The 57,102-nt window shown below is 69.2% G+C and carries 47 protein-coding genes, 2 tRNA genes and 2 pseudogenes (2 of these 51 running past the window's edge); 24 read left to right on the top strand and 27 right to left on the bottom strand.

From position 1 onward, the window contains the following. Window positions 1-463, top strand: the 3' portion of a protein-coding gene (locus tag AB0I06_RS13555; RefSeq protein ID WP_363118905.1) for a tyrosinase family protein. 404 nt of this gene lie to the left of the window's left edge; 463 of the gene's 867 nt are visible here — the last part of the coding sequence; its start codon lies off the left edge, out of view; the stop codon is at window positions 461-463. A gap of 110 nt (window positions 464-573) precedes the next feature. Here AB0I06_RS13555 and AB0I06_RS13550 read toward each other — a convergent pair whose 3' ends face one another. After that, the gene (locus AB0I06_RS13550) at window positions 574-855 is read right to left on the bottom strand and encodes a chaplin (protein WP_363118904.1); all 282 of its coding nucleotides are present in this window, start codon (window positions 853-855) and stop codon (window positions 574-576) included. Window positions 856-1,026: 171 nt separating this feature from the next. After that, window positions 1,027-1,986 (bottom strand): D-2-hydroxyacid dehydrogenase family protein, encoded by a 960-nt coding sequence (locus tag AB0I06_RS13545; protein WP_363118903.1) that lies wholly within the window; start codon window positions 1,984-1,986, stop codon window positions 1,027-1,029. A 1,140-nt stretch (window positions 1,987-3,126) separates the two neighbouring features. Between AB0I06_RS13545 and AB0I06_RS13540 the strand changes: the two genes are divergently transcribed. From AB0I06_RS13540 to AB0I06_RS13530, 3 genes are all read left to right on the top strand, one after another. Next, a complete protein-coding gene (locus tag AB0I06_RS13540) occupies window positions 3,127-3,300 on the top strand; it encodes a hypothetical protein (RefSeq protein WP_363118902.1) in 174 nt (57 codons plus the stop codon). 526 nt (window positions 3,301-3,826) lie between these two features. After that, entirely contained in the window at window positions 3,827-4,015 is a 189-nt protein-coding gene (locus AB0I06_RS13535) for a hypothetical protein (RefSeq protein WP_363118901.1), read from the top strand. Window positions 4,016-4,114: 99 nt separating this feature from the next. Beyond that, window positions 4,115-4,597 carry a tyrosine-type recombinase/integrase gene (locus AB0I06_RS13530; protein WP_363118929.1) on the top strand — a complete coding sequence of 161 codons (483 nt, stop codon included), beginning with the start codon at window positions 4,115-4,117 and terminating at the stop codon, window positions 4,595-4,597. Here AB0I06_RS13530 and AB0I06_RS13525 read toward each other — a convergent pair. The 3 genes from AB0I06_RS13525 to AB0I06_RS13515 all read right to left on the bottom strand — a co-directional run bounded on the left by AB0I06_RS13525 (window position 4,556) and on the right by AB0I06_RS13515 (window position 5,757). Continuing rightward, a tRNA-Arg gene (locus AB0I06_RS13525) sits at window positions 4,556-4,637 on the bottom strand. The genes AB0I06_RS13530 and AB0I06_RS13525 overlap by 42 nt on opposite strands. 64 nt (window positions 4,638-4,701) lie before the next feature. After that, the gene (locus tag AB0I06_RS13520) at window positions 4,702-4,950 is read right to left on the bottom strand and encodes a hypothetical protein (RefSeq protein WP_363118900.1); all 249 of its coding nucleotides are present in this window, start codon (window positions 4,948-4,950) and stop codon (window positions 4,702-4,704) included. Between the two features lie 51 nt (window positions 4,951-5,001). Next, window positions 5,002-5,757, bottom strand: a complete 756-nt coding sequence (locus AB0I06_RS13515) for a GntR family transcriptional regulator (RefSeq protein WP_363118899.1) — start codon at window positions 5,755-5,757, stop codon at window positions 5,002-5,004. Window positions 5,758-5,835: 78 nt separating this feature from the next. Between AB0I06_RS13515 and AB0I06_RS13510 the strand changes: the two genes are divergently transcribed. Beyond that, window positions 5,836-6,114, top strand: a complete 279-nt coding sequence (locus AB0I06_RS13510; protein ID WP_363118928.1) for a hypothetical protein — start codon at window positions 5,836-5,838, stop codon at window positions 6,112-6,114. Between the two features lie 592 nt (window positions 6,115-6,706). Beyond that, window positions 6,707-7,003 carry a hypothetical protein gene (locus AB0I06_RS13505; RefSeq protein ID WP_363118898.1) on the top strand — a complete coding sequence of 99 codons (297 nt, stop codon included), beginning with the start codon at window positions 6,707-6,709 and terminating at the stop codon, window positions 7,001-7,003. 289 nt (window positions 7,004-7,292) lie between these two features. On the opposite strand, the gene AB0I06_RS13500 is transcribed toward AB0I06_RS13505, so the two are convergent. Together AB0I06_RS13500 and AB0I06_RS13495 are read right to left on the bottom strand one after the other, a co-directional pair. Further along, window positions 7,293-7,736 (bottom strand): hypothetical protein, encoded by a 444-nt coding sequence (locus tag AB0I06_RS13500; RefSeq protein WP_363118897.1) that lies wholly within the window; start codon window positions 7,734-7,736, stop codon window positions 7,293-7,295. Window positions 7,737-7,894: 158 nt separating this feature from the next. Next, on the bottom strand, window positions 7,895-8,152 hold the full coding sequence (locus AB0I06_RS13495) for a hypothetical protein (protein WP_363118896.1): 258 nt from the start codon (window positions 8,150-8,152) through the stop codon (window positions 7,895-7,897). Window positions 8,153-8,819: 667 nt separating this feature from the next. On the opposite strand from AB0I06_RS13495, the gene dgt reads away from it, so the two are divergent. The 3 genes from dgt (at window position 8,820) to AB0I06_RS13480 (ending at window position 14,952) form a co-directional block, all read left to right on the top strand. Next, entirely contained in the window at window positions 8,820-10,205 is a 1,386-nt protein-coding gene (gene dgt / locus AB0I06_RS13490) for a dGTP triphosphohydrolase (protein ID WP_363118895.1), read from the top strand. A 923-nt stretch (window positions 10,206-11,128) separates the two neighbouring features. After that, window positions 11,129-14,578: a hypothetical protein gene (locus tag AB0I06_RS13485; protein ID WP_363118894.1), complete on the top strand. Its 3,450-nt coding sequence runs from the start codon at window positions 11,129-11,131 to the stop codon at window positions 14,576-14,578. A 23-nt stretch (window positions 14,579-14,601) separates the two neighbouring features. Beyond that, a complete protein-coding gene (locus AB0I06_RS13480; protein ID WP_363118893.1) occupies window positions 14,602-14,952 on the top strand; it encodes a hypothetical protein in 351 nt (116 codons plus the stop codon). Here the strand turns inward: AB0I06_RS13480 and AB0I06_RS13475 are convergent. Next, window positions 14,937-15,320: a hypothetical protein gene (locus tag AB0I06_RS13475; protein ID WP_363118892.1), complete on the bottom strand. Its 384-nt coding sequence runs from the start codon at window positions 15,318-15,320 to the stop codon at window positions 14,937-14,939. The two genes, AB0I06_RS13480 and AB0I06_RS13475, sit on opposite strands and share 16 nt — an antisense overlap. Before the next feature lie 256 nt (window positions 15,321-15,576). On the opposite strand from AB0I06_RS13475, the gene AB0I06_RS13470 reads away from it, so the two are divergent. The 3 genes from AB0I06_RS13470 (at window position 15,577) to AB0I06_RS13460 (ending at window position 19,810) form a co-directional block, all read left to right on the top strand. Then, window positions 15,577-15,939, top strand: a complete 363-nt coding sequence (locus AB0I06_RS13470) for a hypothetical protein (RefSeq protein ID WP_363118891.1) — start codon at window positions 15,577-15,579, stop codon at window positions 15,937-15,939. Window positions 15,940-16,427: 488 nt separating this feature from the next. Then, the gene (locus tag AB0I06_RS13465) at window positions 16,428-18,752 is read left to right on the top strand and encodes a hypothetical protein (RefSeq protein ID WP_363118890.1); all 2,325 of its coding nucleotides are present in this window, start codon (window positions 16,428-16,430) and stop codon (window positions 18,750-18,752) included. Window positions 18,753-18,766: 14 nt separating this feature from the next. Beyond that, entirely contained in the window at window positions 18,767-19,810 is a 1,044-nt protein-coding gene (locus AB0I06_RS13460) for a hypothetical protein (protein WP_363118889.1), read from the top strand. A gap of 925 nt (window positions 19,811-20,735) precedes the next feature. Here the strand turns inward: AB0I06_RS13460 and AB0I06_RS13455 are convergent. Continuing rightward, window positions 20,736-21,245 carry a hypothetical protein gene (locus AB0I06_RS13455; RefSeq protein ID WP_363118888.1) on the bottom strand — a complete coding sequence of 170 codons (510 nt, stop codon included), beginning with the start codon at window positions 21,243-21,245 and terminating at the stop codon, window positions 20,736-20,738. 315 nt (window positions 21,246-21,560) lie between these two features. Between AB0I06_RS13455 and AB0I06_RS13450 the strand changes: the two genes are divergently transcribed. From AB0I06_RS13450 to AB0I06_RS13440, 3 genes and pseudogenes are all read left to right on the top strand, one after another. After that, window positions 21,561-21,779 carry a hypothetical protein gene (locus tag AB0I06_RS13450; protein ID WP_363118887.1) on the top strand — a complete coding sequence of 73 codons (219 nt, stop codon included), beginning with the start codon at window positions 21,561-21,563 and terminating at the stop codon, window positions 21,777-21,779. 647 nt (window positions 21,780-22,426) lie between these two features. Continuing rightward, a pseudogene (locus tag AB0I06_RS13445) lies at window positions 22,427-23,088 on the top strand (NUDIX domain-containing protein); the annotation flags it as partial. Beyond that, the gene (locus AB0I06_RS13440) at window positions 23,054-23,449 is read left to right on the top strand and encodes a hypothetical protein (protein WP_363118886.1); all 396 of its coding nucleotides are present in this window, start codon (window positions 23,054-23,056) and stop codon (window positions 23,447-23,449) included. The pseudogene AB0I06_RS13445 and the gene AB0I06_RS13440, both read left to right, overlap by 35 nt. Before the next feature lie 181 nt (window positions 23,450-23,630). Here AB0I06_RS13440 and AB0I06_RS13435 read toward each other — a convergent pair. Continuing rightward, window positions 23,631-23,703: transfer RNA gene (locus tag AB0I06_RS13435), tRNA-Arg, on the bottom strand. A gap of 321 nt (window positions 23,704-24,024) precedes the next feature. Here AB0I06_RS13435 and AB0I06_RS13430 point away from each other — a divergent pair. The 4 genes from AB0I06_RS13430 to AB0I06_RS13415 all read left to right on the top strand — a co-directional run bounded on the left by AB0I06_RS13430 (window position 24,025) and on the right by AB0I06_RS13415 (window position 29,958). Next, on the top strand, window positions 24,025-25,632 hold the full coding sequence (locus AB0I06_RS13430) for a dynamin family protein (RefSeq protein WP_363118885.1): 1,608 nt from the start codon (window positions 24,025-24,027) through the stop codon (window positions 25,630-25,632). A gap of 3 nt (window positions 25,633-25,635) precedes the next feature. Continuing rightward, window positions 25,636-27,459 (top strand): YfjP family GTPase, encoded by a 1,824-nt coding sequence (locus AB0I06_RS13425; protein WP_363118884.1) that lies wholly within the window; start codon window positions 25,636-25,638, stop codon window positions 27,457-27,459. A 336-nt stretch (window positions 27,460-27,795) separates the two neighbouring features. Continuing rightward, a complete protein-coding gene (locus tag AB0I06_RS13420; RefSeq protein ID WP_363118883.1) occupies window positions 27,796-28,272 on the top strand; it encodes a single-stranded DNA-binding protein in 477 nt (158 codons plus the stop codon). A gap of 276 nt (window positions 28,273-28,548) precedes the next feature. After that, window positions 28,549-29,958: a Cys-Gln thioester bond-forming surface protein gene (locus AB0I06_RS13415; RefSeq protein WP_363118882.1), complete on the top strand. Its 1,410-nt coding sequence runs from the start codon at window positions 28,549-28,551 to the stop codon at window positions 29,956-29,958. A 126-nt stretch (window positions 29,959-30,084) separates the two neighbouring features. Here AB0I06_RS13415 and AB0I06_RS13410 read toward each other — a convergent pair whose 3' ends face one another. The 7 genes and pseudogenes from AB0I06_RS13410 to AB0I06_RS13380 all read right to left on the bottom strand — a co-directional run bounded on the left by AB0I06_RS13410 (window position 30,085) and on the right by AB0I06_RS13380 (window position 37,741). After that, window positions 30,085-31,062 carry a hypothetical protein gene (locus AB0I06_RS13410; protein ID WP_363118881.1) on the bottom strand — a complete coding sequence of 326 codons (978 nt, stop codon included), beginning with the start codon at window positions 31,060-31,062 and terminating at the stop codon, window positions 30,085-30,087. Between the two features lie 130 nt (window positions 31,063-31,192). Beyond that, window positions 31,193-31,642 (bottom strand): hypothetical protein, encoded by a 450-nt coding sequence (locus tag AB0I06_RS13405; RefSeq protein WP_363118880.1) that lies wholly within the window; start codon window positions 31,640-31,642, stop codon window positions 31,193-31,195. A 189-nt stretch (window positions 31,643-31,831) separates the two neighbouring features. After that, window positions 31,832-32,578 carry a hypothetical protein gene (locus AB0I06_RS13400; protein WP_363118879.1) on the bottom strand — a complete coding sequence of 249 codons (747 nt, stop codon included), beginning with the start codon at window positions 32,576-32,578 and terminating at the stop codon, window positions 31,832-31,834. Between the two features lie 191 nt (window positions 32,579-32,769). Next, window positions 32,770-32,949, bottom strand: a complete 180-nt coding sequence (locus tag AB0I06_RS13395; protein ID WP_363118930.1) for a hypothetical protein — start codon at window positions 32,947-32,949, stop codon at window positions 32,770-32,772. Further along, window positions 32,921-33,159: pseudogene (locus AB0I06_RS13390) on the bottom strand (hypothetical protein); the annotation flags it as partial. The gene AB0I06_RS13395 and the pseudogene AB0I06_RS13390, both read right to left, overlap by 29 nt. 137 nt (window positions 33,160-33,296) lie before the next feature. Then, window positions 33,297-37,433 carry a trypsin-like peptidase domain-containing protein gene (locus AB0I06_RS13385; protein ID WP_363118878.1) on the bottom strand — a complete coding sequence of 1,379 codons (4,137 nt, stop codon included), beginning with the start codon at window positions 37,431-37,433 and terminating at the stop codon, window positions 33,297-33,299. A gap of 5 nt (window positions 37,434-37,438) precedes the next feature. After that, window positions 37,439-37,741 (bottom strand): CU044_2847 family protein, encoded by a 303-nt coding sequence (locus AB0I06_RS13380; protein ID WP_363118877.1) that lies wholly within the window; start codon window positions 37,739-37,741, stop codon window positions 37,439-37,441. Window positions 37,742-38,775: 1,034 nt separating this feature from the next. On the opposite strand from AB0I06_RS13380, the gene ettA reads away from it, so the two are divergent. Genes ettA through AB0I06_RS13365 form a run of 3 tightly spaced genes read left to right on the top strand, consistent with a single transcriptional unit; the run spans window position 38,776 to window position 41,525 of the window. After that, window positions 38,776-40,440, top strand: coding sequence for an energy-dependent translational throttle protein EttA (ettA, locus tag AB0I06_RS13375; RefSeq protein ID WP_363118876.1), 1,665 nt, complete (start codon window positions 38,776-38,778; stop codon window positions 40,438-40,440). 6 nt (window positions 40,441-40,446) lie between these two features. Next, window positions 40,447-40,860: a thioesterase family protein gene (locus tag AB0I06_RS13370; protein WP_363118875.1), complete on the top strand. Its 414-nt coding sequence runs from the start codon at window positions 40,447-40,449 to the stop codon at window positions 40,858-40,860. Continuing rightward, entirely contained in the window at window positions 40,857-41,525 is a 669-nt protein-coding gene (locus tag AB0I06_RS13365) for a hypothetical protein (protein WP_363118874.1), read from the top strand. The genes AB0I06_RS13370 and AB0I06_RS13365 overlap by 4 nt, the downstream gene beginning before the upstream one ends. 30 nt (window positions 41,526-41,555) lie before the next feature. On the opposite strand, the gene AB0I06_RS13360 is transcribed toward AB0I06_RS13365, so the two are convergent. Then, the gene (locus AB0I06_RS13360; RefSeq protein ID WP_363118873.1) at window positions 41,556-41,969 is read right to left on the bottom strand and encodes a globin; all 414 of its coding nucleotides are present in this window, start codon (window positions 41,967-41,969) and stop codon (window positions 41,556-41,558) included. A gap of 67 nt (window positions 41,970-42,036) precedes the next feature. On the opposite strand from AB0I06_RS13360, the gene AB0I06_RS13355 reads away from it, so the two are divergent. Then, the gene (locus AB0I06_RS13355) at window positions 42,037-43,020 is read left to right on the top strand and encodes a methyltransferase domain-containing protein (RefSeq protein WP_363118872.1); all 984 of its coding nucleotides are present in this window, start codon (window positions 42,037-42,039) and stop codon (window positions 43,018-43,020) included. A gap of 7 nt (window positions 43,021-43,027) precedes the next feature. On the opposite strand, the gene AB0I06_RS13350 is transcribed toward AB0I06_RS13355, so the two are convergent. The 8 genes from AB0I06_RS13350 to AB0I06_RS13315 form a co-directional block, all read right to left on the bottom strand. After that, on the bottom strand, window positions 43,028-44,506 hold the full coding sequence (locus AB0I06_RS13350) for an FHA domain-containing protein (RefSeq protein WP_363118871.1): 1,479 nt from the start codon (window positions 44,504-44,506) through the stop codon (window positions 43,028-43,030). A 32-nt stretch (window positions 44,507-44,538) separates the two neighbouring features. Further along, on the bottom strand, window positions 44,539-45,885 hold the full coding sequence (locus AB0I06_RS13345; protein ID WP_363118870.1) for a VWA domain-containing protein: 1,347 nt from the start codon (window positions 45,883-45,885) through the stop codon (window positions 44,539-44,541). Between the two features lie 117 nt (window positions 45,886-46,002). Then, window positions 46,003-47,403 (bottom strand): protein phosphatase 2C domain-containing protein, encoded by a 1,401-nt coding sequence (locus AB0I06_RS13340; protein WP_363118868.1) that lies wholly within the window; start codon window positions 47,401-47,403, stop codon window positions 46,003-46,005. Between the two features lie 3 nt (window positions 47,404-47,406). Continuing rightward, window positions 47,407-49,971, bottom strand: a complete 2,565-nt coding sequence (locus AB0I06_RS13335) for a tetratricopeptide repeat protein (RefSeq protein ID WP_363118867.1) — start codon at window positions 49,969-49,971, stop codon at window positions 47,407-47,409. 17 nt (window positions 49,972-49,988) lie between these two features. Further along, window positions 49,989-51,326 carry a hypothetical protein gene (locus AB0I06_RS13330; protein ID WP_363118866.1) on the bottom strand — a complete coding sequence of 446 codons (1,338 nt, stop codon included), beginning with the start codon at window positions 51,324-51,326 and terminating at the stop codon, window positions 49,989-49,991. Window positions 51,327-51,394: 68 nt separating this feature from the next. Continuing rightward, a complete protein-coding gene (locus AB0I06_RS13325; RefSeq protein WP_363118927.1) occupies window positions 51,395-52,378 on the bottom strand; it encodes a glutamate ABC transporter substrate-binding protein in 984 nt (327 codons plus the stop codon). A gap of 68 nt (window positions 52,379-52,446) precedes the next feature. Next, the gene (locus AB0I06_RS13320) at window positions 52,447-53,892 is read right to left on the bottom strand and encodes a hypothetical protein (protein ID WP_363118865.1); all 1,446 of its coding nucleotides are present in this window, start codon (window positions 53,890-53,892) and stop codon (window positions 52,447-52,449) included. A gap of 180 nt (window positions 53,893-54,072) precedes the next feature. Beyond that, window positions 54,073-55,323, bottom strand: a complete 1,251-nt coding sequence (locus AB0I06_RS13315) for an MFS transporter (protein ID WP_363118864.1) — start codon at window positions 55,321-55,323, stop codon at window positions 54,073-54,075. Window positions 55,324-55,362: 39 nt separating this feature from the next. On the opposite strand from AB0I06_RS13315, the gene AB0I06_RS13310 reads away from it, so the two are divergent. Next, window positions 55,363-56,706, top strand: a complete 1,344-nt coding sequence (locus AB0I06_RS13310) for an aminotransferase class I/II-fold pyridoxal phosphate-dependent enzyme (RefSeq protein WP_363118926.1) — start codon at window positions 55,363-55,365, stop codon at window positions 56,704-56,706. A 64-nt stretch (window positions 56,707-56,770) separates the two neighbouring features. Here the strand turns inward: AB0I06_RS13310 and AB0I06_RS13305 are convergent, their stop codons facing one another. Continuing rightward, window positions 56,771-57,102, bottom strand: the final stretch of a protein-coding gene (locus AB0I06_RS13305; RefSeq protein WP_363118863.1) for a BadF/BadG/BcrA/BcrD ATPase family protein. Its footprint extends 640 nt past the window's final position; only the last 332 of its 972 coding nucleotides appear in the window; its start codon lies beyond the right edge, outside the window — the gene reads right to left on this strand; it ends in the stop codon at window positions 56,771-56,773.

Below are 57,102 nucleotides of genomic sequence, written 5' to 3'. Positions count from 1 at the left end.
CGACGAGGAGTTCCTCACCCGGGACCTGGGCCGCCCCCGCGACCCGATCCAGCTGCCCACCAAGGCGGAACTGGAACGGGCCCTGAGCGACCCGCTCTACGACGCCTCCCCCTGGGACTCGACGACGGCCAAGGGCTTCCGCAACAAGCTGGAGGGGTGGGGGAGCGGGCGGGGCAGTGCCTCCTGGCAGAACCACAACCGGGTGCACCGCTGGGTCGGCGGCGCGATGGTCGGCGGAGCCTCCGTCAACGACCCGGTCTTCTGGCTGCACCACGCCTTCGTCGACCTGGTGTGGTCCCGCTGGCAGCGGCGGCACGGCGAGCACCGCTACCTACCGGCCAAACCGCCCGGGCCGTCCAGCGCGCAGTACCGGCGGGTCGTGGCGCGGCACGAGAAGCTGCCGCCCTGGGACGTGACGCCGGATCAGCTGGAGGACCACGAGCGGTTCTACCGGTACGCGTGAGCCGACCGTGTGCGGCCTCGGCGCGGCACAGCCGCCCGGGCCTGATCACCGCGAAGGGCCCCGGCGCACTGTGTGCCGGGGCCCTTCGGGTGTGCTCAGGGGCGAACGGATCAGTTGCCGTACCCGTAGCCACCGTGGTGACCCTTGGTGTCGTCCTTGTTTTCGCACTCGTTGCCGAACGCCGGGTTCAGCAGGCCGATCACGTTCACGGTGTTGCCGCACAGGTTGATCGGGATGTGGATCGGAACCTGGACGACGTTGCCCGAGAGGACGCCCGGGGACCCCACGGCCGCGGCCTGGGCACCGGCGTCGGCCATGGCCAGGCCGGCCCCGCTGAGCACCACGGCACCCGTGCCGAGCGCGACACCGGCCGCCTTCGCGATGCGAGACATCACGTTCTCCTTCTGACTCGGAAACCACGGCGGCAGGTGGCGCCACCGTGCTTCCCGTTCAACGCGTCCATGGACGGGGGGTCACGGCGATCATGGCCGGATCACCCGTCTTGGACAGGCTCGTACCGCCCGGTCAGGGGAGTCGCCGCACGGGCGGCTCGTACCGCCCGGTCAGGGGAGTCGTCGCACGGGCGCGCCGTCGAGGAACGAGCGGATGTCCTCCACGGCGTGCCCGTAGTACGTCGCGTAGTTCGCCCGGGAGACGTAACCGAGGTGCGGGGTGGCGAGCAGACGCGGGGCCGAGCGCATCGGGTGGCCGGCGGGCAGCGGCTCGATATCGAAGACGTCCACACCGGCGCCGGCGATCCGGCCCGAGTGCAGGGCGTCGAGGAGCGCCTCCTGGTCGACGATCGCCGCGCGCGAGGTGTTGACCAGGTAGGCGGTCGGCTTGAGCAGGGCGAGTTCGGCGGGGCCGAGCAGACCCCGGGTGCGCTCACCGAGGACGAGGTGGACCGACACGAAGTCGCTGCCCGCCAGCAGTTCCTCCTTGGAGGCCGCGCGTTCGACCCCGACCTCGTCGGCGCGCTCCCGGGTGAGGTTCGGACTCCAGGCGCTCACTCGCATGCCGAAGGCCAGCCCGACCCGGGCGACCCGGCTGCCGATCTTCCCGAGCCCGAGCAGCCCGAGGCGCCGGCCGTGCAGATCGGCACCGACGGTGCTCTGCCAGGGGCCGCCGGAGCGCAGGGCGCCGCTCTCCTCGACGATGCCGCGCGCGAGACCCAGCAGCAGCGCCCAGGTCAGTTCGACGGGCGGGGTGGACGAACTGGCCGTGCCGCACACCGTGACGCCGTGCGCCTCGGCGGCGGCGTAGTCGATCACGGTGTTGCGCATGCCGGAGGCGACGATCAGTTTCAGCCGGGGCAGCCGCGCGATCAGCGACCCGGGGAACGGCACGCGCTCGCGCAGCGTCACGACGATGTCGAAGCCGGCCAGGGCGGCGACGAGCTCGTCCTCGCCGTCGATGTGCCGGTCGAACGACACGACGTCCACGTCGCCGGTGACCACCGACCAGTCGGCGACCTCGGTCGCCACCTGCTGGAAGTCGTCCAGTAGAGCGCATCGCAGCGGCACGGGGGGCACCTTTCGGGGGTGGGGGCCGGTCGAGTTTGGCGGGTTGAGGGCGGGTTTTGCGGGCGGAAGTGGGGCGGAGGGTCATGATCGCGTGCGGGTGGGCTGCGGGGAAGGCCCCGGTCGAGTACTGGGGCACTCACGTACGTCAGCGCTGAGCAGGCCGTGCTTGTTGCACTCATCGCAGTGTTGGAGACGCTGGGCGGATCCGTCGTCGCCAGCACCGTCGGTATGGCGCCGTTGGAGGATCCCTGTGACACGTACGGGGAGGCCGAGGACGCCTGTTTCACGGCGCGCACGGCGCGTATGGCCGCCTTCTCCGACTCGGACTCACGGGCGTGCCGGACCTGGTCGCAGACCTCGCGGTGGCTGCCTTCGAAACTTCCATCATCATCGAAGAGGCGGCGAACGAGGCCGAGTGAGCGCGCGCTGAGCTCCTCAGCGTGAACCTCGATAGGCTCGGTGGTCGTCAACGCTGTTTTGCTTCGGCGTGGTTGGAGAGCGATGCCTCGATACGTTCCAGTCAGGATCGTTACGCCAGAGGAGGAGGAAGCCGATCGCAGAGCTGGCATCGTCCTAGCATCTGTAGCGCTTGCAACTGTTTGTCAGATGGCGGGCATCTTCTACCTCTCCAGGGCGCTGCAAGGCGGGCATCTTGGGCATGCCGCACTAGGGTCGGTCTGTGTACTCCTGGCGGCTTGGGTCGCTCAGCTCGTGGATGCCAAAGGCCGCCGGCGTCCGTTCAGAACGCGGAGGTTCATTCTCGGCGTCTGTCTCTCTTTCGCGCTCGTACTTGCCCTGCCCAACTTCTTCTAGACGGGTGGCGTGCTACTCGCCGAGTCACACATGGCGGGGCTGGTGCAGAGCACCAACCGACGCTCCCCGTTGTTCCCCGCCGCAAGCCAGCTGACCGGCCACGTGGGGGGCATGGTCACGGACTCCCTTCCGGGGCCGCGGTCCCCTGTTTCGCCTACGAGGAGCTCCGCTCTGTCTGGCAGATCAACACACCGGCAGCGCATCGTCGAACGTGATCAGCCTGGTCCGGCATCGGCGAACCTGAGATCATGCCGCGTGCACCGGTGTGGACGACCTGTCCATCTCCGTGGTGCTTTCGACCGCAGACACTCCTGAGAAGAGGCTCTCGTGAAGAAGAACAGCATGACCACTGGCTTACCCCTTGTCATTGGCACCGTGATTGCCGCTGGCGTCCTCATTCAGGACAACTACGGCGGCGCCGTCTTCGCCGTCGTGGCTGGTGCCGGCGCCTCGCTTGTCCTGCACTTCAGGTCTAGCCGCAACCAGGGGCGTGCTGAGTAGCTGCGAGCCCGGCAGCCGAAGCCCAGGACAAAGCACGAGATCGGTGGAGCGGCTTTGGGCGGGAGCTGCCATGGGGCGAGTGATCATGGCCCGTTAAGCCTCCGGCGCGTCGGGCCGTCTGTGAACCTCCCGGTAAAGCACGACGTTGGGGCCATGATCTTCGAGACTCGCGACTCGCCCCATGGTGGCTGCCTAAAGCCGTGGAGCCGACCGCCCTGGCCACAGAGAGTCCTCTCCCACTTCATGCCCGCAGCCGCCCCGACTTGGAAAGAAGAAGCTCGCCCGGCTCTCAACCAAGACGTACGCCTCTTTCCTCGGCTGGGCTCGTCAGGCCTGCCAGTGCTGCGCTCAGGGACGTGATGCCGCTCGTCCGGCCGGTGACCGTCGCTGCTGTGCCGCCACTCCCAAGCGGTGCTGCGAGCGTCGGCTGTCGCCGCGCATGGTCCAGTACCTGCACGCGGTGTTGCGGAACGCCCTCCAGTAAGCGGTATGTGAGGAGTTGGTGCAGCGCAACGTCGCATAGCTCGTGCAGGTCCAGACTCGTCGATACCGGGTTGGTCGCGGCCTGTCCGTCGCGGAGGGGAAGAAGCTCCTGGACGACGTGCGTGACGACCGCTTGAGTGCGGCGTACATGCTCGCGCTGTACCTGGGGCTCCGGCGCGGCGAACTGCTCGGGCTCCACTGGTCGGACGTTGACCTGGACGGGGATCGCTGAAGATCCGTACGGCCTTACAGCGAGTCAACGGAGAGCTGACGCTCGTCGCGCCCAAGACGCGTCGCTCGGAGCGCCCCGTACCGCTCCCGGCCGTGTGTATTGCCGCGCTCCGCCGGCACTTCGAGCGCCAGGCGGAAGAACGGGAAGCCGCGGGGGAGCAGTGGCGGGAAAACCGGTCTGGTCTTCACCACCAGGCGGGGGACTCCGATTGAGCCCCGGAACCTGAACCGGCACTTCTACCCGATCCGCGAGCGGCTCGGCCTGGACGTCCGCTTCCATGACCTCCGCCACACCTGTGTGACCCTGCTGCTGGGTCTTGGGACGCCGCACATCGTCCGCGACATCGTCGGGCACAGCACCCTGAACGTGACCATGAACATTTACGCGCACGCCGACATGACGGAGAAGCGGGCCGCACTGGACAAGCTGGGAGACCTGCTGTCCGGCGAGCGACTGGGTCGTTGCCGTCAGCGTTGCCGTCCGAGGCACGAAACGCCCTGGAGGGGAGATCCCCTCTGGGGCGTTTTTGCTGGTAGGAGGTGGCGCCCCCGGCAGGACTCGAACCTGCGGCCAAGCGCTTAGAAGGCGCTTGGTGGGTCTGGTGCCGCACCGCTGCTGACCTGCTTCTCTTACCGTGCAGCGCGCGTCATCGTCTGGACTTCGACACGCATTCGACGCGGCTCGGGCTACTCGTACGTCGTCGCTGCTTGCAGGGCTCGCGCGAAGAACGCCCAATCGCCGCCAGGCGGCAACTCCCGGCCGGTGTTGCGGTACCAACCGTCCGCGTCATCCATCCAGGCGGCCAGAGCGTCCAGGAAGCTCGGAAGGTTCGCGTTCTCCCAGGAGCCTCCGTCCCCGGCGTGACTGCGACGCAAGGAACGAACGAAGGCTGCCAGGTCTTCTCTGCTGCCGACGTGATCAGGAGAAGTGGTCATGCCTGGGGACCCTACTTCGCACGCCGAGCCGAAGTCGCCCTGTGAGCGGAGCTAGCGGTTGATCGGGATCTCGTAGACGATTTCGCAATGCGCGGCGGGCACCACGATGTCCGCCGTCTCCACGGGCCGCCCGTCGTCGCTGTAGTACGTCCGCCGGATGTGCGTCACGAGCGCGGCCTTCTGGATACCGAGTAGTGACGCCTCCTCGGCGGTCGCTTGCCTCGGCTCCGGCTGCTCGACGGCGTGGCTGACGGTGACACCGATCGCGGCCATGCGGTTCACGACTCCTGCCCCGGCGTGCGGCCCTCCCTCGGGAAGGACGACGAGAGTACCGGCGGTGAGGTCGTACGGCTCCCAACTCGTGGACAGCTGCACCGGCCTGCCGTCGGCCAGGAACTCGTACACCGTCCGTACGCACAGGTCGCCCTCAGCGATTCCGAGCCGCGCCGCGATGTCTGCCGGAGCCGGCACCTTGGCCTCGGTTCGGCTCTCCCAATCCCCTTGCCTGCCGAGGGCCTTCATGTCCGCCCGGAAGGGCGATCCGCTGGGCTGCTCCCGGGCTGATGACCGGACGACCCGGACCCGCTGTCGGGGCTCGGCGACGTACGTGCCCGAACCGGCGCGCCCCTCCAGCACACCCTGGGAGATCAGCAGCTCCTGAGCCCGGCGGACCACGTTCTCGCCCACGCCGCACTCCTGGCCGATCTGGGCGCGGGAGGGCAGGCGGTCCCCGGGCTCCCATACGTGTTCCGCGATCCGCCGCCGGAGTTCATCGGCGATGCGGAGGTAGGGCGGCTGCTCAGGCATATGGAAAATCTAGTCCACTAGCTCTAATCTAGTTAACTAGCTTCACTCAAAGTGATCGCCGGTGACGGAGGCTGCCCTGTGCCCGCTTCGGGAGTTCGCGCGGCAGTCATCGCTGCCCGGCTGACCGACCTCGGACTTCCCGCGCGCGTGGAGGAACACCACCGGCACACGGCGGTCGAAGCGGCAGTGCCGGAGTCTCTCTCCGTCGACTTATGGCGGGAGGTCCTGGAAGCGGTGGCCGAGGCCGATCGATTCGGGCTGCTCGCCACCAGCCTGAACGACCGCACCCTCTGGGCGGTCGTAAGCAAAGCGGTCCCCGCGACGGGCGATGTCGGGGGACCGAGCCATCAGCGATAGGAGCTGACCAGCATGCTCAACCGTATCCGTCGCGCCGTTGCTCTCGCCAGAGCGCGGCATGTCCCCAAGGGTAGGCACCGCCGCACCTTAAGGCCCTCGCGGCCACCGATCGCCCTCGTTTCCCCGGCATCTGCTGATGAGCCGACAGTCGCACTCGCGCAGGCCGTCGACGAGCCGAGCCATCGGCACTTGCTCAGGGGCGAGGACAGTGCACTCGTCCGCCCGTACGTGCTGGCGCGAGAAGACCGCACCCGACGGCGCCCGACGGTCGTCATTGCTCCCTACCCGTCGACCGACGCCTGGTCGACTCTCCTGGGGGTTCAGTGACGTCCTCGCGGCGGCAGACTCTCGGCCAGGACACCTCAGCTACCTCGTACCGCTCGGTTGCTTGCCAGATCGGTACGCACCAGGCCTGCGCGGAGTCCACTCCGGATTCGGCGCCGGTCGACCTCCCCTTGATCTACGAGGCTTGCGTCTGCCTGTGCCACTCGGTATCTGACGAGTCTCGACCCGGAGGCAACGCAGCGAGGAACTCGACATCCAGCGGCACGCCGGCGCCCAACATCGAGGCTACCGAGGGGCGAGCATAGGGATGACGACACAGGACGAACTGAGGCTTCTCCCCTGGGCGGGGCCGGATGGCAAGCCGTGCTACCTGAGCACCGGTGACCATGGGGGCTACGTCTCCCGCCTGGCGGACCGCATCGAGGCGTTCCAGCTTGGGATGGCGTCCCAATTGCTTGAGCAGGCGCGTCAGGTACTCGACGACGACACCGAGGACCTGGAGGAGTTGCACCTTCTCGCCGCCCAGTTGACCAGCGCACTGCGGGACGTGCTGCGCGTAGCGACCAGCCGCGGACGCAGGCCGGTCGCGCCTGGGCATCGTTGAGGGGACTGAGCGGCAGCCGTGTGTAGTGCGGCAGGGAGCCTCGGAGTCGGTCCGGGGCTCCCTGTTTCATCTGGCGTGACCTTGGCAGGCCCGCAATGGGGCTGAGCTTGGTGACTACCGTTTTAGGAGTTCGATCTACGCCCGCCCCTGGTGCCGTCCCCGGCTGGCCCGATGGCCGCCCAGGGGCGTTGCTGTATGCCGTCGTCCGGCATCGTTGATGTCAGCGTTGGATGTCAGCCTGACCGGACCATCCGAGGACGGCGCCAGGGGCATTCCCGAAGAAGAGGATCTATACGGCGAACTCGTGCGTGATCCCGACACACACGTCGCCTTCGAATAGCAGCGCGATGTGGTAGACGTCGCTCTGCCACTGCAATAGCACCTGATGGGGGCCCGCAACGCTGAAGCTGGAGTAGGGGCCGACCACATCGACGATCTCGTCTTTGCTGCGGCCGACCAGGTTGCCAAGGCCCGCAAAACTTCGAGCTAGTGCCCGTCCGCCGGGCAACAGCCCAGAGTCTTCGCTCATGATGCCGGCGAACTGGCCCTGCTCGAAGAGAACTCCGATGTGGTAGCTGCCGCTTTGCCACTGGAGCAGGGTTTGTCCTAGCCCCGTCATGCTCTGACTGATTGGCGCACCGACCGAAGCGATGATCTCGTCCGCTGTGCGGCCCGTGAGGTCCCCCAGTTCGGCGAAGCCCTGTTGCAGCCTCTGCCCCGACAAGCCAAACATGACCCCTCCCTCATGTGATGACGCCCGCACTCTACGGGCCTTGCGTCCATGTTTGTCCGCCGCTGTGCGTCAGCGTTCTCACGCAGTTACGTAGACACTCACGGCGCGCCCTCTATTGATGGCCGTTGCTGAGGGGGGAGGCGTGTTGCCAGCAAGGTTCACGCCTCGGGCTCGTCCTCATCCTCAGACCACTCGACATCGACGTCTGTGTACTGGGCAGACGTCTCGGCCCACCGGTAATCCCAGGTCATACGGCTGCGAACCGTGGTCACGCTACCGTCGAGAAGCTCGCTTTTGGCCGCCTCGATTGCAGCGCTCACCGCGGCTTCGTAGGCTGCCTTGATCCTTGCCGCGTGGATCTTGCGATCCCCCATCTCGAACTCGAGCGTCACGGTCAACACTTTGGGTGTGCTCATGTTTGTCCCCTCCTCATCAGGCGCACTCCTGACATGCGGCATTGATCAAAGCACGCTGCATCGGTGATCGCTGGAGTTCTTCGCAACTGAGCCTCGATAGCGGGGCCCAAGCCGTATACACGGCTCCGGAGGCCCCTTGACGCTCGGGCAACGCGTGAGGTCACGCTCACACAGGCGGCAGTTCAGGACGGACGAGTCCACGCACAGTCCACGGCTGGATGAGCACCGCTTACAGCCTTCGATCAGGACTTCTAGCCGATTGGAGCGTATGCGCCGGACCAGCGGGGATGCCCACGGTCGGTGCCTTGATGACACCTGTGGATGGCAGCCGGAGCTGGCGCTTCTTGGATCTTGCGCTTCTCTACTTGGCTTCCTCGCCTCGTGCCGGACCCGCACCGTACGTGGGTACGGTCCATGACGAACCGGTGACAGGAGGTGCCTGTCGCTGCCCCTCTCTGCACGAGCCTGCGCCGACCTTCCACGCCCGAGAGATGGCGAGAATGATCGTCATTCCGCTTGCGCATCGCCTGTGCCCATGCTTCGACAATCGGCGGGATGCTCTCACGTCGCGCCGCGGGTGTCACCCAAATGGGCTAATGCTGTGTGGCTCGGTTAGCGCAGTTTCAGTCAGAGCGAGAGAGTGAGAAGTGATGAATGGGAGGTTCCTATGCCTACCGAGGACGATTCCAACGTTTATGCAGTTCGGCGGTACGGTCGCCCTTTGGATGCTGATCCACGCTCGGCATTCGAGCGTGATCGCGATCGAATACTGTACTCGTCTGCATTTCGAAGATTGGCAGGGGTGACGCAAGTTGCAGCTGTCCGAGAGCACCACCTTCTGCATAACCGACTCACGCACAGCCTGAAAGTTGCTCAGGTGGGTCGTCGTATGGCCCAGCGCCTTTGTAAGGATTACCGGGATTTCGCCAAGGAAGTTCCAGGGGGTAGGGCTGGCTGGCCTGACATTGTGGAGTCCGCTGGCCTAGCGCACGACATTGGCCATCCGCCTTTCGGGCATACGGCCGAGACGGTGTTGAATAAGAAGATGTCACCCTACGGAGGCTTCGAAGGGAATGCTCAAACCTTCCGAGTGCTAACAAAGCTCGCCGTTCATGCGCACGTCGATCACGGACTGAATCTCACCCGGGCAACCCTAAACGCCGTACTCAAGTATCCGAGATATGAGGGGGAGGAAGTCTCGGAGTCGGCTGATCGCGATTGGCCATTCCGAAAGAGAGGGAGTAAGTGGGGCGTCTATAGAAGTGAAGAGCAGGATTTCAGTTTTGCGCGAGAAGGTGAAGGAGGCTCAGGTAGGCGTAGCCTGGCTGCCGTACTCATGGACTGGGCTGATGATGTGTCCTATGTCACTCATGACCTCTATGACTACTTTCGCGGTGGGTTGATGCCCCTTCATTCACTCCAGAACGAGTGCCCGGATGAATTCTTGGAATTTGCTCGCGCCCGCCGGAAGGGTGAGAAGTATAAGAGGTTTGATGAAGAGGTGTTTAAGCGGCAATACCGTGAGCTGAAGCGCTTGATGCCGGACCGTGGTTGGCGTGACACGCGTGACGACCGCAAGATTCTAGATAGATTTCAGCATGAGCTGCTCGGTTTCTTCTTTAATTCCGTCTCCGTGGAACAGGGTGAAGATGGTTGGGAGGTCTGCATTGACGAGATTGCCGAGTATCAGGTAGAGGTCATCAAGGAGCTAACCTTCTTCTACGTTATCAGGCGACCTAGTCTGGCTATGGTGCAGCGCGGTCAAAGGGAGATCGTAGCCAGGCTGTTCGATGATCTAATGGAGATGTTTGGGCGGCATCGCAACGGAAAAAGGGATCCTGACCACCCTGTGCCGGCGCTGCTGGACGACATATATGACGGAATGGAGAGACATGAGAAGGTGAGTGGCTTTACGCGCAGCCACGAAGAGCGGCGCGCGAGGGCGGTGTGTGACTACATTTGCGCGCTGACGGAAGATCAGGCGATCAACTTGTATGAGCGTCTATCGGGAAACAGCGTCTCCCAAGGTTCCATCTTCGGCACGTGGTTCTAAATGAGAGGCTGGCGGGCTCTCGATGGCGAAAATGGCGTGCCTGCGTTCAATTCAGTGGTCGGTGCAACATCAGCGGCCTGGAGCCAGGCGCTGATCCCGTCCGGCTCCCGGTTTCGTAGCGCAGCCGGCAATTCGTCGTGGCGACTGGGGTGACCTGACGCAGGCGCGGTGGGCTACGCATTGAATTGGGTGAACGAACGGGAGCTCGCGCCACTGAGGCCGGACCCCTACCGCATACCTGCCCCCCGAATCCGAGGGGCGGGCCGACGCCTGCGGCTCCACTGGTGCCAAGTCGAGACGGCCAAGGCGTACGATCACGTGCAATCCGTGCCGACTCAAGGGCGCCAGCAAGGAGAAGGCAGGTGGGCGGCGCATCGCCGCTGTCGGACAGATGGACGCCCTCGCCGATATGGTGGCGCGCAGTGGCGGTTGATGGTCTACCTCGGCGGCAACGACCCGCACCGGCAGCATGAGCCCACTGGAGCGGGTGACGAGAATCGAGTTCGCGCTCTCAGCTTGGGAAGCTGCGAGTATTTGGGGCGGGTAAGGCTGTTGAACTGGGCGTTCGCCTGCCGCCAGGTCTCATCGCCATTGGCCCCTTTTACCGTGGTTCCCTGCTGTTCCCCGCTCTATGTGGTGCGCTTGTGGTGCGTCGGTCGTGTCCTGGCCTGGCGCCGTCGATTCGCTGGTTCCGCTGACAGGTTGGCGCGGAGACGCGCCTTGGCTGATTCGAGCCGCGGACGGTACTCGGGCATGAAGATCTCGCAAGGCATTGGTGGAAGTAACACAAGCTGGCCTTGCTGGGGCTGCCAGTGCCGTCCTCAACCCGGGGCCGCACTGGTGGTGCACGGCCAGCCCGGTGCGGAGAGCGTGGGGGAGGGCAAAATGACGTTCACAAGTCGCGAGCGAAGGAGCGTTGCGAAGTGAGGCCGGGAAAGCGCCAGGAGCTGGCCGAGGACACGGGTGAGGCGCATGCTGTGGACGGGGCACTCGCGAACAGCGGCGTCCTGAAGATCGCCGGGGATCTGGTCCTGGGGCAGGGCCGCCCCGTCTTGTCCTCGGGCTATCTGCATGAGGTCGCCCAGCTCGCGGCCGTCCGGTTCGAGGGTCGAGCCGCCGAATTGGCGGCCATAGCCGCGTTCTCCACCGCACCCGACGGTGTCCAGGAGGCCCAGGGAGGCGATGCGGGCACGGCCTACTGGCGGTGGCTGGCGCCAGCGTGGTCAGGAAAAACCGCGCTTATGGCGCAGTTTGCACTGCACCCTCCGCAGGGCGTGGACGTGCTGGCCTTCTTCATCACCGCACGTGCTGCCGGACGCTCGGACCGGACCGCTTTCCTGGCCGCCCTGCAGGGGCAGTTGCGGGAGTTCCTGTGCGACGGCGACGTGGACTGCGCCTCCCAGGGCCAGTTCCTCGACGCCCTCGAACGTGCCGCAGACAGGGCCACGGCCGAAGGCCGAAGGCTGGTCCTGCTCGTCGACGGACTCGACGAGGACACCGGCGTCGAGTCGGCCAGCAGCGGTTACAGCATTGCCGCGCTACTGCCGCGCGTGCCGCCTCCGGGCCTGCGAATCGTCGTGGCCGGCCGCCCAAATCCGCCCATCCCCCGCAGGCCGCGAACCAGGAGGTCGCGGACTGGCTCGCGCGATGTACTGGAGAACCACCCGCTGCACAGTGCGCACGTTGACCACCTGCTGGCACCGTCACCCGCGGCTCAGGCGCTACGGAAGGCCGCGGAGCGCGACCTTCACGCCCTGCTGACGGGTGGTGGGTCCGGGAGGGAGGTCGCGTACCTGATCGCCGCCGCCAACGGTGGCCTGAGCGCCCAAGACCTGGCCGACCTCATGGGCGAGGTGAGTGCCTGGGAGGTCGAAGAGGTCCTCGGCGGATCATTGGGCCGGTCTTTCCAACCCCGGCCCGCCCAATGGCAGGCCACAGGCCAACAACCGGAACAACTGTTCTCCTTCGCCCACGAAGAGCTGCAACAGGGCGCTCTGAAGCGGATCTCCACGGCGGCGCTTGAAGGTTATCGTGCGCGGGTGCACGCCTTCACCGACGCCTGGCGCCAGGCTGGCTGGCCATCCGACACGCCGGAATATGCCCTTGTCGGCTACCCGCAGTTGTTACGCAATCTGGCGGACACCACTCGTCTCACCGTACTGGCGACCGATGCGGTGCGGCACGAGAGACTGTGGGAGACCACCGGCTCCGACACAGAGGCGCTGGCCGAGATCGCCGACGCCATCGGTCTCCACCGGGCCGCAACCAATCCCAATCTGCGGGCGTGTGTGCGGCTGGCTCAGCACCGCGACGAGATCCGCGGGCATGTCGCCAGTATTCCTGACGATGTCATCGAGACTTGGGCGATCGTAGGGCACGTACGACGTGCCCTCACCCTGGCCCAGGTGGCGCACGGTTCGAGGCGGATACCCGACCTCGTCAGGCGGCTCCTCTTTGCGGGGAGAGCCGATCACAACACCGCGTCGCTCGTAGCGTCGGTGGCCCGTCAGCTCCTGAGCCCCGTCCAGGACGCCTGGGAACTACGGGACGTCGCCGATGCCCTCTGCGGCGCCGGGCACCCCCAACAAGCCGCCGAACTCGCCCGCAGCATCGCCAGGCCCGACCGGCGCGACGACGCCCTCGCCATTGTCGTCGGCGCAATGGCCAGGAGCGGAGACCCTCAACAGGCCGCCGAACTCGGCCGAGGCATCACCGACCCCGACCGGCAGGCCGGAGTTCTCGCCTCCGCGGCCAGGGCACTGGCCCGGTCGGGGCGTCAAGAGGAAGCCGTGGAGCTCGCCCGAAGCATCGGCGACCCCCAGCGGCGGAACGGAGTGCTGTGCTCGCTGTCCGCCGCTGTCTCCGAAGCCGCGGACGATGAGCCGGCCAGCGCACACCCCTCTTCTCCTTACGCGTTCGGCCGGCAAGCCCGGATCCCGGCCGAGCCCGTCGAGCACGCCAATTTCGCGAAGGACCAAGAGCGAGCAGCCGAACGTGCCCGCAGCATCTCCGACCCGGACCGACAGGCCAAGGCTCTGGGCGCCATAGCCAAGGAGTTGGCCCTGAGTGGATTCCACCGGCAGGCCACCGAACTCGCCGACGAAGCCGCTCGCCTCGCTCGCGGCATCGTTAACCAAGACGAACGGGACGGGGCGCTCACGGTCGCTGCTCGGGCCGTGGCCCGCAAGGGGCACCACGCCTTGGCCGCCGAACTCGCCCGCGCCGTGATCGACACCGACCGGCGCGCGGACACCCTGGCGGCTGTGGCCGTGCTCATTGCCCGCGCGGGTGCTCGTCAGCAGGCAGCCGAACTCGCGGACGAGGCGGCAGAGCTCGTCCGTGGCGGCACTGCCCTCGGGTCGAAGGCCGCGCTGCTGGCAGTGGTCGCCGAGGCTTTGACACTCACGGGACGTCCCGAGCAGGCAGCCGAACTCGCCCACATAGCAGCCAATCTCGCCCACGATGCAAAAGGGTCCGGTCGACGTGCGATGGCCCTCACGCTCGCCGCGAGGGCCATCGCACGTACCGGACGCCATCGACAAGCGATCGACATCGCACGAATGGTCACCGAGCCCGACTTGTTGGAGGGGGCGTACGGGGCCGTGGCCGTGGTTATCGCCCACGCGGGGCACCCCGGAGAAGCGATCGAACTCACACGAAGAATCGACGACCCCGACCGGAAGGCGAAGGCACTAGCAGCCGTCGCCACGGCCCTGGCCCACGCGGGACGTCACCGACAAGCGGCTGACCTCGCCTTGAGTATCAGCCGACAGACCAGCCGGGTCAGGGCCCTCACCCTCATAATCAGGACAATGGTCCGAACAGGGCACCGACAAGAGGCCGTTGAACTCTCCCGGACAGCTGTCAACCTCGCTCACGAGGCCGGGGACGCGAACTGGCACGCCAGAACGTTGGCGACCGCCGCCGAAGTGCTGGCCCACGACGGGCACCACGAGCAGGCCGTCGGTTTCGCCCAAGCGGCTGCCAAGTTCGCCCGGACACTCAAGGACCCCGGCCGACGCGCGGCGGCACTTGCGGGCGCCGCCCGTGCCTTGACCAGCACGGGGTGTCGGGGGCAGGCCGAAGGCGTAGGGCGACAGGCCGTCAATGCGGCCCGCACCATCAAGGACTCCGGGCAGCGGGTCAAGGCGCTGACGTCCGTGGCGAAAAAGTGCCCGGATATTCTCAACGGGCGTGTGCTCCTGGCCGAGGCACTCGACATCGGCCCCTTGCAGCAGGCGGTCGAGTGCCTGCCCGACATCGCACCAGAGACCCTGGAACTGCTGGCTCGACTGATGACCACCAAACGTTCGGAGACAGACCATGGACGAACGGCCCGAGCGGGGACAGCGGCAGGACACTTGCTCGGGTAGGACGATCAGGAAGGGATGGGCCGATGAGCGGACGGCAGCGAGCGGTGGCCGGGCTAACAGGGCTGGCGGTGGCGGTACTGGCCGGGGTCTTCTGCTTTCTGAGCTGGGACCGGGCCAACCAGGTCGCCGGGATCGTCTCGGCGCTGGTGGGCGTCGTAGCCCTGGGGACTGGGGTCCTGGCCCTGATGTCGGGCCGTGATGGGTCGGTGCGGGTCGTGAATACTGGGCCGGCCACTGCGGTCGGTGCGGGCTCGCACGCCAACACCGGTCTGACCGCTCAGGGGGGCGTGCGCGGAGGCATGGAAGTCGACGGGACCTCAGAGGCACGAGCCGAGGACGGCGGCCGTGCGAACACTGGCTACGACCAACTCTGACGCGTCAGCGAACTGCGCCAACCGTCCGGGGAAAGGAAGAGGCGCGGCGGCAGCTGGCTTCGTTGCCGCCCCGTAGGTGAGACACCGGGCCCAGTGTCCAGCCCGCCCCTGTAACCGGTGCTGGACATCGGTGCCCGGCCAAGGACGGCGAGAATGAAATGGATGGCTGCGCTGTCCTTTGACGGGATCCTGCAGTCGCTCAGCATCTTGTCCAGCGTTTCGGAGATCGCGTAGATCGGTGACCAGACGGCTCGGTCCTGCACGATCCCCTCAAGGTCCCCGGACTGAAACATGACTTGGTGGAGCCAGTCCGACAGCACGAACACTTGATCGTGCGTGAGCCTAGTGGTGATCGCTTCCTCGGCCACACCCTCAACCTAGCTCCATCGACTGGCGGTGTCGTAGGTACGAGCTCCCGTGGGGACCAACACGCTTTCCAACTGTGGTGGTGGGGTGCTGGGCTGGATGCGGGGGCGTTCACCTGCGTTCATGCGCGGCCGGTCGTCTGGGCGGCTACCGCCTTCGATCCGGTCTGAACGGCCGTGAACGGCGCTGAATGAGACGGAAACTGAGACGGACACGGGGCCGAGTTCTCTAGCATCGTCGCTCTTGAAGGGGGTGCCCGTGGCGCTGGTCCGCAAGGGATCACGACGGATCGTCGTCGATGGCACGGCTTACCGCTGGCGCCTGCGAGGGAGGCCGACGTATGCCCAAGGCCTGGCATGGTCGCCGTGCACATTCACGGCCGAGCAGGTGGACACTCCGGGTACGACCCTTGTGGTCAGCACCGACCAGCCGCATCCGAGCAACTGGATCGGTCGTGAGGCAGAGCCTGTACTGCCGTCTGATGTGGCTGCGGCTGTTCGACTTGCCCTGTGTGAGGGCTGGACCCCGACGACTCCGGGCTCCGCCTTTCACCTCGACCAGTCCGTCGGCTTCAAGCCCTTGTGCTGCCGATCAGGTGTCTTGCCGCTATCTTCTCATTAGAGGGCTGATGAAGGCACTCACCGTTCTTCGGTACAGAACGGGCGTTGACGAAGGATCAGTGAGTAGGTGGCTATGGCGGGGACTGGGCGCATTTGGATAGCGGTGACGGTTGCGCTGACTAGCGTGGCGACCGTTGGGCTGGTCCTGGTCGCCGTTTTCGCGGACCCTGATACGACAGAGCGGACCGTAGGGGTGGCAGGTGCGGTTGTCGCGATGCTCGGCTTGCTGGTCTCGCTGATTGCGTTGTTCCGAAGTCCAGGAGGCGGGACCGCGGGTGGGCGGCGCGTGCGGGGCGGCCGCCGATCGGTCGTGGCGGGCGGTGACATCACTGGCTCCGCGATCGGGAAGAACTCGAAGGTGAACGGCCCCCAGTCGTCGCCCAGTCGTACTGCGGCGAGGCGGAATGCGGATGACGTGCGAGCGGGTCGCGACGGGATCGCCGCTGGTGGTGACATCAAAGACAGCGCTCTCGGGGAAGGCAGTGAACGGTGACGCCGTTCTCCTGGATTCGTCGCAAGGGCAGAACCTCCTCTCCGGGAAGTGAAGAAGCACCCGTCGAGGTCGCACCGACGGTTCTTGCTGGCCCCGGCGCGGTGGCGGCTGGCGGAGCAATCATCGGTTCTGCGGTGGGTGACTACAACAACGTCACATACATCGACAAGCAGTACGTGACCGACGGCAGCGCCTCGCTAAAGGCGGCTCATGCCGCTTTCGAACAGGCGCTAGCCACGTTGCCACCGTTGCTCCAAGAGGAAGCTCGCCAGTTGTGTGATCACTGGCCTGACGTGGAAGCGGCCGTCAACAATCTTCCCTCTAGTAGGTCTGCGCGGAACGACATACTCGAGCAATGGGCCAAGCATGAGCCACCCTGGCTCACCAGCGCCCCTGTCCGCGCGCTTCCGTGGCTTGGCCAATTGGCCTCAGCTTACGATGCCGAGAGTGCCTCATTCTCGTTCTATGACCGGTCCGTACGCGAGGGGGGCTATCCTCGCGACCTCCTGATCGTCCAGGCTGCCCTAAAAGCAGAAGCATTGACCGAGGGCAGCGCCCGTTCATACCTAGCGGCCCATGTAGGCCTCGACTCGCCGTTGGTCCACTCCGTGCGGTCCGCCCTCGATAAGGACTGGGACGCAGCCCTGGACCACCTGAACCGATGGACTGCTCCTGCTGGCAGCGGACAGGCTCTGCAACGTCTCCTACGGGCGCGGATCCTCCTGGCGCAGGATCGAACTGACCAAGCTCTGCCAGCTCTGCGTGAAGCAGATTTCGCACGTTTTCCTCAGCTTGGGCTGGAACTCGCACAAACTCTGCTCCAGCGAGCCAGGCGCCGTGCCACTCGCAATAGGCTCGCTGACGCGCAGGAAGCTCTGGCTGTTGCACTCCGAGTGCGTAACGCACGTCGAGAATGGTTCGGTGACAGCGCGGAGGCAGTCGTCCTTGCAATGCGGGCCGCAGTGTCCAGCCAGGATCTGGCAACCGCGTGGGCGATCTGCCAGCCGGCTCCAGAAGGGGACGCTAACGCGCAAGAAGCGGATGATCCTCGGGTATTGGGGGAAAGTGCCCTGATTGCGGCGCTGACGGGCCGAGAGCAGCGTGCGCATGAACTGTTGGCCGTGGTGACTAGCCCGTTTATACGCGCACAGGTGCTAGCTGTGCTCGAGGAACGCCGGGCTGACAGCAGCGAGGATGAGCGGGTAGCGGAGGCTTGGCAACGCGCCTGGGACGCAGCGCAATCGGGGCCCGACCAGCTGATGGCGGCAATGGGGCTGGTGGAGTCCGGGCAGGCCCTGCCCGACCTCTCTCACCTGAAGGACGACTATCCCGAAGCGGTAGCTGATCTAGAGAAGCTTGCCCACGCCGTCAGCGGCACAGCAGGCGGCGACCTGTCGCTTCTGCGTGCCAACGCGAACCAGAACCCGACCATCGCCGTGAAACTGGCGCAGCGCTACCAGCAACTCGGCGATCTCGAGAAGGCCGCGGCCACCCTGCAGGAGTCCGCGACACACTTGCGTGACCCGCAGCTGATGACATTGGCTGCTCGTGGCTTCCAACGCGCCAGGAACTACGAGAAGGCCAAAGAATGCGCTGATAGTGCCCTGCGGATTGCCGGCCCGGGTTGGGCTGCGCAGGGCGCCATGTACGAGTTGCTCGTTGAGACGGAATCCGCCGCAGGAAACTGGGAGCAGGCCACAGACGCGGCCATCACACTTCTACGCCTAGACTCGCACAACCTCGACGCACGCTGGGCCCTAGTGAAGTGCTATGTCACACGGGCACAGCCCGACGAAGCGTGGCAGACACTCACCGAACTTGGCGAAGCGGCCGCGCCACGACGCCGCGACGAAGCGATCCTGTGGGTCCAGCTCGGCGCCCGTTTTTCTGCTGATCCGCAATTTGTGGGCCGTGCGCTGGAACTGATGCAGAACTGGCCACAGGATGAAGAGTTGTTGGGGCGCTTCCTGGCAGCTCTCCTATGGCGAACAACTACGACGCAACCCATGCCCGCGGAGGCGGCTGAACTTCTGCGTGAAGCGAGCTCCAATTACTTGGAACGCTTTCCCGAGAGTGTGTATTTTCGCGCTCTCGATGCCAGCGATCCGGGCGTGTTACTCGATGAACTTGGCCGGAGTCTGCGCCGCGAGTACGAAGATGAGGACCGCCGCGAGCTCCGAGAGCGCATCGCGCAGGGCCAGTTCCCTGTAGGGATGCTGGCCCTTATGAACGGCCGATCTTACGCCGAGGTGTGTGTACGGCTCACCGAGGAACCTCCCGGCCTCTTCGCATCCGACCCGACGCCGTTCAGGCTGCGCTGACCGGGCGGGTGGTCATGGATTCGAGCGCAGCGGTGTCTCTCGCCCTGTTGGAGCCGGGTGCCGCCGAACGGCTCCTTGGCTCCTGCCAGAGCATCGTGACAACTGACCAGATCGTTGGCGATGCATTCCACGCCCTCGAGTCCTTCGCCCTGCGGTCCGATTCCATGGTGGTTTGGAACGAGGACGAGGCACGGGCAACTCTTCATGTTGCTCCGGAGGAACTGATGAGTGCCCTGCGAAGGACACTCGAGCGTGCCGCTGACCTAGTTCGACGACTACCGCGGGTGGCCCGGCCGGAGCTGCGCGCGTTGCGGGGGATGCCTGCGGACCGAGCCCCGCAAGCATGGCTTACGGCCTTGGACCACGCCAAGGAGCACAACTTGGTGTTGTGGTGCGACGACCGAGCTCTGCGCACAGTTGCCCGGTCAGTGGGCGTTGCCGCATTCGGAACGCTTGCCCTAATCGACGCGTGCCAGCGCGAGGAGACCGTGGCACCACGGGAGGCAATGGTTCTGAGGGCCGAACTCCTCCGGCACCATTACATGGATATACCCTTCTCCAGCGAGCTGTATGGGTTCGCCGCACAAGCCGACGGATGGCAGGCGCGAGCCGTAGCTGCAGCGATCGCACGGCCGACGGCTTGGACTGATGCGCAGGCCGTGGTGCGGCTGGTCCTCAACGCGGCCGCGAAGGTCATCGTTTCTGAACCGAACCATGCTGCTGCCTGGCTGACAGCTGCGTATGTGGGCCTTTGGCGAGCAACGCTGCCCTCCCACAGGGCTGCCAACCTGCAAACGTTCTCCATCCAAGCCGTGACCCAGCCGTGGGTCTCCGCTTCATCATTGCCCTTCCTTCTTACGGGTCTACGCAACGGCGCCGCAGAGGTCCAAAGCGGTGACGGGCCCCTGATGGCCGCTCTGGCTCGCTACTACGGCCAGCTAGTTGGACAGCTGGGTCATCCTGAGGCAGGAACAGAGTTCATGAGCCTCTTCAGTCAAGCTGTCGCAGCCGACAAGTCCGCAGCGGCACGCATCGTGATTACCTACCGCGACAACTAAGATTCTTGACTTAGATCACCTGGCGGGATCGGAAGAAGATGTTCAGGATGCGCAGTCCGGCGTGAAAAATGGTGCGGACTTCTCATAGCGAGTTGCCATGACTCCCCAAGGCTTGAGGCGGTTGCTGTGAGGTGAGCCGGCTGCAGCCTCGGTTCAGCCACAACTGATCATCGGCGGCCGTGACCTGCGGCCGCCGAATCGATCAACGTCCTGACCTGCTGCTGAGCTGTCGGTAGCTGTCGACGTTCGTCACCATTGAGCGCCCTTCCACGGCCCATGGACGGCCCGGGAGGGCGCTTCTGTTGACCAGGCGCTTAGAAGATGCGGGCAGGCCGTGGTGGAACGGTCTGGCCTTCCCGTGCTTCTGCCATGTCGGGTTGCCGAGCGCTGCAGTTGCCGTCAGCATTGCCGTCACTGCCGTCGGACATGCCGGCGTAGGCCTGACCCGGACGTCACCTATTGCAGGCGGCAACGACACCCAGAATTACGAGGGCGATCAGGAACATCGCCACGCAGCCGCCTACCGCACTCTCCGTCTCAGCGATGATTCCCTTGGGCTTCGGTCGAGACCTCTCGTAGTCACGCATGCCCTGTACCACCGCGCGCCTGATCTCGTCTTCGTCCACGTGCTTCCCCCCCCCCCCCGCGTCCCGCAGCGTCCCGATCCAGCACGGCAACATACCCGCTACAGCACCCCCTGGCTTCTTCGTCCCGAAGTAACTTGGGTGGAGGCTCGACCTTGTGCCGGTGCACCTCTCACCTGCTGTCATGGTCCGCAGGTGTGCGCGGTTGTCTGTCGTTGTCCGCCGACGTTGTCACGCAGTTACACACTCACCCGGCTGTCCCTGAAGGCGTCGAGATCGAGCATTGCCTTCGCTGATCCTCGAACGTTGTGAGCTCGTGAAGCCCATGCTTTGCATTGGCCTCATCGGTAGTCCTCTGGGTGACCTTGCATCCAAGTATTGATCTTGTCTCGCGTTCCGGTGAGCAAGTCTTGGTGCTTCTTGAGGTTCTCGAAGGAGCTGTCGTCGCCCAGTTCGACCCGCAGTTTCGCGATCCATGCGAGGGGCTCCTTGAAGTGTTCGGGACCCTGGGGGTCTGCTTTCATCGCTTCGTCGAGGCTGCTGAGCTCATCGAGCACGCGCCCCAGGAAGTACTCGCAGTTCCCCGGGGTCGTGCACCCGTCGTTGTAGGTGGCCTGAAGCCGAGCGAACACATCGCGGACCTTCTCGACTCTCGGTGCCGGATCTGCCGTGTTTGGGGCGGGCGGCTCCTCGGTCGTGGGGGTCGATGCCGCCTTGCGGACATCGCGGACGGGCGACTCTCCATCGCTCGAAGTCGTGCCTGGGCTGCCGGAGCAGGACAGCAACAATGACACCAGGGCCACGACGAGCGTGGAGGCGCCGAGAGCGTGCCGTGCGCGCGTGTTGATCATGCCGCGTACGACTCTTTGGCGGGCTCACTGGTTGTGCTGCCTGTCGGAACTGCGCTGCATTCTCACCGGCGTTAGTGCCACTGGCCGCGCCTACCAGGGGCGGCGGAGTCTCAGCCGTCAAGCTTGAAAACCGTCGTGGCAGCGATGTCACCGTGGGTTCAATCCCCACCGCCTCCGCGCGATGAGCAGTGAGAACTGGCCCTGACCAGCCAACTTGGTCTGGGGCTGTTCTCGTGTGATCGCACCGCGATTGCCCGTAGTTCCCCGTAGTTTCCCGCTCGATCGGGCACGGGAGGGGCACGGTAGCCTCACGGCATGACCGCACAGCCACGGATCGGCTCCGTCTGGGCTCGACGCGTCCCGGATTACCCGCAGTACGACCGCGACTTTCGGGTGACTGGGGTGTTCATCAAGGGAGATGTCACTTACGTCGAGGTTGAGGATCTCGATGGCGGCTCACTGAGTAGGGGACTGCTTGAGTACATGCTCGACGACGCGAAGCCCGTGACTGGCGACGACGGCACGGCGTATTGATCCTCAGCCTGTACCTCGTCGAGACTCCCTTAACCCACCACTCAGCCCGGCTCCCATCCCGTCTGCCGTCGACCCACACACCGTGGAGCGGGCGTGGTTCCTGGCGTCCAGGTGGAGCGCGCCACTGTACGAACGACCTGGACGCCAGGGGCCGCGTCTGCTCGGCTCTGCCTGGGTCGATGGCAGGCGGGATGGGAGCTCCCCGCGCACGCCACTACTCCGGCCGGCACTCGCGGACGGCGCCCCCGCCATCTCGGAGCCTGAGCGCCCCCGCCGGAGGCATTCTTTGAGCGTTGCCGCGCTCCGCGGTTCTCTACTCATGACCCGGCCTGTTTCACATGTGGGCGCGTCGGCGCAGCCCGGGCGGAGCGGGCCGAAGGCAGGAGCGGCGCCCGGAGCGGAGCCGGGAAGCGCGCCCGGCGGAGCGGAGCGCAGCCGGGGCTTGATGAAGTAGGGAAAGTCTTACCGCGACAGTGATCGGGTGCGGTGTCCGGTCCCGGTAGAGCTTGACGCCGCCTTGTCTCGACGCCGCTTGCCTCGGCTGGACTGCTGAATCGTCCAAGTGGTCAGTGCCTACTCTTGAGAGTGGGCTCCGGGCTACGCTTGTGCCGACCGACACAGAGGGCGACAGGGAGCGTGCTAACCGGATGGGACCCAAGTCGGAGCGGGTCTACCGCACGATTTGCGAGTGGATCGCGACGGGACAGTACCCGCCAGGTTCCAAGCTCCCGTTCGAGCGGACCTTGTCGGAAGAGCTGGCCATCGGCCGGACCGCGCTACGGTAGGTGCTCGCCAAGCGCGTTGCGGAGAGTGTGATCGAGGTACACGGTCGCAGCTCCTACCGGGTGCCGGATCGGTCTGTGACGACACAGGCGCCGGCGGATGTCGAACCGTGGCAGATCCATGGCGAGCGGGCTCTGTATGACAACCGCTGGGTGAAGCTCAGCCTCGTCGACGTCGAACCGCCAGGGGTCGAGCGCTTCGAGCACCACGTCGTGAAACTTCATCATGTGGCCATCGCCGCCGTCATCGACGACCAGGACCGTGTCCTGATGATGTGGCGCTATCGCTTCGTGCCCGACTCGTTCGGGTGGGAGCTCCCGGGCGGCATCGTCGACGAGGGGGAGGACTCCTTGCAGGCGGCGCTGCGCGAGGTCGAGGAGGAGACTGGCCGGCGACCGGACTCCTTGGAGCACGTGGTCACGTATCAACCCATGGTGGGCATGGTCGACTCACCCACGACATCTTCGTGGGCAAGGGCGCCAAGCTCGTTGGTGAGCCGTCCGATCTGGAGGAGGCCGGGCACATTCCTTCGGCAGCACATCGAGGACGAACAGCTCGAGCCCGGTGACCTGCTGTTCCAAGGCGAGTCGGGTGGCATCCTCGCCGGTTCCGTCATCCGTCGGGCGTGGCGCAACGCCCGAAAGGCCGTACTGCCCCCGCACGTCTTCGAGTCACCCACCGGACGGCGCGTCTACGACAACCGGAACACGCGCCTGACGAAGTGGCTGAACGACGGGATCCCGCCCGCCCAGGTGGCCGAGTGGGCCGGGAACAGCGTTGCGGTGCTCCTGGCGACCTACGCCCGCTGCGTCGAGGGCCAGCTGCCCGACCTGAAGAGGCGGCTCGAAGCTGCCGGAGATCTCCCCGAGCGGCCGCCCGCCGACTGACCTCGCGGCCCGCAGAAACTTCGACACGTATTCGACACGGCCACCCGCAAAAACCCGGTAACAGCCGGACAGCCCCGGAGCCCGCCCTTGATCATCGAGGGGGAGTCCGGGGCTTCGTCGTACCGGCTGGCATGTGCCCTGACCAGCAAAAAGCCCTCCCCAAAGGGAGGGCGGAGACTTGCGCCCCCGGCAGGACTCGAACCTGCGGCCAAGCGCTTAGAAGGCGCCTGCTCTATCCACTGAGCTACGGGGGCCGGGTGTGGTGGCCTCTGTCGTGGTGCCCTGGTGTGGGCCGATCCGTGACGTTGCCGGGGACAAGGATAGGGCTCCCGCGTCCTTGCCCCTGTTGCTTCGCCTCCGTGGCTCGATGTGGAGGTTCAGTGAAGCGGTCCTGATAATCGCAGGCAGGTACGAATCGTGCACCGCTTTTGGCGTCAGAGGCATCGGGTGTTGTGCACTCGTTATGCCTGGAGTGTGCCCGTGTCCCAGTCGTCCCTTCCGTCCCTTGTGTTCTGTCGGCGCGCAGACATGCTCATATGCTTCAGAATTCCCCTAAAATTGGGCATTCTTCACATGTGGTGACCTTGGACGTACGGCCTCAGCTGCTCGACGCACTCTCCGCCCTGCGCGACCGTGTCGCCGCCGCACGCTTCCCGCTGCCCCTGGCGGGGGCCCCACGCGCGCGTGCCAACCGCGACGAACTCCTCGCGCAGCTCGACGACTACTTGGTGCCCCGCTTGCGGGAGCCCGAAGCGCCGCTTCTGGCCGTCGTGGGCGGGTCGACCGGAGCCGGCAAATCGACGCTCGTGAACTCCCTCGTGGGGCGGCGGGTCAGCGAGGCGGGCGTGCTGCGGCCGACGACACGCACCCCCGTGCTGGTCTGCCATCCGGAGGACCACCACTGGTTCAGTGGGATGAGGGTGCTGCCCGATCTCACTCGTGTGTGGGTGCCCCAGCAGGAGTCCACCGACGACCTGCTGCTCCCCGGCGAGAACCCCGCGCGCGTGCTGCGCGTCGAGACCGCCGAGACGCTGCCGCCCGGCCTCGCGCTGCTCGACGCGCCCGACATCGACTCCCTGGTCGCCGACAACCGTGTCCTGGCCGCCGAACTCATCTGCGCCGCCGACATCTGGGTCATGGTCACCACGGCCGCCCGCTACGCCGACGCCGTCCCCTGGCACATGCTGCGCACCGCCAAGGACTACGACGTCACGCTGGTGACCGTGCTCGACCGGGTGCCCCACCAGGTCGTCAACGAGGTGTCACGGCAGTACGGGGCCCTGCTCACCAAGGCCGGACTGGGCGAGGTGCCGCGCTTCACCGTGCCGGAACTGCCCGAGTCCGCCTGGGGCGGCGGGCTCCTGCCGGCCACCGCCGTCGCCCAGTTGCGCACCTGGCTGATCCACCAGGTGCAGGACCCCGCGGCCCGGCAGCAGGTCCTCGCCCGCACGGCATACGGCGTCCTCGACTCCCTGAAGTCCCGGATGCCCGAGCTGGCCGGTGCCGCCGCCGCGCAGTACGCGGCCGCCCTGCGTCTCACCTCCGCCGTGGAAGGGGCGTACGACAGCGAGCACACGCGCGTGCGGGGCCGGTTGCAGAACGGGGCGGTCCTCGCCGGGGACGCGCTCAAGCGGTGGCGCGCCTTCCCCCTGGACTGCACCGCCTCCGAACTGCTCGACGCGCTCGTGGAGAGCCTCAGCGCGCTGCTGCTGTGCGCCGTCACCGCCGCCGACGAGCGCGTCGACGACGCCTGGCGGCGTGAACCGGCGTCCGCCGCCCCGGAACTCGCCGCCCGCGAAACCGGCGCGGACAGCGCCGAACACCGCATCGGGCTCGCCGTACGGCGCTGGCGCCGGGAACTCGAGGAGCACGCCGAGGACGAGGTGCGCGAACTCGACCGCACCCTCGCACCCGACCCCGAACTGGTGGCCGCCCTGGTCGCCACCTCCCTGCTGGGCGGCCGCCGCGGCCGGATGGCCGGGGAAGGACTTGCCGAGCGGATCGGCGCCCACGGCGCGCTGCGGCTGCGCGACCGGGCCGGACGGCTGCTCACCGAGCACGTGGACCGCGTGCTGCACGCCGAACGCGAGCGCCGCCTCGCCCCGCTCGACGCGCTCGACGTCCACCCCGAACCCCAGGCCGAACTCATCGCCGCGCTGTCCGTACTGCAGAAGGAGAGGTGACCGGTGACCGCCGTCACTGACCAGGACCCCACCGAGCACGCCGACCAGCCGGACGACGGCACCGGCCGGGCGGGCAGCGCCGGGACCCGCTCCCGAGGCGCCTCGAACGGCGAACGCGCGGCGCGTACCGGCTCCGCGGAGTCCTGGGACGACGGGCTCATCGCGCGACGGGTCAACGAGACAGCCGAAGGAGACCGGCTCCCCATGACGGACCACCGCTCCGCCGTCCCGCCGACGGTGACCCCCCTGGTGTTCGAAGGACCCCTGCGCTCCCGGCTCGAGGCGCTGCGCGAACTGGTGGGACTCTCCCGCACCCGCCTCGACAGCCGGACGCTGTCCGAGGCCGGCCGGGTCCTCGACGAGGCGTCCGCGCGCCGCAGGCTCTCCGGGCAGCACACCGTCGTCGCCATCGCGGGCGCCACCGGAAGCGGCAAGTCACAGCTGTTCAACGCGCTCGCCGGGGTGACCATCTCGGAGACCGGCGTACGCCGCCCCACCACCGCCGCGCCCATCGCGTGCAGTTGGAGCGACGGGGCGGCCGGTCTCATCGAACGGCTCGGCATCCCGCCCCGGCTGCGCCGCCGGCCGCTGCCGACCGGGGACGGCGAGTCGCCGCTGCGCGGGCTGGTCCTGATCGACCTGCCCGACCACGACTCCGCGGCCGTACAGCACCGCGAGCACGTGGACCGCATCCTGGCGCTCGTCGACGCGGTCATCTGGGTCGTCGACCCGGAGAAGTACGCCGACGCCGTCCTGCACGAGCGCTACCTGCGGCCCATGGCGGCGCACGCCGAGGTGATGTTCGTGGTCCTCAACCAGATCGACCGGCTGCCCGGGGAGGCCGCCGAGCAGGTCCTCGACGATCTGCGGCGGCTCCTCGACGAGGACGGCATCGCCCTCGGGGAGTACGGCGAACCGGGCACGACCGTGCTCGCCCTGTCCGCCCTCACCGGGGACGGTCTCGGCGAACTGCGCGAGGCGCTCGGCCAGTTCGTGTCCGAGCGGGGGGCGCCCGCCCGCCGTATCTCGGCCGACGTCGACATCGCGGCGGCGCGGCTGTGGCCCGTCTACGCCACGCAGCGGCGGACCGGGCTCAGCGAACAGGCCCGCGAGGAGTTCTCCGACCGGCTCGCGGACGCGGTGGGCGCCACGGCGGCGGGCGAGGCGGCCGAACGCGCCTGGCTGCGCAACGCCAACCGCGCCTGCGGTACGCCCTGGCTGCGGCTGTGGCGCTGGTACCAGGACCGCGGTGAGCCCAGCACGGGCCGGCTTCCCTCGCGCACGCAGGCCGACGAGGAGGCCACCGCCCGTCAGCGGGTCGAACAGGCGGTGCGGACCGTCGCCGACCGGGCCTCGGCCGGGCTGCCCGCGCCCTGGGCACAGGCGGTGCGCGAGGCGGCCGTCCGCGGCGCGCAGGGGCTGCCCGAGGCGCTGGACGAGCTGACCGCGCGGGCGGGAGTGCCGACGGGGCGTCCGCCGCGGCCCGGGTGGTGGCCGGTGGCCGTCCTCATCCAGGCGTCCATGACGATCCTGCAGTTCCTGGGCGGGCTGTGGCTGCTGGGGCAGATCGTCGGGGTCATGGCGCCGAACCTGGGAGTGCCGGTGCTGCTGATGGTGATCGGCATCGTCGGCGGCCCGCTCATCGAGTGGAGCTGCCGGATGGCGGCCCGCGGCCCGGCCCGGCGCTACGGCCTGGAGGCGGAACGCCGGTTGCGGGAGGCGGCGGCCGGGTGCGGGAGGGCCAGGGTGCTGGATCCGGTGGCGGCGGAGCTGTTGCGGTACCGGGAGGTTCGGGAGCAGTTCGGGAGGGTGGTGGCGGGGCGGTGAGGCAGTGGTGGGAGGTGCGGTGAGGTGGGGCGGGTGGTTGCGGGTGCGGACCGTCCACGTCCATGTCCCCGCCCCCGTTCGGCTCCGGGGTGGGTCTGGCCCCGGTGGTCTCTCGCCCTCTCCCACGCGCGCCCACTGCACCTGACCGATGACGCCGATGACGCCCCCTGTGTCACCCCTGGGAGTGGCGGCGTTGTCCACAGGGCCGGGGCGGTCCACAGCGCTCAGCGGGCTCGGCCCGGCGGCGGCAGTCTGGCAGACGCAGCCGTACGGGACGGGCCCGTACGCGTGTCGGCCCGGCGCGGACGCCGTGATCCGGGTGAGGGAGGGTTCGCGATGAACGAGACGATGGTCTGCGCGGTCGGCAGGGTGGCGACACAGCCGGTGTACCGGGAGGTGGCGTCCGGCCCGTCGGCGCGGTTCAGGCTGGCGGTGACCGCGCGTTACTGGGACCGTGAGAAGAACACGTGGACGGACGGGCACACCAACTTCTTCACGGTGTGGGCCAATCGCCAGTTGGCCACCAACACGGCCGCCTCGCTGACGGTGGGCGAGCCCGTGATCGTGCAGGGCAGGCTGAAGGTGCGGACCGACGTGCGTGAGGGACAGAGCTGGACGTCGGCGGACATCGACGCGGTGGCGATCGGCCACGATCTGGCCTGGGGCACCTCGGCCTTCCGGCGCGCGGGCAGGACGGAGACGGCACCCTCGCCGACGCAGCCGGAACCCAACTGGGAGACGCCGCCCGAAGGTTCAGGGGGCGAGTCGGACCATCCTTCTCAACAGCGCGAGGAGGCCGCCGCGTTGACGTGACGGCTGCCATCGGACGGTCCGCCCGAAGTGTGGCTTATCGATGAATGCGCGCCGAACGCCCAGCGGTGGATTTGTCGATAAGCCCTGCTCACCCGGGGCCCGGCGATAACGATTCCGAGTCGGATCACTCGTCCGACCGTCTGACCGGCGGGCGGCGTCCCGCGCGTCCCTAGGATGCCGGACATGGCTCTCGGGGCTGCTGTGCCTCGTGAGTCCTCTGATTCTGCTGGTGGGACCGTCCCCCCACGACAACGGGTCCTGCTCGAAGGGGAATTTGTGTTTGCTTCGTTCTCTGAGCTGTTCGTACGCAGGCGAGGGGCAACCCGCCTCGCCACCGCGACGGTGGTGTCCGGGCTTGTCGCCGCGGGCGGGCTGGCCGGTGCCGGCCGGGCGGCCGCTGACGAGACGACGCAGAGCCAGGGCGGCGCGGCCGCGACGATAGACGGCCTGAAGACGTACGGCGCCGCCGTGATACACGCCGGCACCGGCGATCAGCAGATCTCGGCAGGCCTGTTCGAGATGTCCGTCGACGGCGGCGGCATGCTGCAGACGTACTGCGTCGACCTCCACAACCCCACCCAGCGGGACGCCAAGTACCACGAGACGCCCTGGAGCGGCACCTCCCTGAGCGCCAACAAGGACGCCGGCAAGATCCGTTGGATCCTGCAGAACTCCTACCCGCAGGTGAACGACCTCGCCGCGCTGGCGAGGAAGGCGGGTGTGCGCGGTGCGCTGACCGAGCAGGACGCGGCGGCCGGTACACAGGTGGCGATCTGGCGCTACTCGGACGACGCCTCCGTCGACGCCCTCGACCCGCAGGCCGAGCAGCTCGCCGACTACCTGGAGAAGAGCGCCCGCAGTCTGTCCGAGCCCCGGGCCTCGCTCACCCTCGAGCCGCCCGCGGTCTCCGGCCGTCCGGGTGAGCGGCTCGGGCCGGTGACGGTACGCACCAACGCCGGCAGTGCGACGGTGACCCCGCCCGCGGACGCCGCGACGAGCGGGGTGCGGATCGTCGACAAGCAGGGCAAGGCCGTCACCACCACGGCCGACGGTGGGCAGGTGTTCTTCGACGTGCCCGAGGACGCGGCGGCGGGCTCGGCGGAGCTGACCGTGCAGGCCTCGACCACCGTTCCGGTCGGCCGGGCCTTCACGTCCGAGAGCCGCAGCCAGACGCAGATCCTGGCCGGCTCCAGCGAGTCGACGGTGTCCGCGACGGCCGGGGCCACGTGGGCGAAGCACGGGCCTGTCCCGGCGCTGACGGCGGCGAAGAACTGCGCCGAGGGCGGGGTCGACATCATCGCCTCCAACCAGGGCGACGAGCCGTTCACCTTCGAACTGGCCGGTCTGGAGCACACCATCGCCGCGGGCGAGTCCCGCACGGTGACGGTCCCCCTCCAGGAGGACCAGGCCTACGACTTCACCATCCACGGACCCGAAGGCTTCGAGAAGCGCTTCACCGGCACGCTGGACTGCGCGACCCGCGGCAGCGACACGGGCACCACCACCCAGACCCTCAGCGAACCGAGCCCGATGACCGTGGGCGGCACGGCCACCGACACCAACCTCGCCGAAACGGGCAGCTCCGGCATCACGCCCCTGATCGCGGGAATCGCCATCGGCCTGGTCATGATCGGCGGGACGACGCTGATCGTGCTGCGGCGCAAGGAGGCGGCGGCGGGGGAGTGACCCCGGACGAACGGTCCATCGCACTGATCTCGTCGTCGATCCAGATGAGAGACCGGCGTTGTGCCCACGGGACCAGGGGGCGGGTCTTCCAGTGCAGCCCGTGCGGGCCGTCCTCGACCTGCCCGGTCAGCGTCGCCCGGCCAGTATCCGGTCGGCGTTGGCCAGTTGAGTACGCATGTCCTTCTTGACCGCGGTGAGCTCCCGCTGCTTCTCCGCCATCGCCCGCCGCTGGTACGCCGCGTCGACCGACGACCAGACGCCGATGACGTTGGTCTTCCGTTTGCAGGCCACGTCGGTGCTCGCCAACGCGAGCTCGGCCCGGCCGGCGGTCGAGCCGCTGAACTCGGGGTCCTTGCCGGGGGCTCGGGTCGGGTCGGCGTAGGTGTAGTTCTGCCGCTTCATGCACTGTGACCAGGCGCGGAAGACCGCCACCACACGAGGATCGCGTTGGGAGTCACGGTAACTGCCGATGTTGATCGCGCTGACGAGCTCCCGGTTCCCCAGCTTCTGCGGGTCCCCCGACAACGCCTTCGTGGCCTCGCTCTGGCAACCGCCCGCAGGGAGCCGACGACCGCGTGAGTCAGTGCGCGCCGGTGTGCCGTCCTGCTTGACCCCGCGCAGCACGAGTGCCGCCTCCGCGTCCGGTTGCGCCCTCGTGGGCTTGTCCTTGACCTGCGGCGGCATCGAGCCGGGCACCGGGTGGTAGCCGTAGCGCGCTGCCTTGGCCGCGTCCGTGATGCCGTACCGGTGTGCGGTGTTGGCCGGGTTCAGCGTGCCCGTCTTCGGGATGGGGCCGGTGGGTGCGGGCCAGGAATGCCCGAAGCGGCGCATGCACGACTCGGTCAGTACCGCCTTGGCCCGGAACAGGCGTCCGACCTGGTGATCAGTGAACAGGTAGCGCTCGACGGGCAGTAGCAGGGAAGTGACGTCCAGCATCTTCGGCACCGCGGTGACGGGCGGCGGCCCGGATGCCGTCGGCGTCCCGGATGGAGCGGCCGCCGGTGTCGGCTCCGCCGGCCGCCCCTGTGCGCACCCCGCCGTGACGGCGAGCAGGATGGCGGCCGCCCCGAGACGCCGGGCCCGGTGTGTGTTTCGCGCCGACATGTCGTCGTATCCCTTCCGGCGTGCGGGTGCGGGTGCGGGTGCGGGTGCGGGTGCGGAGGCGAAGGTGGAGGCGGAGGCGGGGTGACGGTGCGGGGCCGCCCGCCGGTGCGCGGGCGGGCCCGGACAGGCATCAGCCGGCGTAGTACCAGCCGAGCGACGCGTTGTTGTTCCGTACTCCGCTGTTCAGCGCGCGGGACTCTCCGGGCCAGACGTCGTCGTAGGGAGCGTCGCCGCTGGCGTTCTGGTTCTCGTTGTAGAAGATGCGGGCCCTGAAGCTCTGGTCGTTGTTCCAGGCGCGGTACACGTTGTTCTTCACGTACTGGCCGTGACCCTCGCCGCCGGCCGCGAAGGTGTGCCCCGCGAAGTCGTTGACCCCGGTGCCGTACTTGCTCCAGGAGCTGTTGCTGGAGGCGCTGTAGTAGAGGTAGACGTTGCCGTCCCAGGTGGCGGCCTGAGCCTGGGCCGGAGCGGCTGCGCCTTCCCCCTTCGCGGAAGCCGGCGCGGTGGCCAGGGCGGTGCTGCCGACGATCAGTGCAGCGGCGATCGCGAGGGAATGCGCCGTACGACGTGCAGTTGTCATGATGCTCCTCGTTGGCGTACGGGAACGGGGTGGCGCCGCGGCAGCACTCGGCCGTCCGCGCGAGCGTCCCCCTGCTGACCGGACTCGACACTAGGCCGGGACCCGCACCGCAGGGTCCTGACACTTGTCAGGACCCTGGTGCCGCATCGGCATCGTCCTTCCAAGCACCTGTTCCGCCCCGGCGACCGCTCAGCCGAAAGCGGCGGCGACCTGTCCGACGACGGAGAAGCGCTGCCGACACTCCGGGCACGTCGCCTCACCGAAGGCATACGTCAGGGCGCGCGCGACGTCCTCATGGCCGTCGGCCAGGGCAAGGTCATGGAGGCGCCGGCCGAGGCCTTCCAGGGCGCGGGGATCGGCCGGGTGGAGAGGGAAGGTCTCGACGTCGTCCGAGAGGGCGTAGTCCTCCGCAACGCTGAAGAAGCCTCGCTCTCCGATCACCACCCACAGCGACCCGCACCCCTCGGGGTCGGGGCACTCGAGCTCGTATTCCTCGCTGACCACGCCCCAGAACAACTCCTCCGCCCAGAGGATGTCGCCCTCCAGGTTCAGGACCGCCTCGAGCAGGTGGCAGTAGTCATTCCGGCCGGAGGTGAGCCGCCGCCACCGGTTCGCGGCGTCCAGCAGGCGTGCGATCTCCGGCGTGTACCGGTGCCGCAGGTTCCGGGTCTCGTGGTGCTGGTCGGCCTGGACGACCAGGGCGCCGGCCAGGTGGAGGGCCGAAGCCGCTGCGTCGGCCTCCTCGGCCTCCGCCATGTCGGCGAGCGTGCGCAGCACCAGCGGGTCGGCGACATCCAGAGTCCCGTTGTGGTAGAGCTCCGTCCACAGGTCGCTCCAGGCCTGGCTGTCCCGGCCCGTGGCGGCACGTTCCAGCAGCGTCTTCAGGCGGTCGGAATCGGCGTCGTCCGCGTGCGGAGCAGGAGCACTCGTCGTCATCCGCGGTATCCAAGCAGACCGGCGCAGGAGAACCGCCGACGAGCCCCCGGCGGTGGCGGCCCGACCGGTGCAGGCCGGCCTCAGGTGATCACCCCCTGAGCCTTCCCCGGGCGGTGCGACGGTGCCCGAGGCCGGCCAAAGGCGACCGGCAGTGACAGTCGCCCGGCAGTCGGCAGCCGAGAAAGGCCAGGTCAGCTGCCCCCGGCGAAGACCAGCGTGCCGCGCACCTTCTTGACCTGCTGGCGGACGTAGAGCCAGCCGAGGTCACCAATGTTGTCAACGGCCAGGCCGAAGACCTCGCCCTGCCGCAGCCCACACTCGGCGCCCAGGTCGACCATTGCCCCGGCCCGCGTACTCGCGGAAGGTGACACGGGCCGCTCTCGGGTCGATGTACTGCCCGTGCGCCGGGTCGGCTTCGACGTTGATCAGCCAGGCATCAGTCAAACGCCGTTGTCCGGGAAACTCTCGGACTTCTCGGTGCGGTCGGGGCCGACGTAGCGGGCCCGATAGCGCATGCCCAAACCGTGGCGGCCGGGGCTCGGGCCTTCCTGCTCTGTCCCTGCTGGGACGAGCACGTACAGCCGTTGAGTGGACCTCCCGTTCGTGCGGGGCACAGGCGGGTGCACGTGGCCCCGAGGGGCCTCCGGGGCCATACCTCGATATCTGGTGGAGCAGTGACGGCCCCGGCGCGGGGGCGGCTGGCACGGGTCCGATTCGGTCAGCGTTCTGAGCAGACGGATGCCTCCGAATCGGCGGGAAGGTAGGCCGCACGTTCCGCAGTGGTGAGGTCGCGGCCGAAGATACGGCAGATCTGCTCGATGGCTTGGGCGGGTTCAGGGGAGGTGGCCACGTCCCATTGACGCGCGGTTCCGTCTGCGCCGGCGGTGATGAGTGTGCGGCCGTCGGGACTGAGCGCCAGGGCATTCATGGCTGTGTTGCCGTTGAGCGTGGTGCGGCTCTTGCCGGTGGCCGCCTCCCAGACGCGGACGGTTCCGTCCTCGCCGGTGGTGGCGAGTGTGTGGCCGTCAGGGCTGAAAGCCACACCGCTTACCCCCGCTGTGTGCTCAGTCAGAGTGATTCTGGACTCTCCTGTGGCTGCATCCCACAGCAGAACTGTCGCATCGCTACTGCCCGTGGCGAGTGTGCGGCCGTCGGGGCTGAAGGCCACTGCCCGGACTGCGGCGTTGTGACCGGAGAGTGTGATGCGGGTCTTGCCGGTTTCTGTGTTCCACAGTCGTGTGGTGGAGTCGTCGCTGACGGTGGCTACGGTGCGGCTGTCGGGGCTGAAAGCCACCGCATTCACCTCGTCTCCGTGTCCTTTGAGTGTGGTGCGGGTCTTTCCTGTGGTCGTGTTCCACAGGCGTGTGGTGGCGTCTGCGCCGGCGGTGGCGAGTGTGCGGCCGTCGGGACTGAATGCCGCCCCCCAGACTTCGCCGGCATGTCCTTTCAGGATTCTGAGGGTCTTGCCGGTTTCTGTGTTCCACAGTCGTGTGGTGGAGTCGTCGCTGACGGTGGCTACGGTGCGGCTGTCGGGGCTGAAAGCCACCGCATTCACCTCGTCTCCGTGTCCTTTGAGTGTGGTGCGGGTCTTTCCCGTGGCCGCGTTCCACAGGCGGACTGTTTTGTCCGCGCCGGCGGTGGCGAATGTGCGGCCGTCGGGGCTGAAGGCCACACCCCAGACTTGGCCGTCGTGTCCCGGGAACGTGGTGCGGCCGTCTGCTGGGCCGGCGTCCCACAGACGTACCGTCTTGTCCCGGCCGGCGGTGGCGAGTGTGCGGCCGTCCTGGCTGAAGGCCAGGGCGAGGATCGCGTTGGCGTGCCCTTCGAGGAAGGCTCGGGACGAACCGGTGGTTGGGTTCCACAGCTCTACATAGCGGTCGGTCGCGGTGGCGAGGGTCTTGCTGTCCGGGCTGAAAGCCAGCAGAAGTGCTGAACCTTCGAGAGTTTTGAGAATCTCGCCGGTGCGCCCGTCCCTCAGGTGTACGTCGTAGTCATCGGCGGTGGCGAGTGTTCGGCCGTCCGGGCTGAAGACCACGGATGTCACCGGCTGGTCGTGTCCTTTGAGCGTGCTGCGAGCTTCACCGGTGACCGGATTCCACAGGCGAACCGTGCTGTCGGCACCACCGGTGGCGATGGTGTGGCCCTCCGGGTGAAAGGCCACCGACGTCACAGCCTGTGTGTGCCCTTCGAGTGTGCCGCGAGCTTCACCGGTGTCCGCATCCCAGAGCCGCGTGAGGGAGTCGGCACCACCGGTGGCGATCGTGTCGCCGTCCGGGGCGAAGGCCACTGACCTCACCTGGTCCGTGTGTCCTTTCAGCGTGGTGCGCGTCTTGCCGGTGTTCAGGTCCCATAGGCGGACTGTCTTGTCGGCGCTGGCCGTGGCGAGTGTGCGGCTGTCGGGACTGAAGGCCACCGCATTGACCGCATCACTGTGTCCTTCGAGTGTGGTGCGGACTTTGTTGGTGGCGGTGTCCCAAAGACGCACGGTTCGGTCGGCGCCGGCGCTGGCAAAGGTGCGGCGGTCCGGGCTGTAGGCCACTGCGCGCACCTCGTTGGTGTGCCCGGACAGGCGACGATGAACCGGCAAGGCCCCGGCGTACCGCAGGCTCTCCATGGCCTCGGACGTGTGACTGGTGTGGTACGCCTTCACGGCCAGCAGCGCGGCAAGTTCGGGATTCGTGCCGGTGAGCTCGAGGGACTGGGCGGCAAGCTGCCGCGACATCGCTGCTTCCCGCTCCGCGGCCACCGTCTGCCACTGCCAGATCGCACCCCCCGCTGCCACGAGCGCAAGCACCAGCAGGCCGCCGAGCACCGCATTGAGCCGCCTGCTCCGCCGAATGGTGGCCCTCTGCCGCTCTTTGCTCGCTGTCAGGAACTCAGCGATGTCCACCGGAAGCCGCCGTTGATGGGACCACTCGACTCCTTCCGCCAGCGCGCTCCCGCCGAGCAGGTCCCCCGGGTCCTTCTGGGCGGCCCAGCGGACCTGCCGCTCGCGGGTGAGGTCGAGCCACTCCTGGAAGCGGTGGTCCTGGTCGACCCACTGACGCAGTGCACCCCAGTCGCGGATCAGCGCCTCGTGGATCAACTCGGCCACCGGTTCCCCCGGAAGGGCGCCGGGACGTTGCGGAGTCTGGAGCGTCTGCGTCGTGATGATGCGTCGACGTGTGAGCGCGGCTATGACGGAGTCGACGGCCGCCTGCTCCCCGGTGTCACCCGGGTCGGCTGCCAAGTCACGCAGCTCATTGAGGGGAACCTGCGTGCGTACGGCGTAGATGTTGTGACGCGGGTCAGCGGGATGCACCAAGGAGGTCAGAGCCCGGCGGGCGATGACCTGTTGCTCGGGGGACAATTCATCCAGAGCACTGTCGCACCACGTTGTGACGCTGCCACTGACCCCACCGATGCGCCGGTACGCCTCGTGAGTGAGGTAGCCGTCCTGCCGCCGTTGCCACAGCTGGCTGAGCGTCATTTCCAGCAGAGGCAGTACCGTGACCGGCGCCTCGCGGGTAACGGCCGCTTCAGGTGTGATCTCCAGGACGTCGCCGATGATCCGTTCGGGCAGCCCTGACTGGAAGCGGAGTCTCACGTCCAGGGCCGGCAGGACGACGATGTCGTGCAGATCCTGCTGGCTGAGGGTGCCTGGCACGTTGAGCAGGCCGGGCATCGCGGCTTCCAGCAGTTTGGGCGCCAGCGCCGCAAGCTGCGGATAGAAGTCGTCGCGCATGATCAGGATCACGGTGATCTTCGTGTACGCGTCGGCGGCCGAGGTGACCTCGTCGACGACGTCGAGCAGGTCCCGCAAACGGCCGTCGGTGCTCTGCACCAGGAGCTCTTCGAACTGGTCGATGACGAGCACGACACGCTCGCAGGACGGCTCCGCCGCCAGTCTGCGGTTGACCGCCGCGATGATGCCGTCCTGGCTCGCTCCGGGCAGCCCGGCACGCTCGATCGCGGCGAGCATGCCCTGGCGAGGCCGGGCGAGCACCGGCAGCCACTTGTCACTGCGGGGCAGTTCCCCGGCCTCCAGGGCGCGCAGCACACCCGCCTGGATCAACGAGGACTTACCCGACCCGGACGGCCCGAGCAGCAGTGTGAGCCGCCGTCGCTGGGCCAGGTTCGCCAGAACCTGCCGTACCGCCTCCGACCGGCCCTGGAACCACCGGGCATGCTCGGCGGTGAACGGCTCCAGGCCCCGGTACGGGCACACTTCGCGCTCCGCCAGCTCCGGCAGAATCTCCCGCAGTACACGGGTGGGGGTTGCGTAGGCGATGCCCAGCCCTCGTTCGTACGCGTCAGGCGCGGTGATCTCGGTGAGCATGCCGATGACCAGGCCGGTCACCTCGTCGAGGACGGGTCCGCCGCTGAACCCGGTGGTGAGGTCGTTGGCGTCGGTCAGTTGGAGATGTGCTCCCCGGCCGTCGACGGCGGGCAGCAGATCGCCGGTCACACCGAAGCCGAAGTGTCCTTCCGGAGGGGCTTGCGCGGGGAACCCGAACGAGCGCACGTTGTGGCCCCGGCAGCCTTCCGCGGCTCCCAGCGGCAGGATCCGCACACCGACTGGCGGGTCGCTGAGCCGGATGAAGGCCACGTCCTCGTCGTCGACGCAACGCCACCACTCGGCCGGGACCGTGCCCTCCAGCCGGTCGGCGCCCGCCACGTGCGGGACCGAAAGCCGGACCGTGCTGCCGGGGCCGCCCCCGGCCGCTTCGACGACATGCGCACAGGTGATCAACACCCCCTCGGCCACCATGAAGCCTGTACCGGCCACCCTGCCGTCCGGCCCGAGGATCCGGGCCACGGCAGTCGGCAGGTCCGAGGCTATGCCGCTATGGGGCGCACTGTCCGTACTGGTCATGAGGATCAAGCCTCACTTGCATCCTGGGGCGGGTGACCCGCGCCGTCGCCCTTCCAGGCCACAGTCACCTTCAGGTGGCAGCCGGCCTGGCTCTTGGTGATCACGGCCCCGGCCTCGAACGCGAGGTCGACACCGAACTCGATGGTGATCTCGTCGGGGCGGGCCTTACGCAACTCTGCGAGGGCTGCGCGGGCGGCCTGAGTGACCGGCTCCAGGGCCCTGTCAAGCGTGACTGGAAGGTCGTGCACAGCGTCGCCGACGCGGCCGGCCTTCACCGGCCCACCGTCCGGCAGCCCCGGTTGCTCCACCAGTACAGAACCCCCGCTGTCCAGTGGTATCCGAGTCAGAGGTGCCACAACGCCCCTCCACGGCTCGAGTGCTTGCGTCGGCGTATTGATTACGCCTTGTTCGGCCCCGCCCGCTTTTTCCACCCCATCGTCACCGGCTGAACCGAGAGTCGGCAGACAACACTCAGGCAGGTCCGGCTCGGTTCTTGGCTGCGCCGGAGCCGCACACGGCGAATCCGGCGCCGTGAAGGTGGCGGGTTCTACGCGTGGTGCAGTCCCGCCGCGGAGCGGGCGATGCGCACAAAGCCCTTCCGGTGGACGCGGAGCGCTAACTTCCGTCCAGTCCTTGGCGAAGTGCCCGCGGGTATGACCGTCACGTCCCCAAATGGTTGGCTTCGTCAATAGCGGCGACAGCTTCGCGTCCTTTGGCTGCGCCGTAGAAGAGTATGAGATCCGACATTATCGGCTCTCCGTGCCGTTTCTTTCAATAGTGATTCAACCCGGACGTCGAATTCCTGATTCCGCTGCCCGAGAAGCTTGTGCAATTCCTCTCACTATATTACTCTCGCCCCGCTTGACCTGCACTCTGTGCGTGGCGTAATCGATAGACTCGACTCGTATCCGAATCAATTATTGAAGGGGAAATGGGCGTCCTGTCGACTTCAGGGTCGGTGGGGGTAAAGCCGGATTCACTTGTCTGCTGCCGCCCCGACTCGGGGTCTAACCGAGATCCCGGCCAAGCAGGTCGACGGAACACCAGCGAGCGGTCTTTGCCGTACGGCCTCACCGCAGGGACCCTCGCCGTTCTCCCCGAGGGTGGCCCGCACGCCGGGCCCTCGGGGAGACGGCGGGATCACCCCTGGGCCGTCCCTGAGTCGTGCGACGGCGCCCGAGGTCGGCCGAGGCGACCGGCGGCGGCGGTCGCCCGGCCATCGGCCTCCGAGAAACACCAGGTCAGCAGCCCCCACCCCTACGCGTTTCCGCCCAGGGCTGGCGGTACGGCAAGATGGAGTGTATCTGCCCACTGCCAGTTTCAAGCTGCCGGACGGTTTCTCTTGGCTGAGTTCATTTACACCATGCGCAAGGCGCGCAAAGCGCACGGCGACAAGGTGATCCTCGACGACGTGACGACCAGCTTCCTGCCGGGGGCGAAGATCGGCGTCGTCGGCCCGAACGGCGCCGGCAAGTCGACGATCCTGAAGATCATGGCCGGCATCGAGCAGCCGTCCAACGGTGACGCCTTCCTCACGCCCGGTTACACGGTCGGCATCCTGCTCCAGGAGCCCCCGCTGACCGAGGACAAGACCGTCCTGGAGAACGTCCAGGAGGGCGTCGCCGGGATCAAGGGCAAGCTCGACCGGTTCAACGAGATCGCCGAGCAGATGGCGACCGACTACACCGACGAGCTCATGGAGGAGATGGGCAAGCTCCAGGAGGACCTCGACCACGCCAACGCGTGGGACCTGGACGCCCAGCTGGAGCAGGCCATGGACGCCCTGGGCTGCCCGCCCGGCGACTGGCCCGTCACCAACCTGTCCGGTGGTGAGCGCCGCCGCGTCGCGCTGTGCAAGCTGCTGCTGGAGCAGCCCGACCTGCTGCTGCTCGACGAGCCCACCAACCACCTCGACGCCGAGTCGGTGAACTGGCTGGAGCAGCACCTGGCCAAGTACCCGGGCACCGTCGTCGCGGTCACCCACGACCGGTACTTCCTCGACAACGTCGCCCAGTGGATCTGCGAGGTCGACCGCGGTCGCCTCTACCCCTACGAGGGCAACTACTCGAAGTATCTGGAGACCAAGGCCGCCCGCCTCAAGGTCGAGGGCCAGAAGGACGCCAAGCGGCAGAAGAGGCTGAAGGAGGAGCTCGAATGGGTTCGCTCCAACGCCAAGGGGCGGCAGGCCAAGTCCAAGGCGCGTCTGGCCCGCTACGAGGAGATGGCCGCCGAGGCCGACAAGATGCGGAAGCTGGACTTCGAGGAGATCCAGATCCCGCCGGGGCCGCGCCTGGGCAACGTCGTCGTCGAGGTCAACAACCTCAGCAAGGGCTTCGGTGAGAAGCTGCTCATCGACGACCTCTCCTTCACGCTGCCGCGCAACGGCATCGTCGGCATCATCGGCCCCAACGGCGCCGGCAAGACGACCCTGTTCAAGATGATCCAGGGCATCGAGCAGCCGGACTCCGGCGCCATCAAGGTCGGCGACACCGTCAAGATCTCCTACGTCGACCAGAGCCGCGAGAACATCGACCCCAAGAAGACGCTGTGGGCCGTCGTCTCCGACGAGCTGGACTACATCAACGTGGGCCAGGTCGAGATGCCGTCGCGGGCGTACGTCTCCGCCTTCGGGTTCAAGGGGCCGGACCAGCAGAAGCCGGCCGGGGTGCTCTCCGGCGGTGAGCGCAACCGGCTGAACCTCGCGCTCACCCTCAAGCAGGGCGGCAACCTGCTGCTCCTCGACGAGCCGACCAACGACCTCGACGTCGAGACCCTCTCCAGCCTGGAGAACGCGCTGCTGGAGTTCCCCGGCTGCGCCGTGGTCGTCTCCCACGACCGGTGGTTCCTGGACCGCGTCGCCACGCACATCCTCGCCTACGAGGGTGACTCCAAGTGGTTCTGGTTCGAGGGCAACTTCGAGTCGTACGAGAAGAACAAGATCGAGCGGCTCGGGGCGGACGCGGCCCGTCCGCACCGCGCCACCTACAAGAAGCTGACCCGGGGCTGATCGATCTTGCGGCACATCTACCGCTGCCCGCTGCGCTGGGCGGACATGGACGCGTACGGCCACGTCAACAACGTGGTGTTCCTCCGCTACCTGGAGGAAGCCCGTATCGACTTCCTGTTCCGGCCGGACAAGGACTTCAAGCAGGGGTCGGTGGTGGCACGCCACGAGATCGACTACAAGCGGCAGCTCGTCCACCGGCACCACCCGGTCGACATCGAGCTGTGGGTCACCGAGATAAGGGCCGCGTCCTTCACCCTCACCTACGAGGTGAAGGACGGCGACCAGATCTACGTGCGGGCGTCCACGGTCATCGTGCCGTTCGACTTCGAGGCACAGCGCCCGCGCCGGATCACCGCGGAGGAACGGGAGTTCCTGCGCGAGTACATGGACGACGCGGAGGAGGGGGCCGTCGCGGCATGACGGTCCTCCACCTCGCCGACGAGGGGGAGGCGGCGGATCTCGCTGCCTTCCTCTCCCGGCTGCTCCACTACGACCGTGGGGCCGCCGTGCGTCTCCAGGCCGCCGGCACCGCGCTCGCCGTCTTCGGCCGGCCGCCGTCTTTCGAGGTGCTCGCCGTGCGGGCGGTGCGGCTGGCGAAGCCCTACGAGAAGGGGCTGGAGGCCACGCTGGACGTGACGGTCTCGGCCGGTGAGTTCCTGGAGTCTGTGGACGAGCAGGCCGTCACCGCCGCCGTGCCGCAGGCCGTGACCGGGCCGCCGTGGGCCGGTGTGCTGCCGCCCCGCGGGGGCTGGCGCGCCGAGCCGGGTCTGCCGGAGCCGGACGCGCTGCGGGCCCTGGTCGCGGCCGTCGTCACCGAGTTCCGGTCCCGGACGCAGGAACTGCCCGCCGAGCGGCGGACGCGGGCCGAGCTGGACCGGATCGGCGCGGACATCTGGTCCCGCACGGTCGGGGACACCCGGCTGCCCGTGCGGGCCGTGCACGCGGCGCAGTCCCTGGGGTTCCTGCGGCCCGGGGTGCCCCTGGGGCTGTTCTCGTCGGGGGCGTGGCTGCGGCTGCGCACCCCGTACGGGTCCGTCGCCGTACGGCGGGCCGGGCTCGGGGCGCTGGACGTCAGCGTCCGCTGAGCAGGGCCTGCCGGCGGCGCGCCGCAGGCGTCAGCCCGCGGTGTTGACCATCGACGCCGCCGCGTACGTCAGGTAGTTCCACAGCGTGCGTTCGTGCTCCTCGGACAGGCCGAGCTCGTCGACGGCGACCCGCATGTGCTTCAGCCACGCGTCGTGCGCCGCGCGGTCGACCGCGAAGGGCGCGTGCCGCATCCGCAGACGCGGGTGGCCACGGTTCTCGCTGTACGTCGTGGGGCCGCCCCAGTACTGGATGAGGAACAGGGTCAGGCGGTCCTCGGCCGGGCCCAGGTCCTCCTCGGGGTACATGGGACGCAGCAGCGGGTCCTCGGCCACTCCCTCGTAGAAACGGTGGACGAGCCGACGGAAGGTCTCCTCCCCGCCGACCTGCTCGTAGAAGGTCTGCTCCTGAAGCGTGCCGCGCCGAATCTCATTCACGCGCTCCATGGTCTCAGACGCCCCGGCATAGGACTCAAGACCTAGGACCCCGGGACGCTGCCCCTACTGTGGAGACATGGGCGGCTACGCATCCGGCTCGGAACTCGACGCTCTCGCCGCCGTCGCGCGCGCTGCGCTGGTGCGGCGGATCGAGGCGAGCGGTGTGTGGGCCGCCGACCCGCTCTGGCGGGAGGCCTTCGCGACGGTCCCGCGGCACCTCTTCGTGCCGTACTACTACGTCGGAGCCGCCCGCGGCTACGAACGCCGCTGGGGCGAGAGCCCCGACCCCGGGGCGCGGGAGCGGTGGCTGCGGGGCGCCTACGAGGACACCCCGCTGGCCACCCGGCTGCGCGACGGCGAGCTGCTGTCCTCCAGCAGCCAGCCGTCCCTGATGGCGGACATGCTGGTGGCGCTGGGCGTCGCCGACGGCCACACGGTCCTGGAGATCGGCGCCGGCACCGGTTACAACGCGGCGCTGCTGTCCCACCGGCTGGGCGACGACAAGGTCACCACCGTCGACCTCGACCCGGAGATCACCGAGTCGGCGCGCAGGCACCTGGCCGCGGCCGGCCATCACCCGGTCGTCGTCACCGGGGACGGGGCGCGGGGCGTGCCGGAGCGCGCGCCGTTCGACCGGATCATCGCCACCTGCGCCCTGAACACGGTCCCGCGCGCCTGGATCGCCCAGTGCCGCCCGGGCGGCCGGATCCTCGTGCCGCTGGCCACCGGCCTGATCGTGCTGACGGTGGCCGGCGCCGGGCACGCCGAGGGACGCTTCCTGCACACGCCCGCCTACTTCGTCCCGCTGCGCGGCACCGGACGGCCCGGGGGCGAGCCGGCTCAGCCGGCCGGAGTGCCGCACCGGGCCCGGCAGGACGACCTGTTCCGCTTCCTGCTGGCCCTGACCCGCGGCAGCCTCGATCCGCAGGACGCGCACGCGCTGTGGGAGCAGGAAGGCAGGCCGCAGCGCGAGCGCTACGGCGTCACGGTCAGGGGCGAGCGGGAGTGGGCCTGGCTGGACGACCCGGAGGGGCCGTACGCCTGGCCCCTCCCGTCGTGAAGGCTGCTCAGCCGCGCCGGATGGTGATCGTCGTCCAGGCGCCCACGTGCACCCGGTCGCCGTCCTGGAGCGGGACGGGGACGAACGGCTGGATCGGTTCGTCCGAGCCGTTGACCGTCGTGCCGTTGGTGGAGTTCTGGTCGACGACCGCCCAGCTGCCGTCCGGCTGCTGGACCAGCACCGCGTGCTGGTGCGAGACGCCCGGGTCCTCCGGCGGCACCGACAGGTCGATGTCGGGGGTGTCGCCGGTGGAGTGCCGGCGGCGGCCGATGGTGAGCTGGTTGCCGGTGAGCCGGCGCTGCTGCTCGGGCGAGTACGCGGGCAGGTTCAGGCCCGCGGCCTCGGGGCCGGAGCGCTGCATCATCGCCATGAAGTAGTCGCGGTCCGGGCCGATGGTCGCGGTCCACGTCGCCGGTCCCTGGGGCGCCTGCGGCTGCTGCGGGAAGCCACCGGGACCGGGCGGGGCCTGCGTCCCGCCGGGCGGGGGGTAGCCGTAGCCGCCACCCTGACCGGGACCGCCGGGGCCGCCCGGGCCGGACGACGGCGGGGAGATCACCCAGTCGTCCTCACCGCCACCGAAGGACGGACCGCCCTGCTGCCCGGGCCGCTGCTGGGTCTCCTGCGGGAAACCGGGCGGGGCCGGCGGGCCGGACTGGTGGAACGCCTGCGGAGCACCGGGGCCACCGGGGCCACCGGGGCCACCGGGTCCACCGGGGCCACCGGGGCCACCGGGGCCGCCGGGTCCGGGAGGGCCGGGTCGTGACGGGTCGGAACCGAAGCCGCCAGGACCGCCGGGTCCGCCAGGGCCGGGTCGCGACGGGTCGGGACCGAAGCCGCCCGGACCGCCGGGACCGCCCGGTCCACCGGGTCCGCCGAATCCACCGGGGCCGCCAGGGCTGCCGGGGCCGGGCGAGGTCTGCGCGGCGCCGGGCTGCGGGTAGCCGTAGCCACCGCCCTGCGGGCCGCCGGGGCCGCCGGGTCCGCCCGGGCCGGGACGGCCGGAGGCGTCGCCGCCGAACGGCGGGATCGGCTCGGCCGGACGGTTCACCTGCGACGGACGCGAGCCCTGGTACTCGTAGGAGTCACCGCCGCCGTACGACGGTCCGGGCGGGCCCTGCCGGCCGGGCGGCTGGAACGGCGCACCCGGGCCGGGCGGCGGGGCCGCGGGGGTGTACGACGTCGCCGTGTTCGTCAGGAAGTTCCACCGGCACTCCTCGCAGAACGGCGCGCCGCCCTCACGCGGCGTACGGCACTGCGGGCAGAGCTCCGGCTCGGCGTTGGGCACGGCGGACAGGTGCGGCGGGCGCCCGCCGGGCTGGCCGCCGGGGCCCTGCGGGCCACCCGGGCCGCCTGCGGGGGGCGGGAAGCCGTAGCCGCCGGGCGGCGGCGGGGGAGGAGGCGGAGGCACGGCACCCGCCATGCGGTGACCGCAGACCTCGCACCAGTCGTCGGAACCCGACTGGTGTCCGTTCGGGCAGGTCGGCATGTCGGCGCGTCCCTCCTTCGATCTCTTCTAGATCACTTCTTGACACGAACAGTCTTGGTGGACCGGGTTTCGAGCGTCATCTCGTCAGCCTCCGCGACCTTCGCCTTCAGTCGCACAGTACCGGTCGCGGCATCGACCACGTCCACCACCTTCGCAAGCAGTTTCGCAGTATCGGCGTTCCCGGAGGCACTCGCGAGCTGAACGGCCCGGCCCAGTTTGGCCGTTGCTCCGTCCATATCTCCGGACTTGCGTAGATCCAGCCCTTGTTGGATGACTTGTGCCAGTTCGGCCTGCCCGGTGTAGTGGGCGACCTGAGGGTTGATCGACGTCGAGGCGACCATGTCGTCCGTCCACACGGCCCGCACCAGGCCCTGCGCGCCGAGGTTGCGGACGCTGCCGTCGGGCTGCGGAACGACCAGGGAGAGCCGGGCCGCCAGCATCTCCTGCCCGATGTGCGCGACCGGGACCTGGACGCAGACGTGGTAGTCACGGGACTCGTCTCCCCAGGAACCGAGGGGGTAGTCGCCGGCGCGGGGGCCCGCCTCGGTGCGCCGGCCGGTCAGGTCCTCGACCGTGGGCGCGACCTGCTTGACGAACTTCACGGTGGTGTCGACCGGCGTCCACAGCCGCAGGGAGACGTCCGCGACCTCCTTGCCCATCGCCGTTTCCATCATCTGCGTGAAGTCGGCGGCGAGTCCGGCCGGGTCGGCGACGATGTCGGCGGTGCCGAGCAGGGCGGAGGCGATCCCTGTGACTTCTTTCACTTCCCAGTCGGTGCCCACACCGCGTGCGTCACACGTGAAGCGCCCGGCACACGCGTCGAGCGCGGCCTTCAGGTCCGTGGGCGACTCGTGCTCGTTGCGGCCGTCGGTGAGCAGGATGCCGTGCCGGATCGCGACGTCCACGGAGGACAGCAGGCGGTCGGCCAGTTTCAGCCACGTGCCGATGGCGGTGCCGCCGCCCGCGCTCAGCGAGCGCAGCGCCTGCTTGGCCTGTTCGCGGGTGGTGGCGTCGGCGACCGCGACGCGTCCGCCGCCCGGGTAGACCTCCTTCGCCACGTGCGTCCCGCCGATGATCGCGAAGTGGACGCCGTCGCGCAGGGTGTCGATCGCCGCGGCCGTGGCGTCGCGGGCGTTGCGCATCTTGGTCGGCGGGTAGTCCATCGACCCGGAGCAGTCGACCATGATCGCCACGGCCGCGGACGGCCCCTGGCCGGGTGAGTAGAGGTGGGGCGCCGTCGACGCGCTGCCGATGGTGCCGCCGCCGGTCGCCGTCACCGTGACGATGGCGTTGACCTCGCCGGCGCCCTCCGGCAGGTACTCGTTCTGGTAGACGTCCACCGAGAACTGGGGCACGTTCGATTTCGAGAAATTGGCCATGCCTGCTTCGATCCCCCTCCAAAGCCCCCGCCGCGGCGGGGTGATGACGATGGGCGGACCGGTCCCCTCCGGTCCGCCGAGGCGTCCTCGTACGTGGCCTCAGGCCGATCCTGCCCCTCAGGGCAGGGCCGGGAACGGCACGAGCGCCACTGTTACGTTGTCGTGGCCCCCGCCGTCCAGGGCGTGGCCGAGGAGCACCCGGGCGCTGTGCAGCGGATGCTCTGCGGCGTCGAGCGGGACCACCCGGGCCATGTCCTCGGCGCCCTCCGCGTAGTTCCACAGGCCGTCGGTGCAGACGACCACCACGCCGGGCCGGTCCGGCTTGAACGCGGCGGTGTGCGGTTCCAGTTCGTAGGCGTCCGCGCCGAGCCAGCCGGTGATGGCGTGGGCGCGCTCGTCGGCGTAGGCCTCGGCCTCGTTCATCAGGCCCGCGGCGACCATCTGCGCGGCCCACGAGTCGTCCTCGGTGAGCCGGGCCGGGGGAGCGCTGCGGTCGACCGGGACCCAGTAGGCGCGGCTGTCGCCGACCCAGCCGACGATCAGCAGGCCCGAGGTCACCACGGCGCCGACGATCGTGCAGGCGGGCGCGTTCTGGTGGGGGGCCTGCTCGCGGGCCGTGGCGGGTTCCGCGGCGAGGGAGTTGACGGCGCGTGAGGCGGCGAGGATCGCGTCGTGCATCGCCTGCTGCGGGTGCGTGCCGCGCGGCAGGGCCGCCAGCAGCGCCTCGCCCGCCGCCTTCGAGGCCGCCGCTGAGGCGTCGTCGGGCCGGGTCGCCGAGGAGACGCCGTCGCAGACGATCGCGACGGACGCGGGGGAGCCGTCGGGCAGGGCGGTGGTGCCGATGGCGAACGCGTCCTCGTTGCGGTGGTGGCGCAGACCGCGGTCGCTGACCGCGGCCACCGGGCCGGACTCCTGCTCCATGTGGTCCCGTTCGCGCGGCTGGGCGTGGCCGCAGTTCTCGCAGTAGCCGTCGTCGTCCACGCGGCCGGCCCGGCAGGCGACGCAGACCTTGCCGCCGGTGCCCGCGGCCTGGGCCGCAGGCTCGGCGGACACCCGTGGGTCCGGTGCCTGGAGGAGGTACTCGTCGGGCTGTGTCTGGTAGATCTCCGGCGACGCGGCGGGCCCGTCGGGCTGCGGCGGCCGGTCGAAACGCACGCCCGCGGCCGGTGGGGCGCTCGGCGGCGGGGGTGTCTGCGGCGGCAGCGCGGAACCGCCGGAGTCCGTGCCCGGCAGGTCAGTCGGCAGGTGCGCCGCCTCCGGGGCGCCCGCGCCGTCCGGCTCGGGCGCGGGCCAGGCCGCGGCGGCGGGCGGCGCCGAGGGGGCCTCGCCGTACACACCGGCCGGCGCGCCCTGGGCGGGCACCGAGCCGTTCATGGTGATGGTCGGGTTGTCCTGAGGCCGTGCCGGCACGGCGGACAGGTCGTATCCGCACGCGCCGCAGAAACGGTCACCCGACTCGAGGGGTTCCTCGCAGCTCGGACACTTCGACAGAGCGGCCTGCTGGGGCATCTGCGACATCAACTACACCCACGTCCGGGGGCGGTAACGATTGGCACGTTCCACCAGGTCGATCCTCTCCTCGCCGCCCCGCGCCAGCCGGGCCAGCATGCGGTACGAGCGTTCCAGACCGAAACGCAGGCCCCGCTCGTCCAGGCCACTGCCGAGCAGCGTCCGTCCCCCGGCGGCGGGAGGGGCGGAACCCTGGCCCCCGGAGAGTACCCAGTCCAGGGCGCAACCGAGGACTTCGGCCGACAACCGCTCCCGGCGTGCCGGATCCAGACCGTACGCCTCCAGCGCCTCCACCTGTGCCGCGGCGGCCGTCAGGTCCTCCAGGAACGGCGCGTCGGAGGCGGTCGCCGCGCGCTGCCGCAGCCGCGCCCGGACGGCCGCCACCCGCGCGGCCGTGTAGTGGATGGAGGACTCCGGGACCGACTCCAGCGTCCGTACCGCGGAGCGCCGGTCCCCCGTCGCCAGCTGGACGCGCGCCAGACCGAACGCGGCGCTCACATAGCTCGGGTCGGTCGACCACACCAGCCGGTAGTACTCGGCGGCGTTGTCCAGCTGGCCCAGGACCTCCGCGCACAGGCCCAGCGCCAGCTTGGGCGCGATCTCGCCCGGGAAGGCGTCGTAGATCGCGTCGAAGGCGAGCGCGGCGCCCTCGTCGTCACCCGTCACCAGCGCGGCCAGACCCCGGTACCAGACCACCCGCCAGTCGTCGGGCCGCTCGCCCTCCAGGGCGACCAGCGTCTCCAGCGCCGCGGCCGGATCGCCGGTCTCCAGCCAGGCCCGGATCTGCCTCAGGCGCGTCTCGATCGACGGGGCCGGAGCGGCCGACAGGGCGCCCAGCAGCTCGGCGGGCGCCGAGGTCATCAGGCCCGCCAGGAAACCGGCGTTGGGGTCGCCCGGGTCGACGCGGGGGACGGGCAGGGCGAAGGCGGCGGCGGGGGTGTCGACGGGCTTGACGAGACTGTGCGGGCCCTCGGGCCGCCGCGGCACAGGCGGCGCCACGACAGCACCCGCGCGAGGCCGGACCCCCACCGCCCGGGCCCCCAGGCGGGACACCTCGCCGTCCAGCGTCGGGAACAACTCGGTGTCCGTCACCCGCAGTTCCGGCCCGAAGAGCGTGGACAGGGCGGGACGGGCACGGCCCGTCTGGAGGGAGACGACCTCGCGCAGAACACCCGTCAGCTGCTCGGCCATTTCCTGCGCGGAGGCGAACCGCCGGGCCGGGTCGGGATCCGTGGCGCGGACCAGCAGCCGGTAGAACGACTCGTACTGCCGGAACACCTCGATGTGGTCCGGGTCGGGCAGGGAGTCGGCGTAGACGTTCGTGTAGCCCTGGAAGTCGAACGTCATGACGGCGAGGGTGCGGGCCACCGTGTACAGGTCGCTGGCCACCGACGGGCCCACCTCGGCCACCTCCGGGGCCTGGTAGCCGACCGTGCCGTAGATGGCCGACTCCTCGTCGTCCATCCTGCGCACCGCGCCCATGTCGATCAGCTTCAGCTGGTCCTCGGTCTGGATCGCGTTGTCGACCTTGAAGTCGCAGTACAGCAGGTTCCGGCTGTGCAGGTGGCCGAGCGCCTCCAGCGCCTCGATGCCGTACGCGCAGGCCTGCTCCACCGGCAGCGGGTCCCGTCTGCCCTGCGCCGTGCGGCGGGCGTTGGCGATCTCCTTCAGGGACTTGCCGCCGACGTACTCCATGACGATGTAGCCGTCGAGCGAGCCCGTGCGCTGGTCCAGGTGCTCCACGAAGTTGTAGATCCGCACGATGTTGGCGTGCTCGATCTCCGCGAGGAACCGCCGCTCGGAGATCGCCGCGGCCATCGCGTCCTGGTCGCCGGTGTCCAGCAGGCCCTTGAGGACCACCCAGCGGTCCGAGACCGCCCGGTCGACCGCCAGGTAGATCCAGCCGAGACCGCCGTGCGCCAGACAGCCGACCACCTCGTACTGGCCGTGCACCACGTCGCCGGTCTTCAGCTTCGGCACGAACGAGTACGGGTGGCCGCACTTGGTGCAGAAGCCCTCCGTGCGGCCCGGACGGTCGCCGCGCGCCCGGCCCACGGGGGCGCCGCAGTCGGAGCGCGAGCAGAACCGCTTCCGTTCGGGCACCTCGGGGTTGTCCAGGACCATCTCGCGCGGGTCCGGCCGCGGGATCGGCGGCACCTGCACCAGCCCGGCGCCCAGCCGCCCCCGCGAGGCGGAACCGGTGGTCGAGCCGGAGCTGCGCACCGACACCGAGCGGCCTGTCGACTTCCCCGACAGGGACCGCGACAGGCGCCCCGACACCGAGCGGCGGGACTTCGACGACTGGGACGACGTGCGTGAACTCCGGCCGCTGGAGCGGGAACTGCCGCTGCCCGCCGACCCGCGGGAGCCGCCCCCGCCGCCCGCGGTGACGCCGGTGGGCGGTGAACTCACCATGCCTCCCCCCGAGAGGGGACCCCCGGCCGCGACGACCGGGGCGAGGCCGCAGGTGTCGCAGTACAGCTCCCCGCCGCCGACGTCCTCGTAGCTGCCGCCGCAGGTGGGGCGCTGACAGGCGCGGCCGGCCGTCCCGGGTGGCTCCTGCGGTGCCTGACTCATGGACTCCCCCTCGTCACTCATGCGCCCGGACCCCGCCGGTCGTCCTCGGGCGCCGGCCCGTCCGGCACCCGAGGGCCGCCGCCCAGCAGTTCGGCGACCGCGTACTGGTAGCGCAGCACCGCCTGCTCGGCGGCGCGCAGGTCGCAGGGGGCGCTCCACAGCATGCGGCGCGCCTTCTCGTACCGCTCCACCAGCAGCGTGTCCTCCGCCAAGCCGTGCCGGGCGACCTTCGCCTTGTACGCGTCCAGCCGGCCGCGCAGCTCGGCGCGGACCGCCAGCGGGGCGGTGACCGCCGTCAACGACTCGCGGGCACGCAGCAGTTCGTCCTCCGCCTTCTGCTCCAGCGACTCCAGCAGCGGGGAGAGCCGGTGCCACTGGGCCTGCCTGCGGTACTCCGCCGCCGCCGCCACCTGCTCCTGGAGCACGGTCGGCGGGCCGCTGACGACCGGCACCTCCGTCGCCGCGATCTTCGCCAGCACCTCGCCGCGTGCCGTGCGCGCCTCGGCGAGCGTGCGGTCGGCGCGGCTGAGGAGGTCCCGCAGCCGCACGATCCGCTTCTCGGCGTCCTGCCGCACGGTCAGCACCGCGTCGATCTCGCGGCGCACCTCCTCCAGGGCGCGCGCCTCGCGGTCGTACACCGTCGTGTCCGGCCTGCCGCCGCCCGGCGCCGAACTGCCCTCCGCGGCCAGCCAGAACGCCAGCGGGTCCGAGACCACCTGCTCGCGCAGCTTGGTCAGTATCCGCGTGATGCGCTCCAAGTCGTCACCGGCCGGGTGCTCGCCGGGGCGCACGCCGACGGAGTGCGCGAGCCGGCGGGTGCGCTGGAGTTCCGCCGCGAGCAGGTCGATCCGGGCCGGCAGGGCCGACCAGACCGCGTCCGCGGCGACCACCATGTCCAGGCTCGTGGCGTACAGCTCGTTCATGCGGTCGACGAGGGTGGTGAGCGAGTAACGCTCGCTCAGCTTCGTCGGACCGCCGTGCAGGGTGGGGGCGTTGGCCGTCGCCGACGCGCTGCCCGCGACGGTGACCGAGTCGCCGCTCAGCAGCTCCGTCAGCTCCACCAGGTCCTCGCGGCTGGACCAGCGGCGGCGCGAGCGGATGTCGCGGGCGGTGCGCAGGGCGTCGGTGTAGGCGTCGAAGTACGTCCACAGCAGCGTGATCGACGCCTCCGTGGACGTCCAGCGCTCCTTGGTGACGCCGGTGAGCTCGGCGCCCTCCAGGAGTCTGCGGCCCGCGTGGTCCTGAAGGGCGAGGAGCGAGGTCTCGATCGCCTCGTGCTCCGCGCCGAGCCGCGCCAGCGCACGGTCCACCTCGTCCCGGTCCATCACCGGCCCGGTGGATCCCGTGACGCCCATCGATCACCTCTCGCTGCGGTTGTGCCCGTCGGGGGGTTCTTCGTCGTGGTCCGGTCGTGGTCCGGTCGTCAGCTTGTGCGGAGGTACTGCGGTGCCGGGGGTTCCGACTTCTTCGCATCCTTGCCCAAAGTCGCCGACAGCCATTGGTCGTAGGACGCCTGCCAGCCGTTCGCGGTGTCCTTGCGGTAGTCCACCAGGATCTGGTTGACCCGGCGTACCAGATCGTCCGCGTCCTTCTTCATCGCCACGCCGTAGTACTCGGCAGTGAAGGCGTCACCCTTGAGCTGGACCGTCGGATCCTGTGCCGCCTGGCTCGCCGCGAGGGCGCCGTCGGTGACCACGGCGTCGACCTCGCCGAGCTGGAGCCGCACCAGGCAGTCGAGTTGGTTCGGGACGGTGGTGGATATGTCGGTGCTGGCGGGCAGTTCGCCGGCCTTCTGGTCCGCCTCCAGCGTGGAGTACGCCGTGGAACCGGCCGCCGTGCAGACCTTGCGGCCCGCGAGGGTGTCGTCGTACCCCTTGACGGGCGAGGACTTCGGGGCCAGGACCTGCTGGCCCGTCTTGAAGTAGGGCGCGGAGAACGCGACGTCGGCGATGCGGGCGCAGTTGATCGTCATCGTGCGGACGACCATGTCCACGGTGCCGTCCTTGATGGCCGGGATGCGCTGGTTGGTGGGGATCGCCTTGAACTGGACGGCGTCGGGGTCGCCGAGGATGTCCTCGGCGATGCGGTGGACCAGGTCGATGTCGAAGCCCTCGAGCTCCGCGGTCTTGCCGCTGTTGGGGTTGCGGTAGCCCCACCGGTAGCTGTTCTGGTCGACGCCGACGACCAGTTTGCGCTTCTCGCCCTCGCGGTCCTTGATCGCCCGGATGGTTTCGCCGTCGGCGGAGGAGGGGGAGAGGGTCTGCTTCTCGGGGGCCTCGCAGTCCTCCTCCGCCGCCCAGGTCTCCGCGGTGTGGGTGGTCGCGTCGGTGTTCCGGGCGGTCTTCGTGCTCGTGGTGAGCGGCAGGCAGAGGGCCACCAGCGCCACCAGGGCGCAGACGACTGCCATCGCGGTCACTCCGCCCCATCCCCTGAGCGGGTTTCGCACGGTCGTTCCTCCCTTCGCCCCTGGCCCGTTCATCGGTACTCCGACAGCCTGCGGCCGATGCCCAGGACCGCGCCCGCGGCGCCCAGCACCGCCAGTACGGCCACGCCCGCCGGCATGCCCGTCAGCGCGTCACGGCCGTCGGCCGCCGCGCGCTGGAACTCCGTCTCCTCGTGCGCGAGTGCCGTGCGCAGGTTCTCGTCGATGCTGTCGAAACACTCGCCGGTCGCGCCCTTGGCGCCGATGACCTTGTCCAGCGCCTGCTGGTAGTTGCCGTTCTCGTCCTGCTCGCGGGCCGCGGTGTGGCGCTTCTTCCACTCCTGCATGTTGCCCATGGCGGCGGTGACGGGGCGTTCGCCCGAGGTGTCGTCGGCGAGCTTCTCGGCCGCCGCCAGGTGGGTGGCGAGGGCCTTGACGTCCGTGCCGAAGTCGTAGTCGTAGGCGTCGTACGTGTCCTCGCCGACCTTCTTCGTCTCCGCGCCGCGGGCCACCAGGGTGAGGTTCTCGTTGCCCCGGGCCTTGAGGGAGGCGATGCGCGCGTCGTGCAGGACGTTCAGGGAGCGCACGCCGTGGTCGAAGGAGTCGTTCAGGCCCGCGCGGGCGAGGGTGTGGCCGACGACCAGCCAGAGCAGCACCACCGTCGCCGTGGCGGTCGCGGCGACCAGGCCGTGGTTGAGGACCCTGTTGGTCCGCCGGTAGTTGCGGTGCTGGGCCCAGGCGAGGGCGGCCAGGGCGGCGACGCCGAGGGCGATGGCAGCCCAGGGGTAGGGCGTGGCGGCCGCGTAGTCCGCGCCGAGGCGCTGGTTCTCCTTCGTGTAGAGGTCCTCCGCCGCCGGGAGCATCTGCCGCTGCATCTTCTCGTTGGCGTAGCGGAGATAGGCGCCGCCGACCGGGAACCCCTGCCGGTTGTACGTACGGGCGCGCTCCACCAGGCCCTTGTACTCCGGGAGGAGTCGGTTGAGCTTCGCGATCGTGGCCGTGGACGGCGAGTCGGGGTCGGCGTTCGCGGCGGCGTTGACGAGTTTCCCGGCGGCCGTGCGGATGTCCCGCTCGTAGCGGTCGCGGCTGGCGGCCGACTCCTGGCCGCCGGCGAGGAAACCGCTGGAGGCGGCGGTGTTGGCGTCCGCGAGGGAGCGGTAGATGTCGGCGGCGTCCGAACTGAGGGGCTGGCTGCGGGTGAGCACGTCGTCGGCGGCGGCCGCGCGGGCGGTCATCTGCCAGGCGGTGACGGCGCCGAAGGCGACGACGAGGAGGGCCAGGAGGGCGCCGATGATGCGCAGGCGGCCCGGTTCGGTGGTGGCGGCCGAGCGGAGCCGGTCGAAGCCCTCGGCGAAGGCGGTGCGGCGGGGGCCCGTCGGGGCGGGGGAGGGCGCGGGTGCGGGGGGCCGGGCCGGGGGCGCCGCCTGTGCCGGTACCGCCGGCAGGACGGGCAGGCCCGGCCCCGGTGGTGGCGGGCTGCTCTTCGGTGTGTACGTCACTGTGACCTCCCCCATGGTCATCCGTCGCCGCAAGTATCGCTGCCGGGACCGGCATCCGCACCGGCCTTGCCTCGATCTTGATCGGATCGCAGCGTGGCGCACCACCCCTCGTCCCCCCTCAGGAACACGTACGGCGAGCGGGTTCGGTTCCCTTGCGGCTGCCCGGCCGGCCCGGCGCGGTCAGCCCCGGCCGGGGGCGCCCAGCGCCGTCAGGGGCTTGCCGAGGCGGTCGCGGACCAGGCGGTGCTGGCCGAGACAGGTCAGGGCGACGGCGCTTCCGAGAGCGGCCCAGCCGAGCGGCCCGGCGGCGATGGCGGCGGTGACCGCGAGCGGTCCGACGCTGCGCTGGGCGGACTGCGCCATGCCGTGGACTCCCAGGTAGGTGCCCTGCGCCGCGTCGGGTGCGAGGGCGACGGACAGTTCCCAGGAGATGGTGGCGTGGAGCATCTCCGCCAGCGTGAACAGGACGGCCGAGGCGGTCATGAGCGCCACGGCGCTGACGGGCCCCCCGGTCGCCGAGAGGGCCATGGCGGCTCCGCCGAGCACGAAAGTGGCGGAGAGCGGGAGCAGCAGGGAGCGGGCGGCCGCGGTCGTGGCGCCGAAACGGGCGAGCGGGACCTGCAACCCCACCACCATCACGTTGTTGAGGACCATCAGCAGCGGTGCGAGGCCGTGCGGGACGTCACTCGCGTGGGCGATCCACAGGGGCAGGCCGATCTTGAAGACGGCGTCGTCGACGAACAGGACGGTCTCGGTGGCGACGTAGGCGAGGTACGTGCGGTCGCGCCAGGGGCTCGCCGGTACGGCCGGGACCGGGGCGTCGCCGGAGGCGGCGACCGTCCTGGAAGGGGACGGCGGTTCGCCGCAGCGCAGTGTGGTCAGGGCGCAGGCGAGGAACGAGAGCGCGTCGCCCACAAGGAGCCACCGGTAGGCGTCGACCGTGCCGGCGGCGAGGGCGCCGGCGGCGACGAGACCGCCCAGGGCCCAGCCGGCGTTGGCGACGGTGCGGTGCAGGGCCTGGTAGCGGACGCGTTCCGGTCCGGCGACGCGGATGGCGTAGATCTTGGTGAGCGTGCTGGAGGCCCGGTCTCCCAGGCTGCCGAGGGCGGAGTAGGCCAGCAGCAGGGCGAAGTGGTCGGTGGTGAGCAGGGCGAGGGAGGCCGCGCACCGCACGAGCTGTGTGGAGATCAGGACGCGGGTGAGGGGCAGCCGGTCCGCCACCCGGCCGGCCAGCGGCGCTCCGGCGATGCCGACGACTCCGGCGGTGGCGGCGAGGGTGCCGATCTCGCCGACGCCGAGGCCGGAGACGTAGGTGAAGTACAGGACCGACACGGATGCCCACAGCCCGCTGCCGATGCGGTCGACGAGGGCGGCCACGACGATTCTGCGTCCGTCCGGGCCACCGGGTATGCGCGTCGTCCAGGCGGTCACACGGCGCGTCCGTGACACTGCTCCCCCTTGCGGATCATTATGTACTGGTACATAATTTTCAATGTGGCAACACAGTATGGGATCAGTGGTACGACAGCCAAGGCAATTGCCGCGTCCGTGGAACGCGCCGTGGTCGAGGGGGCGTTGGGGCCGGGCGCCGCTCTGCCCCCGGTGCGGCGGCTGGCGGACGAGCTCTCGGTGAGCCCGGGGACGGTCGGCGCGGCGTACAAGGAGCTGCGCCGGCGCGGGATCGTGGTGACGCGCGGCCGGGGCGGCACGGTCGTGGCCTCCGCGCCCGCGGTCGCCTCCCGCAGACCGCCGAAAGTCCCCGCCGGACTACGGGACTTGGCGGGCGGCCACCCGGATCACCGGCTGCTTCCCGGTCACCTGCCGTCGGAGCGGGTGATCCCGGTGGCCCGCTCGCACCGTGCGACGCCCAGGACGGCGCGGCTGGAGGAGACCGTGCGGGAGTGGCTCGGCCGGGACGGCGTGCCGGTGGACCATGTGACCTTCGCGCACGGGGCGCTGGACCTGATCGCGCGGCTGCTGTCCGTGGAGCTGCGGCCCGGTGACGCCGTCGCCATGGAGGACCCCGGCTACCACCATCTGCTGGACCTGGTCACGGCATTGGGCCTGCGGGCCGTGCCCGTGGCCGTGGACGACCAGGGCCTGCGCCCCGACGCCCTGCGCGCGGCGCTGCGGGCCGGTGTCCGGGCGGTGGTGTGCAGTCCCAGGGCGCAGAATCCGTACGGCGGCTGCTTCTCCGCCGAGCGCCGCGCGCAGCTCGTCGACCTGCTGCGGGGGGAACCCGATGTGCTGGTCGTGGAGAACGACCACGCTTCCGCCGTCGCCGGCGCGCCCCTGCACTCGCTGGCCACCGGGGGGCTGACGCGCTGGGTGCACGTGCGGACGGTGAGCAAGTTCCTGGGCCCGGACCTGCGGTGGGCCGCGGCGGCCTGCGACCCGGTCACCCTGGCGCGCCACGACGGGCGGCTGCTGCTGACGTCGGGCTGGGTCAGTCACCTGCTCCAGGAAGCGGTGTACCGGCTCCTGACCGACGACGGCACCAGCGCGCTGGTGGACCGCGCGAGACAGGCCTACGCGCAACGCCGTGACGCGCTGATCGCGGAACTGCGCACGCGCGGCGTCACGGGACACGGGAACAGCGGCATGAACGTGTGGGTGCCGGTGCGTGACGAATCGGCCGTGGTCAACGGGCTGCGCACCCACGGCTGGTGGGTCGCGGCCGGAGCACGGTTCAGGCTGTCGGCCGCACCGGGCGTGCGGATCTCCACCGCCGGCCTGGAACCGGCCGAGGCGGTCCGGCTGGCCTCGGACTTCGTCACCGTGCTCGGTGAATCCGAGGCCACGTACGGAGGTTGACCGCCCCGCCCAAAGAACCGGCGCGGCGCGTGGACCGCGGACCGGTCCGCACGCCCCGACCGGCTCACACCCCGTGGTACGCCCGCAGCCTCTCCCGCGCCTCCTCCCCGGCCCCGACGGCGTCGAGGCCCAGCAGCGCCGCGCCGAGCACCGGGGCGGCCGTCACCACCCGCGGCGTCGCCTTCGGGGCGCGGGCCGTCAGCAAGTGCTCGATACGGCCGTTCAGCCGGGCGTGCCGGGCCGCCAGGACGCCGCCGCCCAGGAGGACCGGTGCCGGCTCGTCCAGGAGGTCCAGGCGGGTCAGGGCGGCCACCGCCATGGCGACCACCTCCTCGGCCTGGCGTTCCACGATCGTGCGGGCGATCGTGTCGCCGCCGTCGGCGGTGGCGAACAGGA

Source organism: Streptomyces sp. NPDC050674, from assembly GCF_040654575.1.
Lineage (GTDB): Bacteria > Actinomycetota > Actinomycetes > Streptomycetales > Streptomycetaceae > Streptomyces.
Note: the sequence above shows the minus strand (reverse complement) of the source record. Positions and strands in the feature narration are given on the sequence as shown.

What these genes read in the sequence shown, in the direction of transcription:
- AB0I06_RS13550 (WP_363118904.1), bottom strand. Translation starts at nt 855, where the DNA reads ATGTCTCGCATCGCGAAGGCGGCCGGTGTCGCGCTCGGCACGGGTGCC.
- AB0I06_RS13520 (WP_363118900.1), bottom strand. Translation starts at nt 4,950, where the DNA reads ATGACCACTTCTCCTGATCACGTCGGCAGCAGAGAAGACCTGGCAGCC.
- AB0I06_RS13515 (WP_363118899.1), bottom strand. Translation starts at nt 5,757, where the DNA reads ATGCCTGAGCAGCCGCCCTACCTCCGCATCGCCGATGAACTCCGGCGG.
- AB0I06_RS13505 (WP_363118898.1), top strand. Translation starts at nt 6,707, where the DNA reads ATGACGACACAGGACGAACTGAGGCTTCTCCCCTGGGCGGGGCCGGAT.
- AB0I06_RS13500 (WP_363118897.1), bottom strand. Translation starts at nt 7,736, where the DNA reads ATGTTTGGCTTGTCGGGGCAGAGGCTGCAACAGGGCTTCGCCGAACTG.
- AB0I06_RS13495 (WP_363118896.1), bottom strand. Translation starts at nt 8,152, where the DNA reads ATGAGCACACCCAAAGTGTTGACCGTGACGCTCGAGTTCGAGATGGGG.
- dgt (WP_363118895.1), top strand. Translation starts at nt 8,820, where the DNA reads ATGCCTACCGAGGACGATTCCAACGTTTATGCAGTTCGGCGGTACGGT.
- AB0I06_RS13480 (WP_363118893.1), top strand. Translation starts at nt 14,602, where the DNA reads ATGAGCGGACGGCAGCGAGCGGTGGCCGGGCTAACAGGGCTGGCGGTG.
- AB0I06_RS13460 (WP_363118889.1), top strand. Translation starts at nt 18,767, where the DNA reads ATGGATTCGAGCGCAGCGGTGTCTCTCGCCCTGTTGGAGCCGGGTGCC.
- AB0I06_RS13455 (WP_363118888.1), bottom strand. Translation starts at nt 21,245, where the DNA reads ATGATCAACACGCGCGCACGGCACGCTCTCGGCGCCTCCACGCTCGTC.
- AB0I06_RS13450 (WP_363118887.1), top strand. Translation starts at nt 21,561, where the DNA reads ATGACCGCACAGCCACGGATCGGCTCCGTCTGGGCTCGACGCGTCCCG.
- AB0I06_RS13420 (WP_363118883.1), top strand. Translation starts at nt 27,796, where the DNA reads ATGAACGAGACGATGGTCTGCGCGGTCGGCAGGGTGGCGACACAGCCG.
- AB0I06_RS13410 (WP_363118881.1), bottom strand. Translation starts at nt 31,062, where the DNA reads ATGTCGGCGCGAAACACACACCGGGCCCGGCGTCTCGGGGCGGCCGCC.
- AB0I06_RS13405 (WP_363118880.1), bottom strand. Translation starts at nt 31,642, where the DNA reads ATGACAACTGCACGTCGTACGGCGCATTCCCTCGCGATCGCCGCTGCA.
- AB0I06_RS13400 (WP_363118879.1), bottom strand. Translation starts at nt 32,578, where the DNA reads ATGACGACGAGTGCTCCTGCTCCGCACGCGGACGACGCCGATTCCGAC.
- AB0I06_RS13385 (WP_363118878.1), bottom strand. Translation starts at nt 37,433, where the DNA reads ATGACCAGTACGGACAGTGCGCCCCATAGCGGCATAGCCTCGGACCTG.
- AB0I06_RS13365 (WP_363118874.1), top strand. Translation starts at nt 40,857, where the DNA reads ATGACGGTCCTCCACCTCGCCGACGAGGGGGAGGCGGCGGATCTCGCT.
- AB0I06_RS13360 (WP_363118873.1), bottom strand. Translation starts at nt 41,969, where the DNA reads ATGGAGCGCGTGAATGAGATTCGGCGCGGCACGCTTCAGGAGCAGACC.
- AB0I06_RS13355 (WP_363118872.1), top strand. Translation starts at nt 42,037, where the DNA reads ATGGGCGGCTACGCATCCGGCTCGGAACTCGACGCTCTCGCCGCCGTC.
- AB0I06_RS13350 (WP_363118871.1), bottom strand. Translation starts at nt 44,506, where the DNA reads ATGCCGACCTGCCCGAACGGACACCAGTCGGGTTCCGACGACTGGTGC.
- AB0I06_RS13345 (WP_363118870.1), bottom strand. Translation starts at nt 45,885, where the DNA reads ATGGCCAATTTCTCGAAATCGAACGTGCCCCAGTTCTCGGTGGACGTC.
- AB0I06_RS13340 (WP_363118868.1), bottom strand. Translation starts at nt 47,403, where the DNA reads ATGTCGCAGATGCCCCAGCAGGCCGCTCTGTCGAAGTGTCCGAGCTGC.
- AB0I06_RS13335 (WP_363118867.1), bottom strand. Translation starts at nt 49,971, where the DNA reads ATGAGTCAGGCACCGCAGGAGCCACCCGGGACGGCCGGCCGCGCCTGT.
- AB0I06_RS13330 (WP_363118866.1), bottom strand. Translation starts at nt 51,326, where the DNA reads ATGGGCGTCACGGGATCCACCGGGCCGGTGATGGACCGGGACGAGGTG.
- AB0I06_RS13325 (WP_363118927.1), bottom strand. Translation starts at nt 52,378, where the DNA reads ATGGCAGTCGTCTGCGCCCTGGTGGCGCTGGTGGCCCTCTGCCTGCCG.
- AB0I06_RS13310 (WP_363118926.1), top strand. Translation starts at nt 55,363, where the DNA reads ATGTACTGGTACATAATTTTCAATGTGGCAACACAGTATGGGATCAGT.